Genomic DNA, 57455 nt, shown 5'->3' on the forward strand with positions numbered 1-57455 from the left:
GTGCACGCTAGCGGCGAGCCCGCTGGTGAGCGCGTGCCGGCGTCGTGCGTGCCCGGTGCCGCTCCGGTCGCGTCGGTCGGCGGAGGTAGCCTCCAGGCCACACCCCACCCGCACCGTCGCAGGAGGCTCTCGTGTCTGGATCTGTCATCGTCGCTGGTGCTCGCACCCCCATGGGTCGTCTGCTGGGCTCGCTCAAGGGGTTCTCCGGTGCGGACCTCGGCGGGATCGCCATCAAGGGCGCTCTCGAGAAGGCCGGGGTCGCGCCCGACCAGGTCGAGTACGTGATCATGGGCCAGGTGCTGACCGCCGGTGCGGGGCAGATGCCCGCCCGCCAGGCCGCCGCGGCCGCCGGCATCCCGCTCACCGTGCCCTCGCTCAACATCAACAAGGTGTGCCTGTCCGGCATCGACGCGATCGCGCTGGCCGACCAGCTCATCCGCGCCGGCGAGTTCGACGTGGTGGTCGCGGGCGGTCAGGAGTCGATGACCCAGGCGCCGCACCTGCTGGCGGGCAGCCGCGAGGGGTTCAAGTACGGCGACGTCACGATGGACGACCACATGGCGCTGGACGGCCTGCACGACGCGCTCACCGACCAGGCCATGGGCCTGCTCACCGACGTCCGCAACGACACCGACCAGCTCACCCGCCAGGAGCAGGACGCGTTCGCCGCCCGCAGCCACGAGCGCGCGGCGAGGGCCTGGAAGGACGGTCTGTTCGACGACGAGGTGGTGAGCGTCTCCATCCCGCAGCGCAAGGGCGAGCCGACCGAGTTCCGGTCCGACGAGGGCATCCGGGCCGACACCACGGTCGAGGGCCTCGGCAAGCTCCGCCCGGCCTTCCGCAAGGACGGCACGATCACCGCGGGCACGTCCAGCCAGATCTCCGACGGGGCGTGTGCCGTCGTCGTCATGAGCAAGGCGAAGGCGGAGGAGCTGGGCCTGAGCTGGATCGCCGAGATCGGCGCCCACGGCGTCGTGGCCGGCCCGGACTCCACGCTGCAGGAGCAGCCCGCCCGCGCCATCGCCAAGGCGTGCGCGCGCGAGGGCATCGAGCCGGCTGATCTGGACCTCGTGGAGATCAACGAGGCCTTCGCAGCCGTCGGCATCGTCTCGGCCCGCCAGCTCGGCATCAGCGAGGACAAGGTGAACGTCAACGGCGGGGCGCTGGCCGTCGGCCACCCGATCGGCATGTCCGGTGCCCGCATCGTGCTGCACCTCGCCCTCGAGCTGGGCCGGCGCGGGGGCGGTGTCGGTGCGGCGGCCCTGTGCGGCGGCGGCGGGCAGGGCGATGCCCTGATCCTCCGTGCACCCGCCTCGGCCTGAGGAGTGGCCAGCGGCTTCCGGGGTCGGCAGGCGGACGTCGCCGATCTCGTCGCCCGGGCACGGGACGGCCAGGCCCGGGCGGTCGCTCGGCTGATCTCCCTCGTGGAGGACGCGAGCCCGCAGCTGCGCGAGGTGGCGGCCTCGCTCGCACCGCACACCGGCCACGCCCAGGTCATCGGCCTGACGGGCTCGCCAGGGGTGGGCAAGTCCACCTCCACCTCGGCGCTGGTGCAGGCCTACCGGGCCGCCGGCCAGCGGGTCGGGGTCCTGGCGATCGACCCGTCGTCGCCGTTCTCCGGTGGCGCGCTGCTCGGTGACCGCGTGCGGATGCAGGAGCACGCCACCGACAGCGGCGTGTTCATCCGCTCGATGGCCACCCGTGGCCACCTGGGCGGGCTCTCGTGGGCCACGCCGCAGGCCCTGCGGGTGCTGGACGCCGCAGGATTCGACATCGTGCTCGTGGAGACCGTCGGCGTCGGCCAGTCCGAGGTGGAGGTGGTCTCCCTGGCCGACTCGACGCTGGTGCTGCTGGCCCCGGGCATGGGTGACGGCATCCAGGCGGCCAAGGCTGGCATCCTCGAGGTGGCGGACGTGTTCGTGGTCAACAAGGCCGACCGGGACGGGGCCGACACCACCGTCCGGGAGCTCAAGCACATGATCTCGCTCGGCCGTCGCGAGCAGCTGGGCCCCTCCTGGCGCGTGCCCGTGGTGAAGACGGTGGCCTCCCGGGGCGAGGGCGTGGGGGACGTGGTGGCCGCCATCGCCGCGCACCGCGAGTGGACCACCGCGCACGGCGAGCTGGAGCGCCGCCGGATCGTGCGGGCCAGCGCCGAGATCGAGGCGATCGCCCTGCAGACGCTGCGGGACCGGATGGGCAGCTTCACCGGCAGCACGGCCCTGGAGGCGCTGGCCTCCGACGTCGTGGACGGCACGACGGACCCCTACGTGGCCGCGGACGAGCTGGTCGGACAGCTCACGACCTGACCGTGAGCAGCGCGACACCGCCAGGGCGGAGGTCGGTGCGGCGGGACGGGCACACTGGACCCATGGCCAGCGCCCTCGACGTCAGCACGCCCGCCGCCCGCTTCCGCCTCGTGGCGGTGGCCGAGGCGGTGAGCTGGGCCGGGCTCCTGCTCGGCATGGTCCTCAAGTACGTGGTGCAGACCGGCGCCGAGGGCGGGGTGCCGGTGTTCGGGTCTATCCACGGGGCGGTGTTCACCGCCTACGTCGTCATCGCGCTGCTGTCGGTCCGGTCGCTGCGCTGGGACACCCGCACGACCCTGCTCGCGCTCGTCGCCAGCATCCCGCCGTTCGGTTCCGTCGTCTTCGAGCGCTGGGCGGTGCGGACGGGCCGGCTCGGCGAGCTGAGCACGGCGGTGCGGGCGTGATCGTCGCCTTCAGCGTCAGTCCCGCTGCCTCGGACGACACCGGGAGCGTGAGCGCCGCGGTCGCCGCCGCGGTCCGCATCGTCCGGGAGTCGGGGCTGCCGAACGAGACGAGCTCGATGTTCACCTCGATCGAGGGTGAGTGGGACGAGGTCATGGACGTGGTCAAGCGGGCCGTCGCCGCCGTGTCCGAGGCCTCCCCGAGGACGAGCCTGGTGCTCAAGGCCGACATCCGCCCCGGGTTCACCGGGCAGCTCACGGCCAAGGTGGACCGGGTCGAGGAGCACCTGAGGCAGGCGTGACCCGGGTCACCGTGGAAACTGCTAGGACGTCCTGCTAAAGATCCCGGTGTGGGCCTAGCATCAGGTCGACACCGCAGTCACAGGAGGACGCATGACCGCCGAGGCCCGCACCCGGTTCGACCCCATCACCGCGTACGACACCGGGGGCTCCGACTCCGCCGGTTCCGAGGCCGCGCGAGCGCGCTGGCAGGAGCGGTACGCGGCAGCCGAGGAAGCCGGTCGGGTGCGCAACGCCGACTTCACGACGCTGTCGGGCGAGACGGTGGCGCCGGTCTACGGCCCGCGCCCCGGTGAGACCGTCGAGGGCTTCGAGCGCATCGGGTACCCCGGCGAGTTCCCCTTCACCCGCGGGCTGCACGCCACGGGCTACCGCGGCAAGCCGTGGACCATCCGCCAGTTCGCCGGGTTCGGCAACGCCGAGCAGACCAACGAGCGGTACCGCCAGATCCTCGAGGCCGGCGGCGGTGGCCTGTCGGTGGCCTTCGACATGCCCACGCTCATGGGTCGTGACTCCGACGAGGACCTGGCCCTGGGCGAGGTCGGGCACTGCGGTGTGGCCATCGACTCCGCCGCCGACATGGAGGTGCTCTTCGCCGGCATCCCGCTCGGCGAGATCACCACGTCGATGACCATCAGCGGCCCCGCCGTCCCGGTGTTCTGCATGTACCTGGTGGCCGCCGAGCGCCAGGGCGTGGACACCTCGGTCCTCGACGGCACGCTGCAGACCGACATCTTCAAGGAGTACATCGCGCAGAAGGAGTGGCTGTTCACCCCCGAGCCGCACCTGCGCCTCATCGGCGACCTGATGGAGCACTGCAACGCCGAGATCCCGAGGTACAAGCCGATCAGCGTGTCCGGCTACCACATCCGGGAGGCCGGGGCGACGGCCGCCCAGGAGCTCGCGTTCACCCTGGCGGACGGCTTCGCCTACGTGGAGCTGGGCCTTGCCCGGGGTCTGGACATCGAGAGCTTCGCCCCGGGGCTGAGTTTCTTCTTCGACGCGCACATCGACTTCTTCGAGGAGATCGCCAAGTTCCGGGCCGCTCGACGCATCTGGGCCCGGTGGCTGCGCGACGTCTACGGAGCGACGTCCACCAAGGCCCAGTCGCTGCGCTTCCACACCCAGACCGCGGGGGTGTCGCTCACCGCCCAGCAGCCGGACAACAACGTGGTCCGCACCGCGGTGGAGGCCCTGGCGGCGGTGCTTGGTGGGACCAACTCCCTGCACACCAACGCACTCGACGAGGTGCTCGCCCTGCCCAGCGCGAAGGCCGCGCACATCGCGCTGCGGACCCAGCAGGTCATCGCCGAGGAGACCGGCGTCCTCAACGTCGCGGACCCGCTCGGCGGCTCCTGGTACGTGGAGGCCCTGACCGACGCCATCGAGGCCGACGCGGAGAAGATCTTCGACCGCATCAAGGACCTCGCGCGCCTGGAGGTGCCCAGCGGCGCGCACCCGGTGGGCGAGATGACCTCCGGCATCCTGCGCGGCATCGAGGACGGCTACTTCACCGGTGAGACGGCGGACGCGGCGTTCACCTACCAGACGGCCGTGGAGATGGGGGACAAGAAGGTGGTCGGCGTCAACACGCTGACCGGTGCCGTCGACTCCCCGCTGGAGATCCTGCGCGTGAGCCACGAGGTGGAGCGTGAGCAGGTGGCCACGCTGACCGCCCGCAAGGCCGAGCGGGACGACGTCGAGGTGCAGCGCCGGCTCGCGACGATGATCGAGGTGGCCCAGGGCGACGGGAACCTCATCCCACCGATGCTCGAGGCCATCCGTGCGGAGGCGACGCTGGGTGAGGTGTGCGGGGCGCTGAAGGTGGAGTGGGGCGTCTACCGGGACCCTGGTCGCTTCTGATCGGGCCGGCTCGACGGGCCGTCACCGGTGCAGACCGGTGGCGGCCCGTTCGTGCTCCTCCCGGCGGCCCTGCCTGGTCCCCGGCCGGGGCTGGGACCGCCCGCCCGCCCGGCCTCCGGCCGGTCGATCACCCGTGCCAGGATTGGTGGGTGACTCGACCCGGTGCACGTCCCCCCGTCCCTCCGGCCGCGATGACCGCGGCCATGTCCGGCGCCGTGGACCTGTCGGCCCTGAAGGCTCGGGCCACGGCGCCACCGGTGGCGGCCGGACAGCCCACGCCGGCCGTCACGCCCAACGCGACCACGGTGACCGAGGAGACCTTCCAGGCCGAGGTGGTCGACCGGTCCCTGCAGACGCTGGTCGTGGTGGACCTCGCCTCGACGCGCAGCGCGGCCAGCACCGAGCTGACCGCGACCCTCGAGGGTCTCGCCGCGGCCGGGGCCGGCACGTGGGTGCTGGCGACGGTGGACGTGGACACCAACCCGCGGATCGCCGAGCTGTTCGGGGTGCAGTCCCTGCCGACCACGATCGCGGTCGCGGGTGGGCAGCCGGTGCAGGCGTTCCCCGGGGGTGACGTGCGGGAGTGGCTCCACGGTCTCCTGTCCGCGCTCGGGGACCAGCTCCCCGGCACCGCCGCCGCGATGGCGGACCTGCCCGAGCCCGAGCCCGAGCCGGAGGACCCGCGCTTCGTGGCGGCCGAGCTGGCGCTGGACGGGGGGGACTACGCCGGAGCGACCGCGGCCTACGAGCTCGTCCTGGCGAGCGAGCCCAGCAACGCCGAGGCCCTGGCCGCCCTGGCGCAGGTGCGGTTCCTCCAGCGGCTGGATGCGGTGACCCCGGACGCGGTCGCCCTGGCCGACGCCGCTCCCGACGACGTGGACGCCCAGCTGCTCGCCGCCGACGCAGAGCTCGCGCAGCAGCAGGTGGAGGAGGCGTTCGCGCGGCTCGTGGCCACCGTCAGGCGGGCCGGAGCGGCCGACACCGCGGGCCGGGACGCCGCCCGCGCCCGCCTGCTCAGCCTGTTCGAGCTGTTCGACCCGGCGGAGCCGCACGTGGTGTCGGCCCGGCGCAAGCTGGCGAGCGCGCTCTACTGATCCAGGGCGCGCCCGCCACCCGCCGGTGTCGATCCGGGCCAGACGTGCACCTGGCCCGGCGGCGGGTGTGCGCGGGCTAGTCGCTCTCGAGGGCCAGCCAGAGCGCGCCCAGGGGCGGGATCCTGATGTCGGCCGACGCGGGGCGCCCGTGCCAGCTGCGGTCGGTCGCGTGCACAGCGCCGAGGTTGCCCACGCCGGAACCGCCGTAGACCTCCGAGTCGGTGTTGAGCACCTCCCGCCACGTCCCTGCGCTGGGCAGGCCGAGCCGGTACCCCTCGTGCGCGGAGCCGGAGAAGTTCACCACGCACGCCAGGACCGAGCCGTCGGCCCCGTGCCGCAGGAAGCTCAGCACGTTGTTCTCGGCGTCGTTGGCGTCGATCCAGGAGAAGCCCTGCGGCTCGGTGTCCTGGCTCCACAGCGCCGGGTGGGCGGTGTAGGCGGCGTTCAGGTCGCCCACCATCTGCGCGATCCCGCGGTGCAGCGCACCGCCACGCTCGTCGTCCAGCAGACCCCAGTCCAGGCCCAGCTCCTCCGACCACTCGCTGGGCTGGCCGAACTCCTGGCCCATGAACAGCAGCTTCTTGCCCGGGTGGCCCCACATGTAGCCGAGCAGCCCGCGCAGCCCGGCGGCCTTGTTCCAGGCGTCGCCGGGCATGCGCTCCCACAGCGAGCCCTTGCCGTAGACGACCTCGTCGTGGCTGATGGGCAGCACGAAGCTCTCGCTCCACGCGTAGACCAGCGAGAAGGTCACGCCGTGGTGGTGGTAGCTGCGGTGCACCGGGTCGTGGCCGACGTAGTCGAGCGTGTCGTGCATCCAGCCCATGTTCCACTTCATGCCGAACCCGAGACCGCCCAGGTGGGTGGCCCGGGTGACACCGGGCCAGGAGGTGGACTCCTCGGCGATGGTGACCACGCCCGGGTGGTTCTTGTAGACCGTCGCGTTCATCTCCTGCAGGAACGCGACCGCCTCGAGGTTCTCCCGGCCGCCGTGGACGTTCGGCTCCCACTGGCCCGCCTCGCGGGAGTAGTCCAGGTAGAGCATCGAGGCCACCGCGTCGACCCGGAGGCCGTCGACGTGGAACTCCTCCAGCCAGTACAGGGCGTTGGCGACGAGGAAGTTGCGGACCTCGCTGCGGCCGAAGTCGAAGACCAGGGTGCCCCAGTCCTTCTGCTCGCCGCGACGCGGGTCGGCGTGCTCGTAGAGCGGGGTGCCGTCGAAGCGCGCCAGGGCCCACGCGTCCTTGGGGAAGTGGGCCGGGACCCAGTCCACGAGGACCCCGATGCCGGCGGCGTGCAGGGCGTCGACGAAGGCACGGAACTCGTCCGGGGTGCCGAAGCGCGAGGTCGGCGCGTAGTACGAGGTGACCTGGTAGCCCCACGACCCGCCGAAGGGGTGCTCGGCGACCGGCATGAGCTCGACGTGGGTGAACCCGAGGGCCCGCACGTGCGCGACGAGCTGGTCGGCGAGCTCGAGGTAGGTCAGACCCGGCCGCCACGAACCGAGGTGCACCTCGTAGGCGCTCATCGGCTGCACGTGCGGCGCCCTCCCGGCCCGGGCCGCCATCCACTCCCCGTCGGCCCAGGTGTGGGTGCTGTCGACGACGATCGACGCGGTGGACGGCGGGACCTCGGTGCCGAAGGCCATGGGGTCGGCCTTCTCGACCACCGACCCGTCGGCCCCGTGCACCCGGAACTTGTAGCGGGTCCCGGCGGCCAGGCCCGGCACGAAGACCTCCCAGACACCGGTCGAGCCCAGCGAGCGCATCGGCGTCGCGCGCCCGGACCAGCCGTCGAAGTCGCCGAGCACGCTGATGCCCTGCGCGTTGGGGGCCCACACGGCGAAGGACACTCCGGCGACGCTGCCGTCCGGGGTGTCGTAGCTGCGCAGGTGGGCACCCAGGACGTCCCACAGGCGCTCGTGGCGGCCCTCGCGGAGCAGGTGCTGGTCCACCTCACCCAGGGTGGGCAGGAACCGGTAGCCGTCGGCCACGGTGTGGGTCTGCCCGCCGTAGGTGATGGCCAGGCGGTAGTCGGCGAGGTCGCTGATGGGCACCCACACCGCGAACAGCCCGCCCTCGACGTGGGTGAGCTCGTGGGTGGCGTCCCCGATGAGGGCGACGACGAGCTCAGCGTCCGGGCGCAGCGCGCGTATCGCGGTGCCGCCCTGCAGCGGGTGGGCGCCGAGGACAGAGTGCGGGTCGTGGTGGGTGCCCGAGAGCAGCCGCGCCAGGTCGTCGGCGGACGGCGCTGCGGACGGTGGGACGGTCGACGGCGGGACGGTCGCGGCCGCCGGGGTGGCGGCGGCCGGGGTGGCGGTCGCCGGGGTGGCGGTCGCCGGGGTGGCGGCGGCCGGCCGGGTTGCCCCCGCACCGCCGGGGACGCGGGGGGCAGGGGTCGGTCGGGTCGGGTCGGGGCTCATGCGTCGTCCTCTTCCGTGCGGGGGTCGTCCGGGCTGACGAGCGGGGGGCGCGTGCGCACACCGCACAGGCGGGCGACCGCCTTCAGCGGGATGTCGAGCCAGGTCGGTCGGTTGCGGGCCTCGTACACGGCCTCGTAGACGGCCTTGTCCAGCTCGTAGGCGCGCAGCAGCACGAGCTGGTCGCGCGGGTCGGCGCCGGACTGCTCGGCGTACCCCGCGCAGAAGGCGTCCGTGTTGCGGGCCGCCCACTCCTTCGCCCGGAACTCCAGCTGGTTGTTCGGGGCGGTGTCGTGCAGCTGCTGGTGGGCGGCGTAGTCGAAGGAGCGCAGCATGCCGGCGACGTCGCGCAGGGTGCTGTCGGCCTCGCGGCGCTCGGCCAGGGTCTTGGCGGGCTCGCCCTCGAAGTCGATGAGCAGCCACCCGGCCGGGGTCCGCAGCACCTGTCCCAGGTGCAGGTCGCCGTGGATCCGCTGCACCTCGTCGTCCACGGCCACCTCGGCGGCGGCGGAGAGCAGCGCGTGGGCGGCCGGGGCCAGCTCGGCCAGCTCGGGCACCACGGCGACGGCCGCGTCGAGCCGGGCGAGCATGGCGGGCACGGGGGAGGTGCCGGCGGCCCTCGGTGCGGAGCCGAGCGCGGTGGCGAGCACCTGGTGCACCTCGGCCACCGACCGACCGAGTCGCTCGGCCTCCCCGGCGAAGTCGGTGCCGACCTCCTCGGCGTGCAGGTCCGCCTCCGACAGCAGGTCCCGCACGCTGGTCAGGGCCATGGACCAGCCGTCAGCGGCGTTGGTCGCGAAGTCCTGCGCCATGGCCAGCGTGGTGGTCTCGCCGCCCAGCTCGCCCTGCAGCCAGGCCCGGACGGGAGCGATGGAGCTGCAGCCCACCGCACTGAGGGCCCGGTGGAGCTCCAGGTCCGGGTTCACCCCGGGGGCGACCTGGCGGAAGACCTTGAGCAGCAGGTGCTCCCCGAGCACGACGGAGGTGTTGGACTGCTCCGCCCCGAGCACGCGCCCGCCCATGCCCGGCTCGAGCACCACGCCGTCCTCGGTGCGGAACTGCAGGGCGCCGACGTCGTGCGCACCGGCGAGGGCGTCGGCGAGCACCCGGATGCACTCCGGGTCGCGCAGGGCGTCGTATGCGACCAGGCCGTCGACGGGGCCCTCCAGCGCCCACGCCTCCAGGGCCACCGGCAGCTCGGCCCGCAGGCCCAGGGGGACCTGGTAGCCCGGGCGGGTGCCGTCGGCCAGCTCCACGGCCAGCAGCAGGTGCTCCGTGCGCGGGCCCCCGTCGGTGGTGGCGTCGGCGAGCACCTCGCGGTGGAGCACCTCGACCGCGGCGACGTCGTGACCCTTGTGGGCGAACCAGCGCTGGGCCGGGAGCCACGCCGCCAGCGCCTGCTCCAGGGTGGTCCCCCGCGGCCCCGTCACGACTGCGCCCCGTGGGCGGCGGTGCGGGCCTCCGACGGCAGCGCCGGTGCCGCTGAACCGCCCCCGTCCGGGTCCGGCTGCAGCGCGAACCAGTAGAAGCCGTGCCCGGGCAGGGTGATCATGTACTCGTCGGCGCCGATCGCGGGGAAGGGCACCGAGCCGGTCAGCTCGACGGGGATGCGCCCCGCGAACACCGACAGGTCGAGCTTCACCGCCTGGGGGAAGCGGGAGAGGTTGTTCACGCAGAGGATGACGTCGCTGGGCGAGCGGGCCTCCGTCGAGGGCGCGAGCTCGCGCAGGTAGCTGAGCACCGACGAGTTGGCGCTGCCGAGCTCGGTGAACGTGCCCAGGCCGAAGGCGGGGTGCTGCTTGCGCACCTCGATCATCCGACGGGTCCAGTGCAGCAGCGTGTTGGTCGAGCCGGACTGCTGCTCCACGTTCACCGACTGGTAGCCGTAGGTCGGGTCCATGATCACCGGCAGGTACATCCGGGCCGGATCGGCCCGGGAGAAGCCGGCGTTGCGGTCCGGGGTCCACTGCATCGGGGTGCGGACCGCGTCGCGGTCGCCGAGCCAGATGTTGTCGCCCATGCCGATCTCGTCGCCGTAGTACAGGACGGGGGAGCCGGTGAGGCTGAGCAGCATGGCCGTGAACAGCTCGAGCTGGTTGCGGTCGTTCTCCAGCAGCGGGGCGAGGCGGCGGCGGATGCCGATGTTCGCCTTCATCCGGGGGTCCTTGGCGTACTCGGAGTACATGTAGTCGCGCTCCTCGTCGGTGACCATCTCCAGGGTCAGCTCGTCGTGGTTGCGCAGGAAGATGCCCCACTGCGCGCTGGAGGGGATCGCCGGCGTCTGCTCGAGGATCTCCGAGATGGGGAAGCGGCTCTGCCGGCGCACGGCCATGAAGATCCGCGGCATCAGCGGGAAGTGGAACGCCATGTGGCACTCGTCGCCGGTGTCCGGCTCGCCGAAGTAGGCGACGACGTCGGCCGGCCACTGGTTGGCCTCGGCCAGCAGGACCCGGCCGGGGTACTCGGTGTCGATGACGGTGCGGCACTTCTTCAGGAAGGTGTGCGTCTCCGGCAGGTTCTCGCAGTTGGTGCCCTCGCGGGCGAAGAGGTAGGGCACCGCGTCGAGCCGGAAGCCGTCGATGCCCAGGTCCAGCCAGAAGCGCAGGACGTCGATCATCGCCTCCTGCACGGCCGGGCAGTCGTAGTTCAGGTCCGGCTGGTGGGAGAAGAACCGGTGGAAGTAGTACTGCTTGCGGACCGGGTCCCACGTCCAGTTGGAGTTCTCCGTGTCCACGAAGATGATCCGGGCCTCGGGGTAGCCCAGGTCGTCGTCGGCCCACATGTAGAAGTCCCCGTACGGCCCGTCCGGATCGCTGCGGGACTCCTGGAACCAGGAGTGCGTGTCGGAGGTGTGGTTCATGACCAGGTCGGTGATGACGCGCAGGCCCCGGCGGTGGGCCTGGTCGAGAACGTGCACGAAGTCGTCGACCGTGCCGAACTCGGGCAGCACCGCGCGGAAGTCGCGGATGTCGTAACCGCCGTCGCGCAGCGGGGAGTCGTAGAACGGCGGCAGCCACAGGCAGTCCACCCCCAGCCAGGACAGGTAGTCGAGCTTGTCCGCGAGGCCGCGCAGGTCACCGGTGCCGTTGCCGTCGGAGTCGTTGAACGCGCGGACCAGGACCTCGTAGAACACGGCCTTCTTGAACCACTCGTCGTCGACCCGCATGGAGCGGGCGTGCGCGTAGTCGGCCGCGTCGGGCTCGACGAGGTGGCCGTCGGCGGTGTGCTCGGTGTCGTGCGCCTCGAGCTCGGGGGTGGTCTTCTCGGTCACGGGGGCCTTTCCAGGTGGGGCGGGGTGGAGCAGGTCGGGCGAACGTGCGGGCAGAGCGGGCGGGTCAGGGGCGGTGGGCGGTGCGGGCGCGGTCGTCCGGGCTCAGCGCGGGCAGCGCGAGCACGTGCGCCACGCTGTTCCACGGCTCGAGGCGGACGAAGTTCTCGTGGCCCCACTCGTAGCTCTCGGCGGTGATCTCGTCCCGCACCCAGAAGCGCTCGTCCCACCCGCGGCCCAGCGCGGGCAGGTCCAGCACCACGGTGCCCTGCTCCGCGCCGAACGGGTTGAGGTTGACCACCACCAGCACCGCGTCCCCGGTGGTCGGGTCCACCTTGGAGTAGGCGATGAGCGCGTCGTTGTCGACGTGGTGGAAGCGCAGCGTGCGCTGCTGCTGCAGGGCCGGGTGTGCGCGCCGCACGGCGTTGAGCCGGGTGATGTAGGGCTCCAGGGACTCACCCCGAGCCAGCGCGCCGGCGAAGTCGCGGGGGCGCAGCTGGAACTTCTCGGTGTCCAGGTACTCCTCGCTGCCCTCGCGCAGGGCCGCACCCTCGTAGAGCTCGAAGCCCGAGTACACCCCCCAGGTGGGAGCCAGGGTGGCGGCCAGCGCGGCCCGTATGGCGAACATGCCCGGGCCGCCGTGCTGCAGGCTCGCGTGCAGGATGTCGGGGGTGTTGACGAACAGGTTCGCCCGCGACTCGTCGGCCATCCGCGCCAGCTCCTCACCGAACTCGGTGAGCTCCCACTTGGCCGTGCGCCAGGTGAAGTAGCTGTAGCCCTGGGTGAACCCCAGCCGGGCCAGCCCGTACAGCCGTGCGGGGCGGGTGAACGCCTCGGCCAGGAACAGCACGTCGGGATCGGTCTTCTTGACCTCGGCGATGAGCCACTCCCAGAAGTCCGGCGGCTTCGTGTGCGGGTTGTCGACCCGGAAGATGCGCACCCCGTGGTCGGTCCAGTGCCGGACCACGCGCAGCACCTCGGCGTAGATGCCCTCGCGGTCGTCGTCGAAGTTGACCGGGTAGATGTCCTGGTACTTCTTCGGCGGGTTCTCCGCGTAGGCGATGGTGCCGTCGGGCAGCACGGTGAACCACTCGGGGTGCTCGGCGGCCCACGGGTGGTCCGGGGCCGCCTGCAGCGCCAGGTCGAGGGCCACCTCCATGCCCAGCTCACGGGTGCGGGCGACGAAGACGTCGAACTCGGCCAGGGTGCCCAGCCGCGGGTGCACCGCGTCGTGCCCGCCGTCGGCGCTGCCGATCGCCCAGGGCGAGCCGACGTCGTCCGGGCCCGGGGTGAGCGTGTTGTTGGGGCCCTTGCGGTTGACCTCGCCGATCGGGTGGATCGGCGGCAGGTACACCACGTCGAAGCCCATGTCGGCCACCCGGGGCAGCGCGTCGAGGGCCGTGGTGAAGGTGCCGTGCACCGGGTTGCCGGCGGCGTCCCAGCCGCCGGTGGACCGCGGGAACAGCTCGTACCAGGATCCGAACAGCGCGCGGGTGCGGTCGACCTGCACCCGGTGCGGCGTGCCCCGGGTGAGCAGGTCGCGGACCGGGTGGCGGCGCAGCAGCTCGGTCACCTCGGCGGAGAGGGCGGGCGCGATCCGCTCGTCCACTCCGTCGTCGCTGCGCAGCGCGGCCGCGGCGGCCAGCACGCGGGCGCGCCCCTCCTTGGACACCACCCGGGCGGCGCGCTCGAGCAGCAGCGCCCCGGTCTCGAGGTCGTTGGCCAGCTCCGCGGCGCTCTGGCCCGCGGCCGTCTTCGCCTCCACGGCGTGCCGCCAGGTGGCCACCGGGTCGCTCCAGGCGTCCACCCGGAAGGTCCAGGTGCCCTCGCGGTCGGCCGTGACCAGGGCGTGGAAGCGGTCCGGTTCGACCCCCTCGGCCATGGACACCTGCATCGCCCCCGTGCGCTCGCCGGGACCACGCCACACCACGGTGGCGGCCACGGCGTCGTGGCCCTCGCGCCACACGGTCGCTGCGATGGGGATGACCTCGCCCACGGCGGCCTTGGCCGGCTGGGTCCCGAGGGACACCACCGGGGCCACGTCGTCGATGCCGATCCGTCCGGTCACGGTCCACTGCTCCGTCCCGCCCCGTCCCGGGGGACGGCAGCTGGTCAGTCGTGCGTCGGTCGAGTGCGACCACCACCCTTCCGCAGACGCGCGCCCGTGGCCAATAGAGCGCGAACCGGCGCGGGCCTGCTGCTGTACCGGTCACTGGATCGGTACTGTTCCGCCGGTGAGAGCCCTCCGCCGCGTGACCGTCCGTGCCCACCTGCCCGAGCGCCTCGCCGCGCTGGGCCCGCTGTCGACGAACCTGCGCTGGAGCTGGCACCCCGCCACCCAGGACCTGTTCGCCGAGATCGACCCCGAACGCTGGCGCTCGCTGCGCCAGGACCCGGTCCGGCTGCTCGGCGACGTGCCCGCAGCGCGGTTGGACGTCCTGGCCGCCGACGAGGGCTTCACCGGGCGGCTCGACGCCCTGGCCGCGGACCTGCAGGACTACCTGGACGCGCCGCGCTGGTACCAGGACCAGGAGGGCCTGCCCACCGGGATCGGCTACTTCTCCATGGAGTTCGGCGTCACCGAGGTGCTGCCGAACTACTCCGGCGGGCTCGGCGTGCTGGCCGGGGACCACCTCAAGGCCGCCTCCGACCTGGGCGTCCCGCTGGTCGCCGTCGGGCTGCTGTACCGCTCCGGGTACTTCCGCCAGTCGCTGTCGGCGGACGGCTGGCAGCGCGAGCACTACCCGAGCCTGGACCCCCAGGGGCTGCCGCTGACGCTGCTCACCGTCGCCGACGGTTCCCCGGTGGTGGTGCGCGTGGCCATGCCCGGGCACCGGGTGCTGCGAGCCCGGGTGTGGATCGCGCAGGTGGGACGGGTGCCCCTGCTGCTGCTGGACTCCGACATCGGGGAGAACGACGCCGAGCTGCGCGCCGTCACCGACCGGCTCTACGGCGGCGACCAGGACCACCGCATCAAGCAGGAGATCCTGGCCGGCATCGGCGGGGTGCGGGCGGTGCGGGCCTACTGCGAGACCCTGGGCCTCGACCAGCCCGCGGTGTTCCACACCAACGAGGGCCACGCCGGCTACCTCGGCCTGGAGCGGATCCGCGAGCTCCTGGGCTCCGGGCTGGACTTCGACGCGGCCCTGGCCGCCGTGCGCGCCGGCACGGTGTTCACCACCCACACCCCGGTCCCCGCCGGGATCGACCGCTTCCCGGTGGAGCTGGTCCGGCACTACTTCGGCGGGGAGGGCACCGAGCTGGACGACGCCCTGCTGCCCGGACTTCCCCTGGACCGCGTGCTCGGCCTCGGGGCCGAGGCCGATCCGCACGTGTTCAACATGGCCCACATGGGTCTGCGCCTGGCCCAGCGCGCCAACGGCGTCTCCCAGCTGCACGGTGAGGTCAGCCGGGACATGTTCAGCGACCTGTGGCCGGGCTTCGACACCGCCGAGGTGCCCATCACCTCGGTGACCAACGGAGTGCACTCACCCACGTGGGCCTCGCGCGAGTGGACCGAGCTCGCCCGGCGCACCGTGGCGGGCGCCGAGCTCACCGAGACCGGGGTGTGCCAGGCGGTGGAGCACGTCTCCGCGGCCGACCTGTGGGCGCTGCGCACCACCCTGCGCGGCCAGCTGGTGGACGAGGTGCGCCGACGCGTGCGGGCGTCCTGGCTGGAGCGCGGGGCCACCGAGGCCGAGCTCGGCTGGACCGCCGGGGTGTTCGACCCGGACGTGCTCACCGTGGGCTTCGCCCGGCGCGTGCCCACCTACAAGCGGCTCACCCTGATGCTCCGCGACCCCGAGCGGCTGCGCGCCATGCTGCTGGACCCGGCGCGCCCGGTCCAGCTCGTCATCGCCGGCAAGAGCCACCCCGCCGACGACGGGGGCAAGGCGCTCATCCAGCAGGTGGTGCGCTTCGCCGACACCCACGACGTGCGCCACCGCATCACCTTCCTGCCCGACTACGACATGTCGATGGCCCGCTACCTGTACTGGGGCTGCGACGTGTGGCTGAACAACCCGCTGCGCCCGCTGGAGGCCTGCGGCACGTCGGGGATGAAGTCCGCGCTCAACGGCGGGCTGAACCTCTCCATCCGCGACGGCTGGTGGGACGAGATGTTCGACGGGGAGAACGGCTGGGCCATCCCGACCGCCGATGGCGTGACCGACGACGTGCGCCGCGACGACCTCGAGGCGACGGCCATGTACGAGCTGCTCGAGGGCTCGGTGCTGCCGCGGTTCTACGACCGCGACGCCGACGGGGTCCCGGCGCGCTGGGTGGAGATGGTCCGCCACACGCTGCAGACGCTGGGACCGAAGGTGCTGGCCAGCCGGATGGTGCAGGACTACGTGCTCGACCACTACCGGCCGGCCGGGGAGTCGGCGGCACGCGTGCGGGCCGAGGGCTTCGCCGGCGCGAAGGAGCTCGCGGGCTTCCGTGGCGAGGTCGTCGCGGCCTGGCCGCAGGTGCGCGTGGTCCGGGTGGACGCCTCCGGCGTGCCCGACATCCCGGAGATCGGGGCCCTGATGACGTTGCGGGCGGAGGTGCTGCTGGGCGGTCTCGGCGTGGGTGACGTGGCGGTGCAGGCCGTGCTGGGTCGGGTGGACTCCGACGAGCAGCTGCACGACGTGCGCACCGTGCCGATGGCCCACGTGGGCAGCACGGACGGCCGGGAGCTGTTCGAGGTGGAGACCGCGCTGCCGCACTCCGGGGCGGCGGGGTACACGGTGCGGGTGCTGCCCGCGAACCCCCTGCTGGCCGGGGACGCCGAGCTGGGCCTGGTGGCGCTGGCCTGAGGGCGGGGGTGGCGGGTCAGAGCACGCGCAGCAGCCAGAAGGTGCACGCGGGCAGCTCGACCACGTCGCCCCCGCTGAAGCGCGCCGGCCCGTCCGGCTCGCCGGTGGGGGTGCCCGTGTCCAGCACGAGCTCCAGCTCGCCCACCGGGGGCAGGGTGAGCTCCGCCCCGGACCCGCTGTGCAGCACCAGCACCCAGCTCGAGTCGTCCAGCTGGTGCCCGGCGCGGTCCAGCGAGCGGACGTCGGAGCCGTCCACCCACACCTGGAGGGTCCGGGCGTCGTCGTCGTGCCAGGCGGCATCGGCGATCTCGGCGCCGTCCTCCCCGAACCACACCAGGTCGGGCTCGCCGCTCGGGGTGGCCCGTCCCTCGAAGAACTCCGGCTGGCGCAGGGCGGGGCACGCCCGGCGCAGCGCCACCACCCGCCGGGTGAACCCGAGCAGCGCCGTGTCCGCGCCGGCCCAGTCCAGCGCCCACGCGCCGGGGTCGTCCGCCGGCGCGCAGTAGGCGTTGTTGTTGCCGCCCTGGGTGGTCCCGAGCTCGTCGCCGGCGAGCAGCATGGGGGTGCCCGTGGAGAGCAGCAGGGTGGCCAGCAGGGCCCGCACGTGCCGGGCCCGGGCCGCCTGCACCACCGGGTGGGCGCTCTCGCCCTCCACCCCGTGGTTCTCCGAGCGGTTCTCGCCGGTGCCGTCCCGGTTGTGCTCACCGTTCGCGTCGTTGTGCTTGTGGGCGTAGGAGACCAGGTCCCGCAGGGTGAACCCGTCGTGGGCGGTGACGAAGTTGACGCTGGCCCACGGCCGGCGCCCGCCCCCGGCGTACAGGTCCGAGGAGCCGGAGAGCCGCGACGCCAGCTCCCGCACCCCGGCCGAGCCCCGCCAGAAGTCGCGCACGGTGTCCCGGAAGTGGTCGTTCCACTCCGACCACACCAGGCCGAACCCGCCCACCTGGTACCCCGCCCCGGTGGCGTCCCACGGCTCGGCGACGAGCTTGCGCACCGAGAGCACCGGATCGGTCGCGATGGCGGTGAGCAGGACCGCCCTGGGGTCGAAGTCCCCGCCGCGCGGGCGCCCCAGCGCGCTCGCGAGGTCGAAGCGGAACCCGTCCACCCCCATCTCCACCGCCCAGTACCGCAGCGAGTCGAGCACCAGGCGGACCGCGTCCGGCGAGGCGGGGTCGAGGGTGTTGCCGCAGCCGGTGAGGTCCAGCAGGTGCCCGGAGCGCCCGTGCAGGTAGTAGCCCGGCGCGTCGAGGCCCCGCAGGCTCAGCGAGGGACCGTCCACCCCGCCCTCGCAGGTGTGGTTGTGGACGACGTCGAGCACCACCTCGATGCCCGCCGCGTGCAGCGCTGCGACCATGGTGCGGAACTCCGCGACCTCCTCGCCCGGCACGCTCGCGTAGCCCGGGTGCGGGGCCAGGTAGGCCGCGGTGGAGTAGCCCCAGTGGTTGCGCATCCCGCGCGCCCGCACCGGCGGCTCGTCCAGGAACGCCTGCACCGGCAGGAGCTCCACCGTCGTCACCCCCAGCTCGACGAGGTGGGCCACGACCGCCGGGTGCGCCAGCCCCAGGTAGCTGCCGCGGAGCTCGTCGGGCACGTCCGGGTGCGCGGCGGTGAACGAGCCCACGTGCAGCTCGTAGAGCACCGTCTCCGCCCACGGCACGTCCGGCCGGGTCCCGGTGTCCGGTCCGCCCGGGGCCACGACGACCGAGAGCGGGACGTGGCCCAGCGAGTCGACCGGCGAGGGACCGTCGAAGGGGTGGCCGTGGTGGGCGAGCAGCGCGTCGGCGTCGCCCAGGGCGCCGGTGATCCGGCGGGCGTACGGGTCGAGCAGCAGCTTCTGGGGGTTGCAGCGCAGGCCGGCCTGCGGGTCCCACGGGCCGTGCACCCGGTAGCCGTACCGCTGGCCGGGGCCGACGTCGGCCACCACCCCGTGCCACACGCCGAAGGTCTGCTCGGTCAGCTCCACCCGTTGCTCGGTGCCGACCTCGTCCACCAGGCAGAGCTCGACCCGGTGGGCCACGCGGGACGCCACGGCGAAGCTGGTGCCGCCGGCCACGGGGTGGGCCCCGAGCGGGAAGGGGGAGCCCGGGCGCAGGAGCGGCACACGGGCATCCTGCCAGCGACACACCCGTCCTGCCCGGGTCGCCTGGACGCGTGCGCCAGGATGGGGACGTGGGAGAACCGGATCCGGACCTGTTGGTGGACTTCGAGGGCGTCACGGTGCGCCGCGGGGGCGCGACGCTGCTCGGCCCGCTCGACTGGCGGGTGGAGCTCGACGAGCGCTGGGTCGTGCTGGGCCCGAACGGTGCGGGCAAGACCACGATGCTGCGGGTGGCCGCCGCCGAGCTGCACCCCAGCGCCGGAACCGCCCACCTGCTGGGCGAGCGGCTCGGCCGCACCGACGTCTTCGAGCTGCGGCCCCGGATCGGCACCTCCTCGGCGGCCCTGGGCCACCGGGTGCCCGACGCGGAGCTCGTCAGCGACCTGGTGGTCTCCGCCGGCTACGCCGTTCTCGGCCGGTGGCGGGAGGACTACGACGAGGTGGACACCTCCCGGGCGACGGAGATGCTCGCCTCCCTCGGCGCCGGGCACCTGGCCGGGCGCTCGTTCGGCACGCTGAGCGAGGGCGAGCGCAAGCGGGTCCTCATCGCCCGCGCGCTGATGACCGACCCGGAGCTGCTGCTGCTCGACGAGCCGGCGGCGGGCCTCGACCTCGGCGGGCGCGAGGACCTGGTCGAGCGGCTCTCGATGCTCGCCTGGGACGCCGACGCCCCCGCCAGCGTGCTGGTGACCCACCACGTGGAGGAGGTGCCACCGGGCTACACCCACGCGCTGCTGCTGCGCGAGGGGCGTGCCGTGACCCAGGGGCTGCTGGAGGACGTGCTCACCGCGGAGGCCCTGAGCGCGACGTTCGGGACCCGGATCGTGCTCGACCGGGTGGGGGAGCGGTACTTCGCCCACCGGCCCTGACGCCCGGCCGTGATGGGGCGCACACCCCGCGGTAGCGTCGTCCCATGACTGAGTTCGTGACGCTCGAGGTGACCGAGGGCATCGGCACCATCCGGCTGGCCCGCCCCCCGATGAACGCCATCAGCAACGCGCTGCACATGGAGCTGCGCTCGGCGGCCGAGGAGGCCGACCAGCGCGCCGACGTGCGTGCCGTCATCGTCTACGGCGGGGAGAAGGTGTTCGCCGCCGGCGCGGACATCAAGGAGATGGCGACCAAGACCTACGCCGACATGGCCGCGGACGGCGGGCAGCTCACCCGCTCGTTCTCCGCGGTGGCCCGCATCAGCAAGCCGACCGTGGCGGCCATCACCGGCTACGCCCTCGGCGGCGGGATGGAGCTCGCCCTGTGCTGCGACCGGCGCATCGTCGGCGACAACGTCAAGGTCGGGCAGCCCGAGCTCAAGCTCGGCATCATCCCCGGCGCCGGTGGCACCCAGCGCCTGGCGCGCCTGATCGGTCCCAGCAGGGCCAAGGACATCATCTTCACCGGCCGGTTCGTCGGCGCCGAGGAGGCGCTGCGCATCGGGATGGTCGACGAGGTGGTCGCCCCCGACGACGTGTACGAGGCCGCGAAGCGCTGGGCCGGGCAGTTCACCGGTGCCGCGGCCGGCGCCCTGGCCGCGGCGAAGGCCGCCATCGACGGCGGGCTGGACACCGACCTGGAGAACGGGCTGCGCCTGGAGGCCCACCTGTTCGCGGCCGGGTTCGCGACCGAGGACCAGACGATCGGCATGGAGTCGTTCATCGCCGACGGCCCCGGCAAGGCGCAGTTCACGGGCAAGTAGGACGAGCGGCGGGGGGTGGACCTACCGACGGGTAGGGCTCGCCTAGGGTGGCGCCCATGACCGCCAGCCCCACCCCGGACCCCGCCGCCCCCAACCCGCACGCGTCGGCCGAGCAGGTCCAGGCCGCCTACTCCGACACCAAGCTCGCCCAGGTGCTCTACCACGACTGGGAAGCGGCGACCTACGACGAGAAGTGGTCGATCAGCTACGACGAGCGCTGCAACAGCTACGCGCGCGGCCGCTTCGACGCCGTGGTCGGCGGGGACGCCGAGGTGCCCTACGGCCGGGCGCTCGAGCTGGGCTGCGGCACCGGGTTCTTCCTGCTCAACCTCATGCTGACCGGCGTCGCCACGACGGGCTCGGTCACCGACCTCTCGCCCGGCATGGTCGAGGTCGCCCTGCGCAACGCCGAGGGGCTGGGTCTCGACGTCGACGGCCGCGTCGCCGACGCCGAGACCATCCCCTACGAGGACGACTCCTTCGACCTCGTGGTCGGGCACGCCGTTCTGCACCACATCCCGGACGTCCAGAAAACCCTCGCCGAGGTGCTGCGGGTGCTCAGGCCCGGTGGGCGCTTCGTCTTCGCCGGGGAGCCCACCACCATCGGCGACCGCTACGCCCGCCTGCTCGGCCGCACCACGTGGGAGCTCACCACGCGGGCCACGAAGCTCCCCGCCCTGGCGTCGTGGCGTCGTCCGCAGGCCGAGCTCGACGAGTCCTCCCGCGCCGCGGCCCTGGAGGCCGTGGTGGACATCCACACGTTCGACCCCGAGGCGCTCGAGCGCACGGCGCTCGCCGCCGGGGCGATCGACGTGCGCGCGGCCACCGAGGAGCTCGCGGCCGCGTTCCTGGGCTGGCCCGTGCGGACCTTCGAGGCGGCCGTGCCGGCGGGGAAGCTCGGCTTCGGCTGGGCCCGGTTCGCCTTCGGTGGCTGGAAGAAGCTGAGCCGCCTGGACGAGGCCGTGCTCTCGAAGGTGGTGCCGCGCAAGTTCTTCTACAACGTGATGATCACCGGGGTGAAGCCGCCCGCTCCCGTCAGCCTGTAGGTGGCGCTGCCGCTGGAGCTCGGCGACGTCGCCTTCCTCCGCTCGGCCGGGGGTGCGGCGGCGCTCGAGCAGGCCGGGCAGTGGGCCCTGACGGTGGCGTCGAGGATGACCGACGTCGCGGCGGCGCGGGCGCTGGTCGGTGACCGCGGCCCCGTCGTCCTGGAGACCGCCCTGCTGCGGCGCGCAGCGGTGGGGAAGCTGGACCAGCCCGGACGCTGGTTGCTGACCTCCGACGCGCTGCAGCAGGCGACGCCGAGCCGGGTGGCGGCGCACCGGGCCGCGCGGCTGGCGGGACGAGCCGTCCACGACGTCACCTGTTCCGCCGGCGCCGAGCTCGCGGCGCTGGCGGCGACGACCACCGTGCTGCTGGGCTCCGACCTCGACCCGGTGCGGCTGGCCATGGCCCACCACAACGCGCCAGGGGTTCCGCTGGTCCGCGCCGACGCGCTGGTGCCCGTGAGCCGCACCGCCGTGGTGCTGGCCGACCCGGGCCGCCGCACCGACGGCCGGCGCACCCACGACCCCCGCGCGCTGCAGCCGCCCCTGCCGGACCTGCTGGACGCGCACGCCGGGCGCGACCTCGTGGTGAAGTGCGCCCCGGGCCTGGACACCGGGTTCTGGGCCGGGGAGGTGGAGCTGGTCTCGCTGGACGGCGGGGTCAAGGAGGCGGTGCTGTGGTCGCCGGGGCTCAGCGGCGCCGTGCGGCGCCGGGCCACCGTGCTCTCCTCCGCCGGTCCGGGCTACGCGGTCACCGACGCCGACCCCGACGACGCTGACGTCCGTGCACCGGGGGAGTGGATCGTCGACCCCGACGGAGCGGTGGTCCGCGCAGGGCTCGTCCGGCACTGGGCGGCGCGGCACGGACTCGGCCAGCTCGACCCGCGGACCGCCCACCTCACCGGGGACGCGCTGCCGCCCGGGGTGCGCGGGTTCCGGGTGCTCAGCCACGGACGGTTCAGCGAGAAGACCCTGCGCACCGAGCTCGCCCGGCTGGACTGCGGGAGCGTCGAGGTGCTCGTGAGGGCGGTGGACGTGGACCCGGCCGTGCTGCGCCCACGCCTGAAGCTGCGCGGCTCCCGTGCGCTGACGGTGGTGCTGACCCGGATCGGCGACACTCCCACGGCGTTCGTCTGCACCGCGCACGGCGTCCGCGCCTGACGCCCTCCCCGGCCCCGGGGCGGCAGCCCCGCACGCCCCGTTACGGTGGCCGACCATGACCAGCATGTGGGCGGCCCCGCTGCGCACCCGGCTGCGGGCCGGGCGCCGCGACCCCCAGCAGGCCCGCTTCCTCACCCTCGACTCGTGGCGCTGGATCCGCCGCAACAAGGCGTGGACCCCCTGGTACCTGGTGCGCTACGCCCGGCTGCTGCGCTTCCGGCTGGCCAACCCGCACGTGGTGCTGCGCGGGATGGTGTTCCTGGGCCGGCGGGTCGAGCTGCACGCCACCCCGGGCCTGGCGCGGATGGAGATCGGCCGCTGGGTGCACATCGGCGACGGCAACGCCATCCGGTGCCACGAGGGTTCGCTGCGCATCGGGGACAAGGTGGTCCTCGGCAAGGACAACGTCGTCAACACCTACCTCGACATCGAGATCGGTGCCTCCACCCTCATCGCGGACTGGGTGTACATCACCGACTTCGACCACCGGTACTCCGACGTGACCGTGCCCATCAAGGACCAGGGCATCGTGAAGACGCCGGTGCGGATCGGACCCGACTGCTGGATCGCCACCAAGGTGACCGTGCTCCGGGGCACCCGCGTGGGGCGGGGCTGCGTGCTGGGTGCGCACGCCGTGGTCAAGGGCGACGTGCCCGACGGCAGCATCGCCGTGGGGGCGCCGGCGCGGGTGGTGCGCAACCGCCTCGAGGACTGGGAGGCGGGCGCGGCGGCACGGGCGGCGCACCAGGCTGCGCTGGCCGACATCGAGCGGAAGAAGGCGCGCGGCCTCACCGGCTGACCGCCCCCGGGACCGCGTCGTGCGCGCGCGACGCGATCAGCGGTGGCGCAGCGCCCGCTCGACGATGACCGGGCGCGCCAAGGGCTCCCGCGGGCGTCGCCGAGTCCTCGCGTAGAGCTCGGCGGTGGCGGCCGCGATGGCGGGCCAGCTGAAGTCGGTGGCCAGGCGTGCGTGGGCGGCCTCGGCGCGGGCGGCCGCGGCCCGCGGGTCGTCGAGCACGGCCACCACCGCCGCGGCCAGGGCGCGGACGTCGCCGACGGGGAAGGCGAGGCCCGTCACGCCGTCGAGCACGGCCTCTCCGAGACCCCCTGCGTCCGACGCCACCACCGGTACCCGTGCGGCGGCCGCCTCCAGCGCGACGATGCCGAAGGGCTCGTAGCGGCTGGGCAGCACCACGACCGTCGCCCGGGCCAGCTGCTCGGCGATCTCGGCCGGACCCAGGTGCCCGGTCCAGGTCACGGCCCGGGCGACGCGGTGGGCCCGCGCGCGCTCGCGCAGCCACGCCTGCTGGGTGCCGGCGCCGGCGACCACGAGCCGGGCCCCGGGGTGGGCGCGCCGGATCCGTGGCATCGCGGCGAGCAGGTCGTGGACCCCCTTCTCGTGCTCGAGGCGCCCCAGGTAGAGCACGGTGCCGTCGTCGGGGTACCGGTGGACGTCGGGGGCCTGCTCGACACCGGGCTCGACACGGGGCTCGACACCGGGCTCGACACCGTTGTGCAGCACGGTGATCGGGGCGGTGGGCGCGAACAGCTCCACCGCCTCGTCCCGCATGGCGGCCGAGCAGGTGATGACGGCGTCGGCGCTGCGCACCAGCCACCACTCCACCGAGTGCACCTGCCGGTTCAGCGGTGCGGAGATCCAGCCGCCGTGGCGTCCCGCCTCCGTGGCGTGCACGGTGGCCACCAGCGGCACTCCGTGGTGCTCGGCCAGGGCGACCGCGGGGTGCGCGACCAGCCAGTCGTGGGCGTGCACCACGTCCGGTCGCCAGCCCAGCGCGAGCCCGGCGCGCAGCAGGGCGTGGCCCATCGCCAGCGTCCAGGCCACCAGGTCGTCGGTGAACACCAGGTGCAGCGGGTCCTCGGCCACGGCGACCACGCGCACGCCGTCCACCACCTCGTCGGTGGACGGGTGGGTGGCGGCGTCGGTGCCCATCGGGCGGCGGCACAGCACGACCACCTCGTGACCGTCCGCGGCGAGGTGCGCACCCAGGGCGTGCACGTGCCGGCCCAGCCCCCCGACCACCACCGGGGGGTGCTCCCAGGAGACGAGCAGCACCCTCACGAGGGCAGCAGCCGGGCGTCCAGGGCGGGGAAGGGTCCGTCGGCCCGGCGCCAGCGGGCGGCCAGCTCGGCGGCCGGGCCACCGGTCGCGGCGGCGTGCGCGATCTCGAACACCGCGTGGGCGTGGGTGCGGGCCCGCGTGCGGGCGTAGTCGACGGCGGAGTCCTTGGTGACCATGAACGCCCAGTCGCTGGAGACGGCCAGCAGTGCCTCGCGGAGGAGCTGGTCGGCCACGGGGCTGCGACCGGGCTCCTTGACCAGCAGGTCCACGGCGTCGAGCGCGGTGCGCACCACCTCGGCGTTGAGGTCGACGAGGTCCCGGACCGCCTCGCCCTCCCACACGCGCCAGTCCTTGCCCGAGCCCCACGAGGACGACCCCAGCTCCACCGGTGCCCCGACGTGCCCCGCCTCGACGGCGCCGCGCAGCGTGCTCACCCGGACGCCCGCCCCGGGCAGCAGCCGCAGCACCGCGTCGAGCCAGGCCGGACCCTCGTGCCACCAGTGGCCGAACAGCTCGGTGTCGTAGGCGGCGACCACGAGCCCGGGGCGGCCGTCCGCGCGGGCCAGGTCCTCGAGCCGCCGGCGGACCACCGCCACGAAGTCGGCAGCGTCGCGGGCGACGGCCCCGGCGGCCAGCTCCGGGTCGTAGGGCGCCTTCTCGTGCGGGTCGACGTGCCGACCGGTCACCCGCGACGGCTTCAGCCCGGTTCCGTGGTCGTGGGTGTGGAAGTCCCGGTACTCCGCCGAGCCCGGGTAGCCGGCCCTGGGTGACCAGACCCGGTAGCTGACCTCCAGGTCCCGACCGAACGCCAGGACGTCGCTGCGACCGACCGGCCGGGCGGCCGATGTCTGCCCGTGCAGGGCCGGGCCGTCGACGAGGAACCGCTGCACCCCGGCGGTGGCGTAGCCCTGCTCCATGCCGGGGGCGTAGGCGCACTCCGGGGCCCAGATGCCCTGCGGCCTGCTGCCCCACCGCGTCTCGCCGTCCCGCAGGCCCTGCTCCAGGGAGAACGACCGCAGACGGGGGTCGAGCAGCGGCTGGAACGGGTGCGCCAGTGGGCCGCCCAGCAGCTCGACGGCGCCGTGCTCGGCCAGACCCCGGAGCACGGGCGACCCCCCGTGGCGCCAGTGGGTCTCGAAGTCCGACAGGGCCTCGGCCGACCCCCGGTGCTCGTGGGCGCCGAGCTCGCCGCCCGCCTGGTGGGCGCGCAGCTGCCAGTCGCCGAGCCAGTCGTGCACCCCGCGCAGGGTGTGCGGGTCGTCGAGCTGGGCGGCGAGCACGGGCGTGACACCGAGGGTCAGCAGGTCGGTGCGGCCCTCCTCGGCCAGGCGGCGCAGCACCCGTGCCAGCGGCAGGTAGGAGTGGGCCCAGGCCTGGTTCAGCCACTCCTCGCCGACGGGCCAGCGACCGTGGTGGGCCAGCCACGGCAGGTGGCTGTGCAGCACCAGGCAGAAGGTGCCGACGGGTTCGCTCACGCGCGCACCGCGATCGCCACCAGGTCGAGGCTGGCGTCGACGTCGTCGGCGGAGAGGACGAAGTCCGCCGTGGTGATCCCGGCGACGTCCTCGGCGAGCTGGGCCGGCCACGGCTCACCCGCCAGGGAGCGGTCGAGCTGGGCGTCGACGAAGGACCCGCCGTGGGCGGCATCGAGAGCCCTCAGCCGCGGCCCGTGGCCGAGCCCGGCCATCCTGGTGACCGCGAACCCGCTGCCGCGCAGCAGCTCGGAGAGCTCGTCACCGGACAGCTCACGGGTGTGGAACGGGTTGAGCGGGGTGTCGCGACCGGGGGAGAAGGTGATCCGGTTCGGGGTGCTGATGAGCAGCTCGCCGCCCGGGGCCAGCACCCGGTGGCACTCGCGGAGGAACTGCGGCTGGTCCCACAGGTGCTCCACCACCTGGAGGTTGACCACCACCTGGACCGACCCGGTGCGCACGGGCAGGCTCGCGAGGTTGCCGCGGGTCGGCCCGAGGTGCGGGTAGCGCCTCCGCACGTGGGCGAGGGTGTGCGCGTCGTAGTCCAGCGCGAGCACGCGGGTCGCCCTGCGGGACAGCAGGTCCGCGCCGTAGCCCTCGCCGCAGCCGGCCTCGAGCACGGTGCGCCCGGCGCAGCGCGGGGCCAGCAGCTCGTAGGCCGCCTCGTGCCGGCGGAACCAGTAGTTCTCCTGCGCGATCCCCGGCACGGTCCGCTCGCCGGTCAGCGGCAGCACGTCCTCGGTCATCCGGCGAACGGTAGTGGGTGCGGGGGTGACGTGGTCGCCGTGGGCCGTCCGTCCCGAGCGGCTGCGGCCGCCACACCGTGAGGACAGGTGGGCCACCCCGGGGAGCCGGGTCGGCGCTGTGTGTCGTGGATCGCCCTCCTGCCGCTTGCACGGGTGTTACCGACCGGTAACATGGTGCTCGGCGGCGGAGTCCTCGAGAACCTGGGACCATCGTGTGCAGCACACCCACTTCCGGAGGTCGAGGGAGACCCATGAACATCGTCGTTCTGATCAAGCAGGTGCCCGACACCTGGTCCGAGCGGAAGCTCTCCGACGGGGACTTCACCCTGGACCGGGGTGCGGCCGACGCCGTGCTGGACGAGATCAACGAGCGCGCCGTCGAGGAGGCGCTCCAGATCAAGGAGGCCGGCGACGCCGAGGTCACCGTGGTCACCATGGGCCCCGAGCGCGCCACCGAGGCCATCCGCAAGGCGCTGAGCATGGGCGCCGACAAGGCCGTGCACCTGCAGGACGACGCCCTCGCGGGCTCGTGCGCCGTGCAGACCGCCAAGGCCCTGGCCAAGGTCATCGGCACCCTCGGTGACGTCGACCTGGTCATCGCGGGCAACGAGGCCACCGACGGACGCACCGGCGCGATCCCGGCGATGCTCGCCGAGGTCCTCGGCTTCCCGCAGCTCACCCAGGTCCGCAAGCTCACCGTCGACGGCACCACCGTCACCGGCGAGCGGGAGACCGAGGAGGGCACCTTCGGGCTGCAGGCCACCCTGCCCGCCGTGGTCAGCGTCTCGGAGAAGATCAACGAGCCGCGCTACCCCTCGTTCAAGGGAATCATGGCCGCCAAGAAGAAGCCGGTCACCACCCTCACGCTGGCCGACGCCGGCATCGACGCCTCCGAGGTCGGCCTGGCCAACGCGCTGAGCTCGGTCTCCGCGGCCGCCCCGAAGCCTGCGCGCAGCGCGGGTGAGCGGTTCGTCGACGAGGGTGACGGTGGCACCAAGATCGTGCAGTACCTCGTCGCCCAGAAGATCATCTGAGCCGGCCGACCGAGAAGACAGGAGACAACACGCATGACTGAGGTCCTGATCCTGGTCGAGCACGCCGAGGGCGCGCTCAAGAAGGTCACCGCCGAGCTCATCACGGCCGCTCGCGCGCTGGGTGAGCCGTCCGCCGTCGTCGTCGGTGCCCCGGGCACCGCGGCCGGCCTCGCCGAGGGCCTCGCGGCCGCCGGCGCCGCCAAGGTGTACGTCGCGGAGTCCGCGGAGGTCGAGAAGTTCCTCGTCACCCCGCAGGTCGACGTCCTCGCCGCGCTCGTGGCGCAGGCCTCCCCGGCCGCGGTGCTCGTCGCCGCGTCGGTGGAGGGCAAGGAGATCGCCGGACGGCTCGCCGTGCGGCTGGGTTCCGGCCTGCTCACCGACGTGGTGGACGTGGCCGCCGACGGCTCCGCCACCCACTCGGTGTTCGGTGGCGCCTACTCCGTGACCGCCAAGGTCACCACCGGCACTCCGGTCATCTCGGTGCGCCCCGGTGCCGTCGAGGCCGACCCGCAGGCCGGTGCGGGCACCCAGGAGACCGTGGAGGTGCCCGCCCAGGACGCCGCCCGTGGCACCACGGTGACCAGTCGCGACCCGCTGGTGGGTGGCGACCGTCCCGAGCTCACCGAGGCCACGGTCGTGGTCTCCGGTGGACGCGGCGTCGGTTCGGCCGAGAACTTCCACGTCGTCGAGACCCTGGCGGACTCGCTCGGTGCCGCCGTGGGGGCCTCGCGCGCCGCGGTGGACTCGGGCTACTACCCGGGCCAGTTCCAGGTGGGCCAGACCGGCAAGACGGTCTCCCCACAGCTGTACCTGGCCCTGGGCATCTCCGGCGCCATCCAGCACCGTGCCGGCATGCAGACCTCGAAGACGATCGTCGCCGTGAACAAGGACGACGAGGCCCCGATCTTCGAGATCGCCGACTACGGCATCGTGGGTGACCTGTTCAAGGTGGCCCCGCAGCTGGCCGAGGAAGTGGCCAAGCGCAAGGGCTGACGGTCCGGCCGGCTCGCCGGCGGCACCCACCCCGCACCACCCACGAACCCCGTCCGGCAGCCGCCGGGCGGGGTTCGTGCTGCTCGGGTGCGGGTGCCCGAGCTCCGCGGGGTCACCAGGTCTCGGCGAGCGACCCCAGCACGACGAGCTGGCGCCGCACCATCACCCAGTCGCCCCAGGGCAGCAGCACGCGCCCCAGCCGGCCGTCCAGCGCGGTGGGGTAGCCGCACCGGACCTTGACCACCAGCCGGGTGCCACCGGGCACCGGTCGCACCCGGTAGGTCATCACCATCGACCAGCGCCCGCGGGTGTCCACCGTGAGGTGGTCGTTCAGGGCGAAGGCGGCCACCCGGAACACGATGAGCGCCCGCTGCCCCACGGCCAGCGGGGGAGCCGCCGGGTCGAGGGTGCGGGGGCTGCGCCGCCCCAGGTTGTCCACCAGGTCGTAGCTGTAGGGGGCGTGCCGCAGCTGGGCGAGCCAGCGGAAGACCACCTGCGGTGGCGCAGCGACGGTGCGGGCGCGGAAGAGCTCCTGCTCGAGCTCGGGGGCGAGCTCGTCGCAGGGATAGCGCTGCTCCCGCTCCGCCGCGGTCGACCCACCTGTCCTCGCCACGCTCACCGGACCAGTCTGCGGTGCCGCTGCGAGGGCGGCCATCCGGGCGACGGGGTTACCCTGGATCCCGCCATGGCCACCCCCGCGAGCGCGTCGCCCCCCGCTGGCGGTGCCGTGGCCCCGGACCCCGGCACCCCGGCCTACCTCGACCACGCCGCGACCACCCCGGTGCTGCCCGCCGCCGTGGCCGCGATGACGGCGGCCATGGCCGTGACGGGCAACGCGTCCTCGCTGCACGGCTCGGGTCGCGCCGCCCGCCGCCGCGTCGAGGAGTCCCGGGAGACCATCGCCCAGGCCCTGGGCGCGCGACCGTCGGAGGTCGTGTTCACCGCCGGCGGCACCGAGAGCGACAACCTGGCCGTCAAGGGCATCTACTGGGCGCGGCGGGCCGCGGACCCGCGCCACCGTCGGGTGGTGGCCAGCGCCGTCGAGCACCACGCGGTTCTGGACCCGGTGCAGTGGCTCGTCGAGCACGAGGACGCCGAGGTCACCTGGCTGCCCGTGGATCCGCTCGGCCGCGTGCACCCGGACGTCCTGCGCGCCGAGCTGGAGCGCCACGGGGACGAGACCGCGCTGGTGACGGTGATGTGGGCGAACAACGAGGTGGGCACGGTGAACCCGGTGCGGGAGCTCGCCGCGGTGGCCCGCTCGTTCGGGGTGCCGTTCCACACCGACGCCGTGCAGGCCGTGGGCCAGGTGCCGGTGGACTTCGCGGCGAGCGGGGCGGACGCCCTCACGATCACCGCCCACAAGATCGGCGGGCCGTTCGGAGCCGGGGCGCTGCTGCTCGGCCGGGACGTGCCCTGCGTCCCGCTGCTGCACGGTGGCGGCCACGAGCGCGACGTCCGCTCCGGCAGCCCCGACACCGCTGCGCTGGCCGGGTTCGCGGTGGCCACCCGGACGGCGGTGGACGCCCAGCCCGAGCGCGCCGCCCACCTGGCCGAGCTCCGCGACGCGCTCGTCGCCGGCGTTCTCGACGCGGTGCCCGACGCTGTGCTCAACGGTGACGCCGACCCCGCCGGACGGCTGCCCGGCAACGCGCACCTCACCTTCCCCGGGTGCGAGGGCGACTCGCTGCTCATGCTCCTCGACGCCCGCGGTGTGGAGTGCTCCACGGGTTCGGCGTGCACCTCGGGCGTCGCCCGGCCCAGCCACGTGCTGGTGGCGATGGGGGCCGATCCGCGCGCGGCGCGGGGCTCGCTGCGCTTCTCCCTCGGCCACACCTCCACGCGCGCGGACGTCGACCGCGTGGTCGCGGCCATCGCGCCGGTGGTGGAGCGGGCCCGGGCGGCAGGGTTCGCCTCGGCGGGTCGGGGCTGAGCCCGTGCGCGTGCTGGCCGCGATGAGCGGTGGGGTGGACTCGGCGGTGGCGGCGGCGCGGGTGGTGGCGGCCGGTCACGACGTGACGGGCGTGCACCTGGCGCTGGCGGCGGTGCCCGGGACCCTGCGCACGGGCAGCCGTGGCTGCTGCTCCAAGGAGGATGCCGGGGACGCCCGCCGGGCGGCGGACGTGCTGGGCATCCCGTTCTACGTGTGGGACTTCGCGGAGCGCTTCCGCGAGGACGTGGTGGACGACTTCGTGGACGCCTACGCCCGGGGCGAGACCCCCAACCCCTGCCTGCGCTGCAACGAGAAGATCAAGTTCGCGGCCCTGGCCGACAAGGCGGCCGCGCTCGGGTTCGATGCCGTGGCCACCGGGCACTACGCACGACTCGCCGACGGGGTGCTCCGTCGTGCGGTGGACCCGGACAAGGACCAGTCCTACGTGCTCGGCGTGCTGAGCGCCGCCCAGCTCGCCCGGGCGATGTTCCCGCTCGGGGACACCGCCAAGCCGGCGGTGCGGGCCGAGGCGGCGCGGCGCGGGCTCGCGGTGGCCGCGAAGCCGGACAGCCACGACATCTGCTTCATCCCCTCCGGCGACACCCAGGCCTTCCTCGGGGCCCGCATCGGGGTGCGGCCCGGCGCGGTGGTCGACGCGGACACCGGGGCGGTGCTGGGCGGGCACTCCGGGGTGCACGGGTTCACCGTCGGCCAGCGCAAGGGCCTCGGGGTGGTGGGGCCGGCCCCGGACGGGCGGCCGCGCTACGTCACCTCGCTGGACGCGACCACGGGCACCGTCACCGTGGGAGGCGCGCAGCACCTGGACGTGCACGGCCTCCAGACGTCGGTCGCCGTGTGGACCTCGGGGTCCGCGGCCCGTGAACCGTTCGCGTGCACGGTGCAGGTGCGCGCCCACGGTGGCCTGGCGCGCGCGGTCGTGCGCCCGGGACCCACCGGGCTGGGGGTGGAGCTGGGCGCGCCGCTGCGGGGGGTCGCCCCTGGTCAGACCGTGGTGCTGTACCGCCCGGACGTCGACGGGGACGTGGTGCTGGGCAGCGCCACGATCACGTCGACGTCCGGGGTGCGACCGGCGGTGGGCGCGGGGTCCCGGACCGCTCAGCTGTAGGGGTTGCTCGCGCTCACCTCGTGCACGGTGATGACCGGGGCCGCGGCGACCTTGCCCTCGAGCGAGCCGAGCAGCGCCTGGGTGTGCGGCGCCGCCATGTGCGCGTCGAGGTCGGCCTTGGACTCCCACTTCTCTACCGAGAAGAACAGGGTCGGGTCCTCGGTGTCCCGGGTGAACCGGTAGTCGATGCAGCCCTTGTCGCCCCGGGAGGCGGCGGCGGTCGACGCGAGCAGGGCGACGACGCCGTCGGCGGCCTCCGCGGTGAAGTGGGCCTCGGCGATGACGATGATCACATGTCCTCCTGGTGGTCGGGCCGACCGGCGTCGGCGCCCGGACCCAGACTGCACCCCGGCGGCCTCGGGCGGCAGGGCCGGGTGCGGTAGACAGGGCCCGGTGACCACCCCCCCGCTGTCGTCGCTGCGTGATCTGCCCCCGGGCACGGCCACCGCCATCGGCTCGTGGCCGGGGACCGACCCGGTGGAGGCCGGCCGGGTGGTGCTCGGCGAGCTGGCGGTGCTGCCGCACCTGGTGGAGCTGCCGGGGCGCGGCGTGGGGGCCGACGTGATCGGCCGGACCGCCGCCCTGCTGGTCGACCTGGCCGTCGAGGTGGTGGCGTCGGGCTACCGCGTGGTGCCGCGACCCGGGCGGGACGCCCGCCGCGCCCACGACCTGCTGCGCCACGACCTGGACGCGCTCGAGGAGGCGGTCGAGCGCTCGGGCGCCACCCCGGCCGCGGTGAAGGTGCAGCTGGCCGGGCCGTGGACGCTGGCGGCCTCGGTGGAGCTGCGCACGGGCAACCGGGTGCTCACCGACCCCGGCGCGGTCACCGAGTTCGCCGCCTCCCTCGCCGAGGGGGTGCGGGTGCACGCGGCGGAGGTGGCTCGGCGGCTCGGCGTCGGGGTGGTGGTGCAGCTGGACGAGCCGTCCCTGCCCGGCGTGCTCGCGGGTTCGCTGCCGACGGTCTCCGGGCTCACGACCATCGCCGCGGTCCCCGCCCCGGACGCGGAGGCCGCCCTGCGCATCGTGCTCGAGGCCGCCCCGGGCGCCACGGTGGTGCACTGCTGCGCCGCGGACGTGCCGTTCGGGGTGCTGCACCGCGCCGGTGCAGGCGCCGTCGCGGTGGACGTCTCACGGTTGCGGACCGGTGACCTGGACGGGGTGGGCGAGCTGCTGCAGGAGGGCGCGGGGGTGCTGCTGGGCCTGGTGCCGAGCACCGATCCCGGCCGACCGCCCACGCTGCACGAGCTCGCCGAGCCCGCCCTGCGACTGGTGGACCGCCTCGGGTTCTCCCGGGAGGTGCTCGCCACCCAGGTGCTCGTCACCCCGCAGTGCGGCCTGGCCGGGGCGAGCCCGGTGTGGGCGCGTCGGGCGCTGGCGCTGGCCACCGAGCTGGGCCGGGCGTTCGCGGAGCCCCCAGCGAGCTGGTGAGCGGCTGCCGGGTGGCAGGCCCCTACCCCGCGCCGGGCACACTACGACCCATGAGCGAGCACCGGCACCGCGAGTCCGTCGTCGTCTGCCGTTCCCCGGAGGCGGTGTACGCGATGGTCTCCGACGTCACCCGCACGGGCGAGTGGAGCCCCATCTGCACCGGGTGCTGGTGGGACGAGGGCGCCGGACCCACGGTCGGTTCGTCGTTCACCGGCCGCAACGAGATCCCCGGGCGCACCTGGGAGACCCGCTCGACGGTGACCGTCGCCGAGCCGGGTCAGGAGTTCGCGTTCGAGGTCGGGGAGTCCTTCGTCCGGTGGGCCTACTCCCTGGCGGCGGTGGACGGTGGCACCGAGCTCACCGAGTCGTGGGAGTTCCTGCCCGCCGGGCTCGCGATGTTCCGGGCGAAGTTCGGCGAGGCCGCCGAGGGGGAGATCGCCGACCGCACCGCGGCCGCGCACCGCAGCATCCCGCTCACCCTCGCCTCCATCAAGCGCATCGCCGAGGCCGCCTGAGGGTCGCTGCTGGCCCAGCGAGGTGTCGGTGGTGCTCGCTACCCTGCGCGAGTGAGCGAGGAGAGCACGGGCACGGTCGGTGGCGCGCTGCGAGGGCAGTGGGCGGAGCTCGCCGAGGAGGTCCGCGGGCACCAGTTCCGCTACTACGTGCGCGACGCCCCGGTGCTGTCCGACGGCCAGTTCGACGAGCTGCTCGGCCGGCTCGCCGCGCTCGAGCAGGCCCACCCCGAGCTGCGCACCGCCGACTCACCCACCCAGCTCGTGGGGGGCGGGTTCGAGACCGGCTTCGCCGCCGTCGACCACCTCGAGCGGATGCTGAGCCTGGACAACGCCTTCGACGCCGACGAGCTCCGCGCGTGGGCCGGCCGGGTGGTGGCCGACGTCGGTCACGAGGTGGACTACGTGTGCGAGCTCAAGATCGACGGCGTCGCGCTGAACCTCGTGTACGAGAACGGGAAGCTCGTCCGGGCGGCCACCCGCGGCGACGGCCGGACCGGGGAGGACGTCACCCTCAACGCCCGCACCATCGAGGACATCCCCGAGACCCTCACCGGCAGCGGCGCGTTCCCGGTGCCCGAGCTGCTGGAGGTGCGCGGCGAGGTGTTCTTCCGGCTGGCGGACTTCGCGGCGCTGAACGCCTCGCTGGTCGCCGAGGGCAAGGCCCCCTTCGCGAACCCGCGCAACTCCTCGGCCGGCTCGCTGCGGCAGAAGAACCCCGCCGTCACCGCGCGCCGCCGGCTGGGGATGATCTGCCACGGCCTCGGCAGGCGCACCGGGTTCGACCCGGACTCCCAGGCCCACGCCTACGAGGCGCTGGCCGCGTGGGGGCTGCCGATCTCCCCGCAGACCCGGCAGGTGCGCGGGATCGACGCCGTGCTGGAGCAGGTCGCGTACTGGGGCGAGCACCGCCACGAGCCCGTGCACGAGATCGACGGGCTCGTGGTCAAGGTCGACGAGGTGGCCCTGCAGCGCCGCCTGGGCTCCACCTCCCGGGCGCCGCGGTGGGCGATCGCCTACAAGTACCCGCCGGAGGAGGCCACCACCACGCTGCTGGACATCCAGGTCAACGTCGGGCGCACCGGGCGGGTCACCCCCTTCGCGTTCATGGAGCCGGTGCTCGTGGCTGGGTCCACGGTCAGCCTGGCCACCCTGCACAACGCGCAGGAGGTGGTCCGCAAGGGCGTGCTCATCGGGGACCTCGTCACCATCCGCAAGGCCGGTGACGTCATCCCGGAGGTGCTCGGCCCGGTGGTCGACGCGCGGGAGGGCCGCGAGCTCCGCGCGTTCGTCATGCCGACGGAGTGCCCCGAGTGCGGGACGACGCTGGCCCCGGCCAAGGAGGGCGACGCGGACCTGCGCTGCCCGAACTCCCGCTCCTGCCCGGCGCAGCTGCGCGAGCGCGTGTTCCACGTCGCCGGTCGCGGGGCCTTCGACATCGAGGCGCTGGGCTACAAGTCCGCCACCGCACTGCTGGCCGCCGGGGTCATCTCCGACGAGGGCGACATCTTCGCGCTGACCGAGAACGACCTGCTCGCCACCGACCTGTTCCGCACCAAGGCAGGGGTGCTGTCGGCCAACGGCGCCAGCCTGCTGCGCAACCTCGAGGCGGCCAAGGACCAGGCGCTGTGGCGGGTGCTGGTGGGTCTGAGCATCCGCCACGTCGGCCCCACCGCGGCCCGTGCGCTGGCCGGCGAGTTCGCCTCGCTGGAGCGCATCGCGACCGCGCCCGAGGAGGAGCTCGCGGCCGTGGACGGGGTGGGGCCCACCATCGCGCAGGCCGTCGTCGAGTGGTTCGCCGTGGACTGGCACCGTGACCTCGTCGCCAAGTGGCGGTCGGCGGGGGTGCGGATGGTCGACGAGCGCGACGCGTCGGTGCCGCGGTTCCTCGAGGGTCTCTCGATCGTCGTCACCGGTTCCCTGAGCACCCTGAGCCGGGACGAGGCCAAGGAGGCGATCCTCGAGCGCGGGGGCAAGGCGGCCGGGTCGGTGTCGAAGAAGACGGCGTTCGTGGTCGTGGGCGACGCGCCGGGCTCGAAGTACGACAAGGCGGTGCAGCTGGGGGTGCCGATCCTCGATGCCGCGGGGCTCACCGTGCTGCTCGCGGAGGGTCCGGACGCGGCTCGTGCCGTGGCGCAGGTGCCGCCCGAGCCCGAGCCCGAGGCGGCCGGACCGGCCGTCGGCGAGGAGGAGTCCCCGTGATCGAGGTGCGGGCCCCGCGGCCCGAGGAGCTCGCCGAGGTCGGGGCCATCACGGTGGCCGCCTACACCGCGGACGGCCACCTGCACGGCGAGGAGGACTACGCGAACCAGCTCCGTGACGCCCACCGCCGTGCCGAGCTCGCCGAGCTGCTCGTGGGAGTGCTCGACGGCGTGGTGGTGGGGACGGTGACCGTGGGGGCCGCCGGGACGCCGTACGCGGAGGTGGCAGGCCCGGGGGAGCTCGAGTTCCGCATGCTCGCCGTCTCCACCTCCGGCCGCGGGCACGGGGTGGGGGAGAGGCTGGTCCGCGCCGTGCTGGCGCGGGCGGCCGACGCGGGGTGCACCGCAGTGGTCATCTCGACCATGGACACCATGGCGGCCGCGCACCGGCTCTACGCCCGGCTCGGGTTCACCCCGGTGCCCGAGCGGGACTGGGAGCCGGTGCCCGGCACCCCCCTGCGCGTGCTCCGCCGCCCGGTCGGCTGAGCGGTCCGGCGCGGCCGGGTGCGGTCCGTCAGCGCAGGACGGTCGCCACGATCCCGGCCATGTGACCGAGCCGGGCCACCTCGGAGGGGCGGAACTCCGGGCCGCCCGGCCGACCGATCAGGAGCACCTGCTCCCCGCTGCCCAGCGGTGCCACGGCCAGGGTGGTGTCCATCTCGCGCCAGACCTCCGGCACCCAGCCGGCCGTGGCGTCGAGCGCGGTGGGCGCCAGCAGCGGGAACCACGGGACCGGGACGACGCGGGTCTCGGGCGAGGCGGGACTGCCCACCACCCGGTAGGGACCGTCCGTGCCGCTGTGCATCACCGTCGCCCAGCCGACCCGCAGCACGCGGGGGATGCCGTCGACCAGGACCTGCAGGCGGTCCCCGATGGTCGCGGCGACGTGGTCGATGAGCTCGAGCTCGCCGTGGGTGTCCAGCACCCCGGTGTAGGGGCGCACGGAGTCCACCCGGACGCCGTCGAGCAGCTCGGCGGCGGTGATGAGCGCGTCCGGCAGGGACCCCCGGGGGATGTCCACCACGAGGTCGTCGACCGCGAAGCCCTCCCCGCGCTCGACCACGTCCACGGAGAGGATGTCGGCGCCCACCGACCCGAGCGCCGTGGCCAGGGCACCCAGGCTCCCGGGCCTGTCGGGCACGCGCGCGCGCAGCAGGAACGACATGACCACGATCTTCGCACCCACCCACGGTCGCCCGGGCCCGGTGACCACGGACGTCACGCAGCCGTGACGTGACCAACACCCACGGGCTCGACGCCGGTCGTGGTCAGCCCGGTGGTGGCGCCCCCCTGGTGCGGGAGGTCGCCGCCCGGCTGGGGAGGGGGCTGCGGTGCCCGCACTAGAGTTGGTGGTGTTCCCCGTCGTAGACCTCTGGAGCACGACTGTGCCTGCCATCACCCGTGACGAGGTCGCGCACCTCGCCCGGCTCGCCCGCCTCGCGGTCACCGAGACCGAGCTCGACGCCTTCGCCGGGCAGCTCGACGCGATCCTCACCCACGTCGCCGCGGTGTCGGAGGTGGCGGCCGACGACGTGCCGCCGACCAGCCACCCGGTGGACCTGACCAACGTGGTCCGCCCGGACGTGGTGGTCCCGGGGCTGAGCCAGGCGCAGGCGCTCTCCGGGGCACCGGCCGCCGAGGACGGCCGCTTCCGCGTGCCGCAGATCCTGGGGGACGGGCAGTGACGACCGACCTCACCCGCCTCTCCGCCGCCGAGCTCGCGGGCCTCGTGCACAGCCGGGAGGTGTCGTCGGTGGAGGTCACCCAGGCGCACCTGGACCGCATCGGTGCCGTGGACAGGCGCGTGCACGCGTTCCTGCACGTCGACGCCGCGGCGGCCCTGGGTGCCGCCCGCGCGGTCGACGAGTCCCTGGCTGCCGGCGGTCCGCCCGCCTCCGCGCTGGCCGGCGTCCCCCTCGCGCTCAAGGACGTGTTCACCACCACGGACATGCCCACCACGTGCGGCTCGCGGATCCTCGAGGGCTGGGTCTCGCCCTACGACTCCACCGTGACCTCGAGGTTGCGGGCGGCCGGCGTCCCCGTGCTGGGCAAGACCAACATGGACGAGTTCGCGATGGGTTCCTCCACCGAGAACTCCGCCTACGGGCCCACCCGCAACCCCTGGTCGCTGGACCGGGTGCCCGGCGGCTCCGGTGGTGGATCGGCGGCCGCCCTGGCGTCCTTCGAGGCCCCGCTGGCCATCGGGACCGACACCGGTGGCTCCATCCGCCAGCCCGCGGCGCTCACCGGCACCGTCGGGGTCAAGCCCACCTACGGCACCGTCTCCCGCTACGGCCTCGTCGCGTGCGCGTCCTCGCTGGACCAGGGTGGGCCGTGCGGGCGCTCCGTGCTGGACACCGCGCTGCTGCACGCCGTGGTCGCCGGGCACGACCCGCGCGACTCCACCTCCGTCGACGTCCCCGTCGCTGCCGTCGTCGAGGCGGCCCGCGAGGGCGCGAACGGCGACCTCCGTGGCGTGCGGGTGGGCGTGGTGCGCGAGCTGGGCGGCGACGCCTACGCCCCCGGCGTCCTGAGCTCGTTCCAGGCCGCCGTGGCGCAGCTGGAGGCCCTCGGTGCGGAGGTGGTGGAGGTGAGCTGCCCCAGCTTCGTCCACGCCATCGCCGCCTACTACCTGATCCTGCCCAGCGAGGTCAGCTCCAACCTCGCCCGCTTCGACGCCATGCGCTACGGCCTGCGGGTGGGCGACGACGGCACGCACAGCGCGGAGGAGGTCATGGCCGCCACCCGCGACGCCGGGTTCGGTCCGGAGGTGAAGCGCCGCATCATGATCGGCACCTACGCGCTGTCGGCCGGCTACTACGACGCCTACTACGGCCAGGCCCAGAAGGTGCGCACGCTGATCTCCCGGGACTTCGCCGCGGCGTACGAGCAGGCCGACGTGCTCCTGTCGCCCACCTCGCCGAGCACCGCGTGGCCGCTCGGCGAGAAGGTGGGCGACCCCCTGGCCATGTACCTGCAGGACCTGTGCACCATCCCCACCAACCTGGCCGGGGGCGCGGCGATGTCGCTGCCGTCCGGGCTGTCGGCCGACGACGGACTCCCGGTGGGGCTGCAGATCATGGCCCCGGCCCTGGCCGACGAGCGGCTCTACCGGGTGGGGGCGGCCTACGAGGTGGCGCGCGGTCCGCTCGCCGGGGCCCCCGAGCTCTGACCGGTCCGGTCGTCGGGGGCGGAGGTGGCCGGTGGTCGGATCATCAGCACCACCCCGACGGCCGCCGCGCCGATGACGAGCCCGAGCACCGCGACGACGGTGAAGCCGCGCGCCTCGATCAGCGCCCCGGCCACCGGGGGGCCGAGTGCGGACCCCACCGCGGCCGAGGTGTAGAGCACCCCGAGCAGCCCGCCCAGGCCCTGCACGCCGAAGGTCTGCGCGGCCACGGCGGGCCCGAGCGCGACGAACCCGCCGTAGCCCACCCCGAGCACCACGGCGAACACGACCAGCCGGGCGTACCCGGGCACCCCGAGCCAGAGCGCGTAGCTCGCGGCCATGGCCACGAAGCACCCCTGGTAGGTGCGCACCACGCCGAGACGGTCGGCCAGCCCGCCCAGCGCCAGGCGCCCGACGATGCTGGCCGCGCCGATCACCCCCACCAGTGCGGCGGCGGCCACCGTGCCGGCCCCCGTGGTGGCTGCGTAGGCGGGCAGGTGCACGAACGGAACGAACAGCACGGCCGTCAGCAGCACCTGCGACCCGTAGAGGCGGCGGAAGGCCGGGGTGCGCAGCCGTGGGCGCAGCGGCGGCACCGGGCCGGATCCGAACGCCACGGGCGCGGGCCTGAGCACGGCGGCGCAGCCCAGCAGCACCGCCACCGCCACCGCGGCCAGGACCAGGTAGGCATCCCGCCAGCCGACCGCGTCGATGAGGGCCGCCCCCACCGGAGCCCCCACCAGGGTCCCGGCCCCGATGCCGGACACCGCCACCCCGACGGCCACGGTGCGGCGGCGGTCGAACCAGGCGCCCACCACGGCCACCAGGGGCACGTAGCCGCACGCGACCCCCACCCCCACCCCCAGCCCGTGACCGAGCGCGGCCTGCCACAGGCTGGTCGCCCGCGAGGTGACCACGAGCCCGAGCCCGAGCGCCAGCGCGCCGACGAGCAGGACCTTCTGCGGTCCCACCCGGTCCACCGCCGCCCCCGACACGGCGCCGAGGGCGAAGAACAAGAACGTGGTCAGGGAGAACACCGCGGCGGTGGCGGCCCGGCTGCTGCCCAGCTCGGTGCTGATCGGGGCCAGGAACGCGGCGAAGCCGTAGGCCACGCCGAAGACGGTGAACATGGCGAGGAAGGCCGCTGCGGTGACGGCCCAGGCGCGGGGGCCGTCGATCCCGAGCGTCGGTGCCGTCATGCGGCGGACGGTAGCGGGTGCCGGCTGGGCGGCTGGTCTGTATCGATCCGGGGGCGGTGTACCGCTGCCTCTGCCGGTCCCGGCAGGATGGAGACCTCGCCCACCTCAGGAGGACCGACTCGTGCGCATCGGAGTGCTGACCGGTGGCGGTGACTGTCCCGGGTTGAACGCCGTCATCCGATCGGTGGTCCGCAGCTCGGACAACCTGTTCGGCAGCTCGGTCGTCGGCTTCCGCGACGGCTGGCGCGGGCTGCTCGAGGACAGGGCGATGGAGCTCGACGTCACCAAGGCGGACGGGATCCTGACCCGCGGCGGCACCATCCTCGGCTCGGCCCGGGTGAACCCGGAGGTGTTCCGCGACGGCCTCGAGACCGTCCGGGAGACCCTGCGCGCCCGCGGCGTGGACGTGCTCATCCCCATCGGCGGCGAGGGCACGCTGACCGCGGCGAGCTGGCTCGCCGACAACGGCGTGCCCGTCGTGGGGGTGCCCAAGACCATCGACAACGACATCGACGGGACCGACCTCACCTTCGGCTTCGACACCGCCGTGTCCATCGCCACCGACGCGATCGACCGGCTGCACACCACCGCCGAGTCGCACCAGCGCGTCCTGCTGTGCGAGGTGATGGGCCGCCACGCCGGGTGGATCGCGCTGCACGCGGGCCTCGCCTCGGGCGCGCACCTGACCCTGGTGCCGGAGCAGCCCTTCGACGTCGACGAGGTCTGCGCGATGGTCTCGGCCCGGTTCGCGCGCGGCGACCAGCACTTCATCGCCGTGGTCGCCGAGGGGGCCACGCCGAAGGAGGGCTCCATGGAGTTCCGGGTGGGGGGCATCGACGAGTTCGGCCACCGCCGCTTCACCGGTGTGGCCCAGCAGCTCGGCGAGGAGATCGAGCGGCGCATCGGCAAGGAGGTTCGCACCACCGTCCTCGGTCACGTCCAGCGCGGCGGCACCCCCACGGCGTTCGACCGGGTGCTGGCCACCCGCTTCGGCCTGCACGCCGCCATCGCCGCGCACGAGGGACGCACCGGGCAGATGGTCGCACTGCGCGGCACGGACATCACGCTGATCCCGCTCGCCGACGCGACGAAGCACCTCAAGACCGTGACGCCCGAGCGCCTGGCCGAGGTGGTCTCCTTCTTCGGCTGAGCCGGGGACCGCGGTGGGTAGCGTCGTCGCCATGCCGCCGCCCCCCGAGCTCGCCGACGCCTGGCGCACCGCCCGCCCGGAACCCGACCTGCTGCACCTCGACTCGGCCGCCGCCGGGCGCAGCTCGCGCGCGGTGCTCTCCGCCGTGACCGCGCACCTGGAGCGCGAGGCCCGCACCGGCGGGTACGTCGCCGCGGCGCAGGCGGCCCCGGAGCTGGACCGGGTGCGCGCGGACCTCGCCGGGCTGCTCGGCCACGCGCCGCAGGACACCGTGCTCACCGAGAGCGCCGTGTCCGCGCTCTCGGTGCTGCTGGAGGCCTGGCGGCTGCCACCGGGATCCACCGTGCTGGTGAGCCCGGGGGAGTACGGCCCCAACCTGGCGCGGTTCGCGCGCTGGGGGCTCGTCGTCGAGGCGATGGCCACCGCCGATGCCGTGGGTCACGTGGACCTCGACGCGCTGCGCGCCCGGCTCGCCGCCCGGCCGCCCGCGCTGGTGCACCTGTGCCACCTCGGCTCGCACCGCGGGGTGGTGCAGCCCGCCGCCGAGGTGGTGGTCCTCGCCCGCGCGGCCGGGGTGCCGGTGGTGGTCGACTCCGCACAGGCACTGGGCCACGTCGACACCGCCCTGGGCGCCGACGCCGTCTACGCGACCAGCCGCAAGTGGCTCGCCGGCCCGCGCGGGGTCGGGGTGCTGGCGGTGCGGCCGGGCCTGCTCGACGTGCCCACGGCCGGCCTCGAGTCGGCGGAGGCGTTCGTGGCCGGGCGGATCGGGCTCGGGGTCGCGCTCGCCGAGCACCTCGCGCTCGACCCGTCCCGCGTGCACGCCGGGTTGGCCGCACGCGGTCGGGCCACTCGCGAGGCCCTGGACGGCACCGCGGGCTGGAGGACGGTGGAGCCCGTGGACGAGCCGTCGGCCACGACCACCCTCGCGCCGCCGGTGGGCTGGACGGATGCGGGGGTCGAGACCGCCCAGCAGCAGCTGCGCGTCGAGCACGGGGTGCTGGTGACCTCGGCGGGGGTGTGGCGGGCCCCGCTGGAGGCCACCCGCACCGTCCTGCGGGTGAGCCCGCACCTGGACGCCACGGCCGAGGACCTCGACCGGCTCGCCCGCGCGCTCACCGCCGTCAGCTAGTCCGGCACCGGGATCGTGCTGGCGCGGGCCCGCAGCGGCAGCGCCACCCAGAGCACCACGAACGAGGCCGCCGAGCCCAGGCCGAGCACGGCCGCCCCCACCCCGCCCAGGACGACGTCGCCGACGAGCACCGCCGCGCCGGTGATGGACGCCGCCAGCAGGGCGAGGCCGGCCAGGGCGAAGCGGTGTGCGGCCCGGACCAGCTCGGGCCGGTGCATCCGCCGGAACAGCAGCCGGTGGTAGGCGACCGGCGCGACCAGGCACACCACGGCCGCCCCGGAGGACACGAACGTCACGAGGTAGGTCGCGCGCTGGAAGCCCGTGGTGCCGGCGAACGCCGCGGTGAACGGCAGCGAGAGCAGGAACGCGAAGAGGATCTGCACCCCCGCCTGGGCCACCCGCAGCTCCTGCAGCAGCTCGGCGAGGTTGCGGGTCAGCCGAGCCTGCTCGCCCTCGTGCGGCTCGGGCGGCAGGCTCACGCCCGCTCCCTGCGCACCCGCCAGACGACGACCGCCACGACGACGACCACCGCGACGGCCACCGCGAGCCCGGTCCCGACCTTGGAGGCGACCGCCTGGTAGGAGTTGCCGGCGAAGAAGCCCAGCAGCACGAAGGCCGTGCCCCAGACGAGCCCGCCCGCGGCGTTCCACGGCAGGAAGCGGCGGTAGGGCATCTTCGCGGTGCCGGCCAGGGCGGGCATCACGGCCCGGAAGAAGGACACGAAGCGCCCCAGGAACACCGCCGAGCCGCCCCGCCGGGCCAGGAAGTCCTGCGCCCCGTCGAGCTTGTCCCGACGCTTGTCCAGGATCTTCAGCGCCAGCAGCCGTGGGCCGAAGGTCTTGCCCACCTCGTAGCCCACGCTGTCGCCGACGATCGCGGCCACCACGACGACCACGCACATCCACACCACGCTGGCCTCACCCCGGCTGGCGTACACCCCGCCGACCACCGCGGCCGTCTCGCCCGGCACCACGAAGCCCACGAACAGAGCGTCCTCGACGAACACGAGCAGGCCCACCACGAGGAAGACGTACAGCGGGGCGACGTTCAACAGTCGTTCGACCAGGCCGCTCATGGGGCCAACCTAGCCGGGCACCGGCGCCGGCTCAGAAGTAGAGGCGGGAGACCATCTCGGCCACGCACACCGGCTTGGAGCCGCCCTCGACCTCGACGGTGGAGGAGACCACCAGCTGCAGCCCGCCGCCGCCGACCTCGGTGACCTCGGTGAGCACCGCGGTGGAGCGGACCATGGAGCCCACCGGGACCGGCGAGGGGAAGCGGACCTTGTTCAGCCCGTAGTTCACTCCCATCTTCGTGCCCTCGACCGTCCAGATCTGCCAGCTGAGCATCGGCAGGAGCGAGAGGGTGAGGAAGCCGTGCGCGATGGGGCCGCCGAACGGGCTCTCCGCCTTCGCCCGCTCGACGTCGACGTGGATCCACTGGTGGTCGCCGGTGGCCTCGGCGAAGGTGTTGATCCGCTCCTGGGTGACCTCGACCCAGTCGCTGGTGCCGAGGGTCTCGCCCTGGGCCGCGAGGAGCTCGGCGGGGGAGGTGAAGGTGCGCATGGTGGGTCTCCTGTCGACGTCGGGATGAGGCTGCCCGTCGATGCTCCCACGCCTGGCAGGATGGATCGCATGAGTGCCCCCAGCCTCGATCACCGCCCGGCCGACCTCATCGGCCCCGACGGCTCCGCCCGGCTCGTCGACTACGACGACGTCGTCGCGCAGTTCGACCCCGTGCTCGGCATGGAGGTGCACGTCGAGCTGGGTACTGCCACCAAGATGTTCTGCGGCTGCCCCACCGGCTTCGGAGCCGAGCCCAACACCCAGACGTGCCCGGTGTGCCTGGGCCTGCCCGGCGCGCTGCCCGTGGTCAACGAGAAGGCGGTGGAGTCCGCCATCCGCATCGGTCTGGCGCTGCACTGCACCATCACCCCGCACGGTCGGTTCGCGCGGAAGAACTACTTCTACCCCGACCAGCCGAAGAACTTCCAGACCAGCCAGTACGACGAGCCGATCGCCACCGACGGCTACCTCGACGTGCTCCTGGACGACGGCACCACCTGGCGGGTGGACGTCGAGCGGGCGCACATGGAGGAGGACACCGGCAAGTCGCTGCACGTCGGCGGGGCCACCGGCCGCATCCACGGGGCCAGCCACTCGCTGCTGGACTACAACCGGGCCGGCGTGCCGCTGGTGGAGATCGTCACCCGCACCATCCACGGGGCCGGTGCCCGGGCTCCCGAGGTGGCCCGCGCCTACGTCACCGCCCTGCGCGACCTGCTGGAGTCCCTCGGCGTCTCCGACGTGCGGATGGACCAGGGCTCGCTGCGCTGCGACGCCAACGTCTCCCTCACCCCGTCCGGCTCACCCGTGCTGGGCACGCGCACCGAGACCAAGAACGTGAACAGCCTGCGCAGCGTCGAGGTGGCCGTGCGGCACGAGATGCGCCGCCAGGCCGCCGTGCTGCTCGCCGGCGGCGAGGTCGTCCAGGAGACCCGGCACTTCCAGGAGGTCGACGGCACCACCGCGGCGGGTCGGAAGAAGGAGACCGCGGAGGACTACCGCTACTTCCCGGAGCCGGACCTCTCCCCGGTGGCGCCGGACCCGGCGTGGGTGGAGCGGCTGCGGGCGGAGCTGCCCGAGCTGCCGTGGGAGCGCCGCGCCCGCATCCAGGCGAGCTGGGGGGTCAGCGACGAGGAGATGCGCGACCTGCGCAACGCCGGGGCCCTGGACCTGGTGGCCGCGACCGTCGACGCCGGCGCGCCCGCGGACCAGGCGCGGTCCTGGTGGGTGGCCTACCTGACCCAGCAGGCCAACAGCCGCGAGCTCACCCTGGCCCAGCTGGCCATCAGCCCCGCCCAGGTCGCCCGGATCATCGCGCTCGTGGCCGACGGCTCGCTGAACAACAAGCTCGCCCGCCAGGTGGTCGACGGGGTGCTGGCCGGCGAGGGTGAGCCCGACGACGTGGTGGCCGGGCGTGGCCTCGCGGTGGTCAGCGACGACGGTGCGCTGCAGCACGCCGTGGACGAGGCCCTGGCCGCGAACCCCGCGGTCGCCGAGAAGATCCGCGGCGGCGCCACCAAGGCCGCCGGGGCGATCGTCGGTGCGGTCATGAAGGCCACCCGGGGTCAGGCCGACGCGGCCAAGGTCACCGAGCTCGTGCTCAAGGCCTGCAGCTAGCGGTGTTCCGGGTCCTGTTCCACGAGCCGCGGATCCCCGGCAACACGGGCAGCGCCATCCGGCTCGCGGCGGGCACCGGGTGCGAGCTGCACCTGGTGGACCCGCTGTTCGACCTGTCCGAGGCCAAGCTGCGCCGAGCCGGGCTCGACTACCACGACCTCGCCTCGGTGACCGTGCACGCCGACCTGGCCGCAGCGTGGGTGGCGCTGGAACCGGAGCGGGTGTGGGCGCTGACCACCGGGGCCGACCGCAGCTACGCCGACGTCGCCTACGCCCCGGGGGACGTGCTGATGTTCGGGCCCGAGCCCACCGGCCTGGCCCCGGAGGTGCTCGCCGACCCGCACGTGACCGGGGCGCTGCGCATCCCCATGCTGGCGGGGCGCCGGTCGATGAACCTCGCCAACGCAGCGGCCGTGGTGGTGCACGAGGCCTGGCGGCAGCACGGGTTCGCCGGCGGGGTCTAGCTAGGCCGGGCTCCCACCGCCCGCCCCGCCCGAGGGCTGGATGCGGACCGCCCGGTCGTCGGTGGCGACGGGGGTGCCGCCGTCGGCGTTGGTGGTGCCCACCCACACCAGGCCGTCCGGACCCACGTCGGCACCGGCGAGCCGGCCGTAGCTGTCCTTGGCGAGCACCTCGGGATCACCGATCACCGCGTTCTCGGGGGAGGTGGTGAGGACGTAGAGCGCGGAACCGGTGCCCAGGGCCACCGCCACCCGCCCGCCGAGGGCCGCGCAGCCCCCCACGCCGGGCCGGTCGGGCCAGGTCCACACCTCGGGGCCCAGGCCACGACCGGGCACCACCGTGCGCAGGCGGTCCGTGGTGGCGGTCCGGTCGGTGACCCAGCTGGTCCCCGTCGTCGCGTCCGTGCAGACCCCACCGGGGGCGTCGATGCCGGCGGCCAGCACCGGGGACCCCGGCGTGGGGTTGTCGGCCGGCGCGGCACCGGTGAGGTCGACACGCAGCAGCTTCCCGGCCAGCGAGGCGGGGTCCTTGGACGCGGTGGTGCTGCCCGCGGCACCGGTGGCCACCAGCAGGTCACCGGTGGCGTCGAAGGCCAGGCTGCCGGCGTTGCCGCTGGGCCCGCGCGGGATACCGGTGAGCACGGGCTTGGGCGAGTCGCCGGGGGAGAGGCGGACCACGCGGTTGTCGGTGGGGGTGGTGACGTAGAGGTAGAGCAGCCGGTCCTCGAGCCACGTGGGGGACAGCGCCACGTCGAGCAGCCCGCCGTCGGTGCTCCCCTCCACCGCCACCGTGTCCACCACCACGGGCGCGGTGCCCGGGGCGACCTGGAGCAGCCGACCGGTGCGCCGCTCCGCGACCAGGGCGGAGGCGCCGTCGGGGAGCACGGCCACCCCGCCGGTGGTGCCGAGGCAGGTGGCGACGACGGCCGGATCGGGGTCCACGCACGGTCCCGAGGGAGCGGCGGAGGTGGCCGCGGGCGCCGCCGCGCCCCCGGACGGGCCCGGGGGCGCCGGCTCCCCCGGCAGCTGGGGCGTCGGCTCCGGGCCGGCGCCGAGCGGGGGGTTGTCCTGGAAGCCGGCGGCCGAGGGCTGCGGGAACTGGGCGCACGCGGCCAGCAGGAGACCCACGGTGCCGAGCACCGCCGTCCGGATCCCACCCCTGTGCACCGCCGCAGAGTACGGGCCGCGCCGTGAGCGGCGGGTGAGCGTCCGTGCCGGGTTCGGACCACCGTCCTGTCTAGGGTGATCGTCGTGACCGAGAACCCGACGCCCCAGCCGGACCGACCCGCCGAGGGGTCCGGTCAGGACGCCACGACGGCGTTCGCCGCCCAGGGCCAGCCGAGCCCCCACTCGAGCGGTGGGGTGCGCGGTGACGGGGTGCGCGGTGACGGGGTGCGCGGTGACGGGGACGGGGACGGGGTGCCCTACTACCAGGCCCCCACCCACCCCGGTCAGCGGCAGGACGTCGCGGCCCCGCGCACCGTCTCCCCGCCCCTGGTCTCCGAACCCTCCGACGACGAGGGTCACGTGGCGCGGGCGCCGCGGGGCACCACCGACCTGGGGCTGCTGCTGCTGCGGGTCGGCCTCGGCGTGATCCTGCTGGCGCACGGCAGCCAGAACCTGTTCGCGCTGTTCCACGGACCCGGCATCAACGGTTTCGAGGACCTGCTCACCCGGGCCGGGTACGCCCACGCGCACCTGTTGGCCTACCTGGGCTCCATCGCCGAGGTCGGGGCCGGGGCGTTCCTGGTGCTCGGCCTGCTGACCCCGCTGGCCGGTGCGGCCGCGCTGGGCACCACCATCAACGCGTGGTTCGTGGCCGACCAGGCCGCACCGGGGTTCCGGTTCTTCGTCTCCGCGCAGGGCCAGGAGCTCGAGATGCTGCTGGTGCTGCTCGCCGCCGTGGTGGTGCTGCTCGGCCCGGGTCGGTTCTCCCTCGACCGCCGGCGCGGCTGGGCCACGCGGCCGCTGCTGAGCTCGTGGCTCGGCCTGGTGCTCGGGGTCGCGGCCGGCCTGCTCGTCTGGTTCCTGCTCAACGGCGCCACCCCGTTCGCCTGACCACCGCACCCACCGTCCAGCGCCGACCCGCCTGGCGAACGCACGCGGTCGCGAGGCCGGACGGCGGTGCCGACCACCATCACCAGGTGAGGCCGGGAGCGCTCGGTGGTGAAGCCTCCTCCGCCGGCTGCTCCCCCTCCCCGGCCGCGGCCTCGCGCTCGGCCCGCGCCTGCTCGGCGGCGGCGAACGGGTCGGGCACCCGACCTCCGCTGACCACCGCGAGCACCCGGAGGTCGTTGAACCCCACGCCCGGCAGCCAGACCTCGGAGCCGTCCCGCAGCACGGCCCTGCCCCAGCCCCGCCGGGGGAAGCGCACGCCATCGACCTCGGACCAGGGGATCGTCCGGGTCCGGAGGGTGGAGCGGGCGGCGAGCCCGTCGGCGTCCGCGGTGGTCTGCACCCGCAGGACCCACGCGGCGGCGAGCAGCGGCAGCAGCACCAGCCACCCCCAGCGGGCCGTGTCCGCGGCGACGAAGGGGCCGGTGCCCACCAGGAACACCACCACCCCGAGAAGGGCGGCCCGGGAGACCTGCAGGACGGCGCGGGCGGGATCGGCGGTCGGCTCGGTGCTCACCCCGACATCGTCCCACCTCCCAGGATGTGGGAGCTCCGTCCCGCAGAGTTGACGGCTGCCGGGGTGGGCCCTAACGTCACGCCCGTGCACATCCACGACCTCCTCGTACTCAGCCGGCGCGTCGCCCGCTGAGAAGGTCGCCCACGCTCTCCTCAGCCCGATGCGCCACCCTCGTCACGCGGTCACCCGCGGCGGGGGTCTTTTTTTGCCCGGAACCCGACCACCGACGGTCACAGAAGAGGAACCGCAGTGAGTGCTCCCACCGCCCGCCCGCAGGCCACCGCGCGGCCCGCGCGCCCGGCCACCCCACCCGCCGCTCCACGCCGCCCGGCCTCGGCCCCCGAGCGCGTCACCGGCGCGCAGTCGCTCGTGCGCTCCCTGGAGGAGGTGGGCTGCGAGATCATCTTCGGCATCCCGGGGGGCTGCATCCTGCCGGTGTACGACCCGCTGCTCGACTCCACCCGGGTCCGCCACGTGCTCGTCCGGCACGAGCAGGGCGCGGGCCACGCCGCCACGGGCTACGCGCAGGCCACCGGCAAGGTCGGGGTCTGCATGGCCACCTCGGGGCCCGGCGCGACGAACCTGGTGACCCCGCTGGCGGACGCGCACATGGACTCGGTGCCCATCGTCGCCATCACCGGGCAGGTCAACTCCGCGTTCATCGGCACCGACGCGTTCCAGGAGGCCGACATCTCCGGCATCACGATGCCGATCACCAAGCACAACTTCCTCGTCACCGATCCGGCCGACATCCCGCGAGCCGTCGCCGAGGCCTTCCACATCGCGAGCACCGGCCGCCCCGGCCCCGTCCTGGTCGACATCCCCAAGGACGTCCTCCAGGCCCAGACCACGTTCAGCTGGCCGCCCGAGCTGCGGCTGCCCGGCTACCGCCCCATCACCAAGCCGCACGGCAAGCAGGTCCGCGAGGCGGCCCGGCTGATCGCCGCCGCCCGGCGGCCCGTGCTCTACGTCGGCGGCGGCGTCATCAAGGCGCAGGCCTGCGCCGAGCTGGCCGAGCTGGCCGAGCTGACGGGCGCGCCCGTGGTCACCACGCTGATGGCCCGCGGTGCCTTCCCCGACAGCCACCCGCAGAACCTCGGCATGCCCGGCATGCACGGCACGGTCGCCGCGGTGGCGGCGCTGCAGCGCAGCGACCTGCTGGTCACCCTCGGTGCCCGCTTCGACGACCGGGTCACCGGACAGCTCGCGACCTTCGCCCCCGGGGCCAAGGTCATCCACGCCGACATCGACCCCGCGGAGATCGGCAAGAACCGCATCGCGGACGTCCCCATCGTCGGCGACGCCCGCGAGGTGCTCGGCGAGCTGGTGGAGACCCTGCGCGCGAGCACCGACCCGCGGCCCGACCTCGCGGAGTGGTGGCGCCAGCTCGACGGCATCCGCAGCACCTACCCGCTGGGCTACGACCGGCCGAGCGACGGCGCCCTCTCCCCGGAGCTGGTCATCGAGCGGATCGGACGAGCTGCGGGTCCGGACGCGATCTACTGCGCGGGCGTCGGGCAGCACCAGATGTGGGCGGCCCAGTTCATCTCCTACGAGAAGCCCCGCACCTGGCTCAACTCCGGTGGCCTGGGGACCATGGGCTACGCCGTGCCCGCCGCCATGGGCGCCAAGATGGGCATGCCCGACACCGAGGTGTGGGCCATCGACGGTGACGGCTGCTTCCAGATGACCAACCAGGAGCTGGCGACCTGCGCGATCGAGGGCGTGCCCATCAAGGTGGCCGTCATCAACAACGGCAACCTGGGCATGGTGCGGCAGTGGCAGACCCTGTTCTACGGGGAGCGGTACTCCAACACCGACCTCTCCACCCACCAGACGGCGACCAACCGCCGCATCCCCGACTTCCTGCTGCTCGCCGAGGCGCTGGGCTGCGTCGGGTTCCGCTGCGAGCGCGAGGAGGACGTGGACGACGTCATCGCGGCCGCCCGGGCGATCACCGACCGGCCCGTCGTGATCGACTTCGTGGTCGGCGCGGACGCCCAGGTCTGGCCGATGGTCGCCGCCGGCACCGGCAACGACGAGATCATGGCCGCCCGGGGCATCCGGCCCCTGTTCGACGTCGACGACGCCTCGCCCGAGATCATCGCGGCCGCCAGCCCGGAGGACGAGCAGTGAGCACCCACACCCTCTCCGTGCTGGTCGAGGACACCCCTGGTGTCCTGGCCCGCGTGTCCAGCCTGTTCGCCCGCCGCGGGTTCAACATCCGCTCGCTGGCGGTCGGCGCGACCGAGCTGCCCGACGTCTCGCGGATGACCATCGTGGTCAGCGTCGAGGACTTCCCGCTCGAGCAGGTGACCAAGCAGCTGAACAAGCTGGTCAACGTGCTCAAGATCGTCGAGCAGGACCCCGACCACTCCGTCGCCCGCGAGCTGCTGCTGGTGAAGGTCCGCGCCGACGCCAGCGTCCGCAGCCAGGTGCTGGAGACGGTGCAGCTGTTCCGAGCCAAGGTCATCGACGTCTCCGCCGAGGCCGTGACGGTCGAGGCCACGGGCACCCCCGCCAAGCTGGAGGCGCTGCTGCGGGTGCTCGAGCCCTACGGCATCCGGGAGATCGCCCAGTCCGGCGTCGTCGCCCTGGGCCGCGGCGCCAAGTCCATCACCGCCACCCGCTAGTCCGCACGACCCCAGCCCGACCGAACCCAGAGCCCGACCAACCCAGAGAACGAGGAGCACCACGACGTGAGTGTCGAGATCTTCTACGACGACGATGCCGACCTGTCCATCATCCAGGGCCGCAAGGTCGCGGTGATCGGGTACGGCAGCCAGGGCCACGCGCACTCGCTGAGCCTGCGCGACTCCGGCGTCGACGTGCGCGTCGGGCTCCAGGAGGGCTCCAAGTCCCGCGCGAAGGCGGAGGAGCAGGGTCTGACGGTGTCGACCCCGGCCGAGGCGGCTGCCTGGGCCGACGTGGTCATGGTGCTGGCCCCGGACACCGCACAGGCGAAGATCTTCACCGAGGACATCGAGCCCAACCTCGTCGACGGTGACGCGATCTTCTTCGGCCACGGGCTGAACATCCACTTCGACCTGGTGAACCCGGCCGAGAACATCACCGTGGCCATGGTCGCCCCCAAGGGTCCGGGCCACCTGGTGCGCCGCCAGTTCGTCGACGGCAAGGGCGTCCCCTGCCTCATCGCGGTGGACCAGGACCCCCTCGGGACCGGCCAGGCGCTCGCGCTGAGCTACGCCCGGGCCATCGGCGGCACGCGCGCCGGCGTCATCGGGACCACGTTCAAGGAGGAGACCGAGACGGACCTGTTCGGTGAGCAGGCCGTGCTGTGCGGGGGCACCGAGGAGCTGGTGAAGACCGGCTTCGACGTGATGGTCGAGGCGGGCTACGCGCCGGAGATGGCGTACTTCGAGGTGCTGCACGAGCTGAAGCTGATCGTCGACCTCATGTACGAGGGCGGCATCGCACGGATGAACTACTCCGTCTCGGACACGGCTGAGTTCGGTGGCTACCTGTCCGGGCCGCGCATCATCGACGCGGGCACCAAGCAGCGGATGAAGGACGTGCTGGCCGACATCCAGTCCGGTGAGTTCACCCGCCGCCTGGTGGCCAACGTGGAGAACGGCAACACCGAGCTCGAAGGACTGCGCAAGGCCAACGCCGAGCACCCCGTCGAGGTCACCGGCAAGAAGCTGCGCGACCTGATGAGCTGGGTGGACCGGCCGATCACCGAGACGGCCTGACCCACTCGCTCCCGCAGATCGCGGGCTGTTCGCTGCTCGCGCACCGCACGACGGACGAACAGCCCGCGATCTGCCCGCAGTAGGCTCCGCCCTGCTCGACCTAGGCCCCGCACCCCACCAGCTTGGAGAGCACCCCGTGACCAGCGCCGCCCGCCCCGTCGTCCTGATCGCCGAGAAGCTCGCGCCGTCGGTGGTCGACGCGCTGGGCAGCGGCGTCGAGATCCGCCACGTGGACGGGACCGACCGGCCGGCCCTGCTCGCCGCCGTCGCCGAGGCCGACGCGCTGCTGGTCCGCTCCGCCACCCAGGTCGACGCCGAGGTCCTCGCCGCCACCACCCGGCTCAAGGTCGTGGCGCGCGCCGGTGTCGGGCTGGACAACGTCGAGGTGCCTGCGGCCACCGCCCGTGGCGTCATGGTCGTCAACGCCCCCACGTCCAACATCGTCTCGGCCGCCGAGCACGCCGTGGCGCTGCTGCTGGCCGCAGCCCGGCAGATCCCCGCGGCCGACGCGACGCTGCGCGCGCACACCTGGAAGCGCAGCAGCTTCAACGGCGTGGAGATCTCCGGCAAGACGATCGGGGTGGTCGGCCTGGGCAAGATCGGGCAGCTGTTCGCGCAGCGGATCGCTGCGTTCGGCACCACCCTCATCGCCTACGACCCCTACGTCTCGGCTGCCCGGGCGGCCCAGCTGGGCATCGAGCTCGTGACGCTGGACGAGCTGCTGCGCCGGGCCGACGCCTTCACCGTGCACCTGCCCAAGACGCCCGAGACCAAGGGCCTCATCGGGGCCGAGCAGCTGGCCATGACCAAGAAGGGCGTCATCGTCGTCAACGCCGCCCGTGGGGGGCTGATCGACGAGCAGGCCCTGGCCGACGCCTTGGCCAGCGGTCAGGTGGGGGCGGCGGGCATCGACGTCTACGCCAGCGAGCCCAGCACGGACTCGCCGCTGTTCGCCCAGCCCAACGCCGTGGTCACCCCGCACCTGGGCGCCTCCACCACCGAGGCGCAGGACCGCGCGGGCACCGACGTCGCGCGCAGCGTCCTGCTGGCGCTGGCCGGGGACTTCGTGCCCGACGCCGTGAACGTGCAGGCGGGCGGGGTCGTCGGCGAGGAGGTGGGGCCGTGGCTCGAGCTCGTCCGCAAGCTGGGCGTGCTGCTCGGGGCCGTCGCGGGTGCACTCCCCACCTCGATCACCGTCGACGTCCGGGGCGAGCTCGCGTCCGAGGAGGTGACCGTGCTGCAGCTCGCGGCGCTGCGCGGGGTGTTCTCGGCCGTGGTGGAGGACCAGGTGACCTTCGTCAACGCGCCCGCACTGGCCGAGGAGCGGGGGGTGACCGTGGACCTCACCACGGCGCCGGAGAGCCCCAACCACCGCAGCGTGGTCCAGCTGCGCGCCGCCCTGCCCGACGGCTCCGCCTTCACGGTCGCCGGCACGCTCTCCGGTCCGCAGCAGGTGCAGAAGGTCGTCGGCATCAACGGGCGCAACTTCGACCTCCGCGCGGAGGGCGTCAACCTGCTGCTCGTCTACTCCGACCGGCCGGGAGTCATGGGCACCGTCGGCACCATGCTCGGCGCCGCGGGGGTCAACGTCGAGGCGGCCCAGCTCAGCCAGGCGGCCGAGGGGGACGGCGCCACCATGGTCCTGCGCGTCGACCGCACGGTGGCCGTCGAGGTGCTCGAGCCCATCGGTGCAGCCGTCGGCGCGAGCACGGTGCGCTCGGTCGACCTGGGCTGACCCAGGATCGCCTCTTCTTCGCCGCCGTGGGCGCAGCAGCACCCCGTGGCCGGTACCGTCGTCTCGCCCGGCGCCGGCCGTCACCCGGCGGGTGCCCGGACCGCGCGCCCGCCGCTCGAACCGACAGTGCTCACGGAGGTACGGATGAAGCTCGCGGTGGTCCCCGGTGACGGCATCGGGCCCGAGGTGGTGGCCGAGGCGCTGAAGGTGCTCGCCGAGGTGGCCCCCGAGGCGGAGACGCACTCCTACGACCTGGGTGCGGCCCGCTGGCACTCCACCGGCGAGCTGCTGCCGGACTCCGTGCTCACCGAGCTCCGCCAGCACGACGCCATCCTGCTCGGCGCCGTCGGGGACCCGTCGGTGCCCAGCGGCATCCTGGAGCGCGGGCTGCTGCTGCGGCTGCGCTTCGAGCTCGACCACCACGTGAACCTGCGGCCCGCGCGGCTGTTCCCCGGGGTTCCCTCCCCCCTGGCCAACCCTGGCGAGATCGACATCGTGGTCGTCCGCGAGGGCACCGAGGGCCCCTACGTCGGCAACGGCGGTGTGCTGCGGCGCGACACCCGCCACGAGGTCGCCACCGAGGTCAGCCTGAACACCTGGTTCGGGGTGGACCGTGTGGTCCGCGACGCGTTCACCCGGGCCGAGGGCCGACGCAAGCACGTGACCCTGCTGCACAAGACCAACGTCCTCACCCACGCCGGATCGCTCTGGTCACGCGTGGTGGAGGAGGTCTCGCTCGAGCACCCCGCGGTGTCGGTGGCCTACCAGCACGTGGACTCCGCGACCATCCACCTGGTGACGGATCCGGGCCGCTACGACGTCATCGTCACCGACAACCTGTTCGGGGACATCATCACCGACCTCGCGGCCGCCGTCACGGGCGGCATCGGTCTGGCGGCCAGCGGCAACATCGACATGACCGGGGCCAACCCGAGCATGTTCGAGCCGGTGCACGGCAGCGCCCCCGACATCGCCGGCCAGGGGATCGCCGACCCCACCGCCGCGGTCCTGTCCGTCGCCCTGCTGCTCGACCACCTCGGCCGCGGGGACGCGGCCCGTCGGGTGGAGGCGGCCGTCGCCTTCGACCTCGCCACCCGGGACGCGGCGCACCCGGGGGGCACGTCGTCGATCGGTGACCGTCTCGCCGCCCTGGTGTCCAGCGTCAAGGCCTGACCGGTCGAGGTGCCGCCCGGGCGCCAGTAGGGTCGTGAGCCATGCGCTTGGGACGGATCGCCAGCCCGGACGGGATCGCCTTCGTGAGCATCGAGGGAGAGGTCAGCAGCGGCTCGGGGTCCGGGCGGACGGCGCGCGAGATCGCCGAGCACCCGTTCGGCAACCCGACGTTCACCGGACGCTCGTGGCCGCTGGACGACGTCCGCCTGCTCGCCCCCATCGTGGGCAACAAGATCGTCTGCGTGGGCAAGAACTACGCCGACCACGTCGCGGAGATGGGCGGTGCGGACGCCGCCGCCCCGGCCGACCCGGTCATCTTCCTCAAGCCCACCACCACGGTGATCGGCCCCGGGGTGCCCATCGTGCTGCCTCCCTCGTCGACGAACGTGCACTTCGAGGGTGAGCTCGCCGTGGTGATCGGTCGGCCGTGCAAGGACGTGAAGGCGGACAAGGCACTGGAGGTGGTGCTCGGCTACACGGTGGCCAACGACGTCACCGCTCGCGACCAGCAGGCCGCGGACGGGCAGTGGACCCGGGCCAAGAGCCACGACACGTTCTGCCCGCTGGGACCGTGGATCGAGACGAGGCTGGACCCCTCCGACCTCGACCTGCGCACCGAGGTGGACGGGGTGACCCGGCAGGACAGCTCCACGGCGTTCCTGCTGCACGACGTCCCGCAGATCATCGAGTGGATCTCCGCGGTGATGACCCTGCTCCCCGGCGACGTCATCCTCACGGGCACCCCGGCCGGGGTGGGGCCCATCACCGACGGCCAGAGCGTCAGCATCACCATCGACGGCATCGGGACGCTCACCAACCCCGTGGTGGCGAAGAAGTGAGCGCCGCAGACGCAGGTGGCTCCGACGTGAGCGCCCCCGCCTCGTGCGTCCGCGTCCGGTTCTGCCCGTCGCCCACGGGCACCCCGCACGTGGGCCTCGTCCGGACCGCGCTGTTCAACTGGGCCTTCGCCCGCCACCACGGCGGCACGTTCGTCTTCCGCATCGAGGACACCGACGCCGCTCGCGACACCGAGGAGTCCTACGCCGCGCTGCTCGACGCGCTGCGCTGGCTGGGGCTCGACTGGGACGAGGGCCCCGAGGTCGGCGGGCCGCACGAGCCCTACCGGCAGTCGCTGCGTCGTCCGCAGCACCTGGACGTCGTGCGCCGGCTCGTGGAGGCGGGGGAGGCCTACGAGAGCTTCTCCACCCCCGAGGAGGTCGAGGCGCGGCACCGCGCCGCCGGCCGCGACCCCAAGCTCGGGTACGACAACCACGACCGCACCCTGACCGAGGACGAGAAGCAGGCCTTCCGCGACGCCGGGCGCAGGCCGGTGCTGCGGTTGCGCATGCCGGAGCACGACCTCACCTGGACCGATCTCGTCCGCGGGGAGACCACCTTCCGCGCCGGCACCGTGCCGGACTTCGCGCTCACCCGCGGCACCGGCGAGCCGCTGTACACCCTGGTCAACCCGGTCGACGACGCGCTGATGGGGATCACGCACGTGCTGCGCGGGGAGGACCTGCTCTCCTCCACCCCGCGCCAGCTCGCCCTGTACGAGGCGCTGGTGCGGATCGGCGTGGCGCAGCGGATCCCGGAGTTCGGGCACCTGCCCTTCGTCACGGGGGAGGGCAACAAGAAGCTCTCCAAGCGCGACCCCGAGGCGGACCTGTTCCGGCACCGCGACCGTGGCTTCGTCCCCGAGGGTCTGCTGAACTACCTCGCCCTGCTCGGCTGGTCCCTGGCGGCCGACCGCGACGTGTTCAGCCTCCAGGAGATGGTGGCGGCCTTCGACGTCGCCGACGTGGTGAGCAACCCGGCGCGCTTCGACCAGAAGAAGGCCGATGCCATCAACGCCGAGCACGTCCGGCTGCTGGAGCCCGCGGACTTCGCGGCGCGGCTGCAGGCGCACCTCGTCGAGCACGGCCAGGCACCGGCCGACGTG

51 protein-coding genes (1 of these 51 only partly in view) are annotated in these 57455 nt (G+C 73.9%); 34 read left to right on the forward strand and 17 right to left on the reverse strand.

The genetic code is table 11. The features are described from left to right. Positions 1-131 precede the first annotated feature (131 nt). The 6 genes from RHODO2019_RS03970 (at position 132) to RHODO2019_RS03995 (ending at position 5964) form a co-directional block, all read left to right on the forward strand. Complete coding sequence (locus RHODO2019_RS03970) at positions 132-1322, forward strand: acetyl-CoA C-acetyltransferase (protein ID WP_265383725.1); 1191 nt, start codon at positions 132-134, stop codon at positions 1320-1322. 3 nt (positions 1323-1325) lie between these two features. Next, entirely contained in the window at positions 1326-2306 is a 981-nt protein-coding gene (gene meaB / locus RHODO2019_RS03975; protein ID WP_265383726.1) for a methylmalonyl Co-A mutase-associated GTPase MeaB, read from the forward strand. Between the two features lie 62 nt (positions 2307-2368). Continuing rightward, entirely contained in the window at positions 2369-2710 is a 342-nt protein-coding gene (locus RHODO2019_RS03980) for a DUF3817 domain-containing protein (protein WP_265383727.1), read from the forward strand. Further along, positions 2707-3009: a thiamine-binding protein gene (locus RHODO2019_RS03985; protein ID WP_265383728.1), complete on the forward strand. Its 303-nt coding sequence runs from the start codon at positions 2707-2709 to the stop codon at positions 3007-3009. Before RHODO2019_RS03980 ends, RHODO2019_RS03985 begins: the two co-directional genes overlap by 4 nt. Before the next feature lie 91 nt (positions 3010-3100). Continuing rightward, positions 3101-4870 carry a coenzyme B12-dependent isobutyryl-CoA mutase large subunit gene (icmA, locus tag RHODO2019_RS03990; RefSeq protein WP_265383729.1) on the forward strand — a complete coding sequence of 590 codons (1770 nt, stop codon included), beginning with the start codon at positions 3101-3103 and terminating at the stop codon, positions 4868-4870. Between the two features lie 203 nt (positions 4871-5073). Further along, positions 5074-5964 (forward strand): tetratricopeptide repeat protein, encoded by an 891-nt coding sequence (locus RHODO2019_RS03995; RefSeq protein WP_265384613.1) that lies wholly within the window; start codon positions 5074-5076, stop codon positions 5962-5964. Positions 5965-6040: 76 nt separating this feature from the next. On the opposite strand, the gene glgB is transcribed toward RHODO2019_RS03995, so the two are convergent. From glgB to RHODO2019_RS04015, 4 genes are all read right to left on the reverse strand, one after another. Continuing rightward, positions 6041-8383 carry a 1,4-alpha-glucan branching protein GlgB gene (gene glgB / locus RHODO2019_RS04000; protein WP_265383730.1) on the reverse strand — a complete coding sequence of 781 codons (2343 nt, stop codon included), beginning with the start codon at positions 8381-8383 and terminating at the stop codon, positions 6041-6043. Beyond that, entirely contained in the window at positions 8380-9810 is a 1431-nt protein-coding gene (locus RHODO2019_RS04005; protein WP_265383731.1) for a maltokinase N-terminal cap-like domain-containing protein, read from the reverse strand. Before RHODO2019_RS04005 ends, glgB begins: the two co-directional genes overlap by 4 nt. After that, on the reverse strand, positions 9807-11546 hold the full coding sequence (gene treS / locus RHODO2019_RS04010) for a maltose alpha-D-glucosyltransferase (RefSeq protein WP_265384614.1): 1740 nt from the start codon (positions 11544-11546) through the stop codon (positions 9807-9809). Before treS ends, RHODO2019_RS04005 begins: the two co-directional genes overlap by 4 nt. A 169-nt stretch (positions 11547-11715) precedes the next feature. Further along, on the reverse strand, positions 11716-13716 hold the full coding sequence (locus RHODO2019_RS04015) for a maltotransferase domain-containing protein (RefSeq protein WP_265383732.1): 2001 nt from the start codon (positions 13714-13716) through the stop codon (positions 11716-11718). Between the two features lie 166 nt (positions 13717-13882). Here RHODO2019_RS04015 and glgP point away from each other — a divergent pair, with 166 nt between their 5' ends. After that, the gene (gene glgP / locus RHODO2019_RS04020) at positions 13883-16447 is read left to right on the forward strand and encodes an alpha-glucan family phosphorylase (protein ID WP_265383733.1); all 2565 of its coding nucleotides are present in this window, start codon (positions 13883-13885) and stop codon (positions 16445-16447) included. A gap of 16 nt (positions 16448-16463) precedes the next feature. Here the strand turns inward: glgP and glgX are convergent, their stop codons facing one another. Continuing rightward, positions 16464-18548 (reverse strand): glycogen debranching protein GlgX, encoded by a 2085-nt coding sequence (gene glgX, locus RHODO2019_RS04025; protein ID WP_265383734.1) that lies wholly within the window; start codon positions 18546-18548, stop codon positions 16464-16466. Between the two features lie 68 nt (positions 18549-18616). On the opposite strand from glgX, the gene RHODO2019_RS04030 reads away from it, so the two are divergent. The 5 genes from RHODO2019_RS04030 to RHODO2019_RS04050 are packed head-to-tail and all read left to right on the forward strand — an operon-like array spanning position 18617 to position 23241. Continuing rightward, positions 18617-19414 carry an ABC transporter ATP-binding protein gene (locus RHODO2019_RS04030; RefSeq protein ID WP_265383735.1) on the forward strand — a complete coding sequence of 266 codons (798 nt, stop codon included), beginning with the start codon at positions 18617-18619 and terminating at the stop codon, positions 19412-19414. Between the two features lie 44 nt (positions 19415-19458). Continuing rightward, positions 19459-20238 carry an enoyl-CoA hydratase/isomerase family protein gene (locus RHODO2019_RS04035; RefSeq protein WP_265383736.1) on the forward strand — a complete coding sequence of 260 codons (780 nt, stop codon included), beginning with the start codon at positions 19459-19461 and terminating at the stop codon, positions 20236-20238. A gap of 56 nt (positions 20239-20294) precedes the next feature. After that, positions 20295-21284, forward strand: coding sequence for a class I SAM-dependent methyltransferase (locus tag RHODO2019_RS04040; protein ID WP_265383737.1), 990 nt, complete (start codon positions 20295-20297; stop codon positions 21282-21284). Then, positions 21285-22442, forward strand: a complete 1158-nt coding sequence (locus RHODO2019_RS04045) for a THUMP-like domain-containing protein (RefSeq protein WP_265383738.1) — start codon at positions 21285-21287, stop codon at positions 22440-22442. A 55-nt stretch (positions 22443-22497) separates the two neighbouring features. Continuing rightward, entirely contained in the window at positions 22498-23241 is a 744-nt protein-coding gene (locus RHODO2019_RS04050) for an acyltransferase (protein WP_265383739.1), read from the forward strand. Positions 23242-23277: 36 nt separating this feature from the next. Here RHODO2019_RS04050 and RHODO2019_RS04055 read toward each other — a convergent pair whose 3' ends face one another. The 3 genes from RHODO2019_RS04055 to RHODO2019_RS04065 are packed head-to-tail and all read right to left on the reverse strand — an operon-like array spanning position 23278 to position 26740. Further along, positions 23278-24522: a glycosyltransferase family 4 protein gene (locus RHODO2019_RS04055; RefSeq protein WP_265383740.1), complete on the reverse strand. Its 1245-nt coding sequence runs from the start codon at positions 24520-24522 to the stop codon at positions 23278-23280. Beyond that, positions 24519-25997 (reverse strand): glycoside hydrolase family 57 protein, encoded by a 1479-nt coding sequence (locus RHODO2019_RS04060; protein WP_265383741.1) that lies wholly within the window; start codon positions 25995-25997, stop codon positions 24519-24521. Before RHODO2019_RS04060 ends, RHODO2019_RS04055 begins: the two co-directional genes overlap by 4 nt. After that, positions 25994-26740, reverse strand: a complete 747-nt coding sequence (locus tag RHODO2019_RS04065; RefSeq protein WP_265383742.1) for a class I SAM-dependent methyltransferase — start codon at positions 26738-26740, stop codon at positions 25994-25996. The genes RHODO2019_RS04060 and RHODO2019_RS04065 overlap by 4 nt, the downstream gene beginning before the upstream one ends. Before the next feature lie 251 nt (positions 26741-26991). Between RHODO2019_RS04065 and RHODO2019_RS04070 the strand changes: the two genes are divergently transcribed. After that, the gene (locus tag RHODO2019_RS04070) at positions 26992-27774 is read left to right on the forward strand and encodes an electron transfer flavoprotein subunit beta/FixA family protein (RefSeq protein WP_265383743.1); all 783 of its coding nucleotides are present in this window, start codon (positions 26992-26994) and stop codon (positions 27772-27774) included. 33 nt (positions 27775-27807) lie between these two features. After that, positions 27808-28767, forward strand: a complete 960-nt coding sequence (locus RHODO2019_RS04075; protein ID WP_265383744.1) for an electron transfer flavoprotein subunit alpha/FixB family protein — start codon at positions 27808-27810, stop codon at positions 28765-28767. Between the two features lie 112 nt (positions 28768-28879). Here the strand turns inward: RHODO2019_RS04075 and RHODO2019_RS04080 are convergent, their stop codons facing one another. After that, positions 28880-29386, reverse strand: a complete 507-nt coding sequence (locus tag RHODO2019_RS04080) for a hypothetical protein (RefSeq protein WP_265383745.1) — start codon at positions 29384-29386, stop codon at positions 28880-28882. A 66-nt stretch (positions 29387-29452) separates the two neighbouring features. On the opposite strand from RHODO2019_RS04080, the gene RHODO2019_RS04085 reads away from it, so the two are divergent. Beyond that, complete coding sequence (locus RHODO2019_RS04085) at positions 29453-30700, forward strand: cysteine desulfurase family protein (RefSeq protein ID WP_435532172.1); 1248 nt, start codon at positions 29453-29455, stop codon at positions 30698-30700. Positions 30701-30704: 4 nt separating this feature from the next. Next, positions 30705-31826 carry a tRNA 2-thiouridine(34) synthase MnmA gene (gene mnmA, locus RHODO2019_RS04090; RefSeq protein WP_265383746.1) on the forward strand — a complete coding sequence of 374 codons (1122 nt, stop codon included), beginning with the start codon at positions 30705-30707 and terminating at the stop codon, positions 31824-31826. On the opposite strand, the gene RHODO2019_RS04095 is transcribed toward mnmA, so the two are convergent. Further along, positions 31817-32119 (reverse strand): putative quinol monooxygenase, encoded by a 303-nt coding sequence (locus tag RHODO2019_RS04095; protein ID WP_265383747.1) that lies wholly within the window; start codon positions 32117-32119, stop codon positions 31817-31819. The two genes, mnmA and RHODO2019_RS04095, sit on opposite strands and share 10 nt — an antisense overlap. Positions 32120-32219: 100 nt before the next feature. Between RHODO2019_RS04095 and RHODO2019_RS04100 the strand changes: the two genes are divergently transcribed. From RHODO2019_RS04100 to RHODO2019_RS04115, 4 genes are read left to right on the forward strand one after another with little or no spacing between them, the layout of a single operon-like run. Next, positions 32220-33254 (forward strand): methionine synthase, encoded by a 1035-nt coding sequence (locus RHODO2019_RS04100; RefSeq protein ID WP_265383748.1) that lies wholly within the window; start codon positions 32220-32222, stop codon positions 33252-33254. A 50-nt stretch (positions 33255-33304) separates the two neighbouring features. After that, positions 33305-33769 (forward strand): SRPBCC family protein, encoded by a 465-nt coding sequence (locus RHODO2019_RS04105; protein WP_265383749.1) that lies wholly within the window; start codon positions 33305-33307, stop codon positions 33767-33769. A 51-nt stretch (positions 33770-33820) separates the two neighbouring features. Further along, complete coding sequence (gene ligA, locus RHODO2019_RS04110; protein WP_265383750.1) at positions 33821-35968, forward strand: NAD-dependent DNA ligase LigA; 2148 nt, start codon at positions 33821-33823, stop codon at positions 35966-35968. Next, positions 35965-36453, forward strand: a complete 489-nt coding sequence (locus RHODO2019_RS04115) for a GNAT family N-acetyltransferase (protein ID WP_265383751.1) — start codon at positions 35965-35967, stop codon at positions 36451-36453. Before ligA ends, RHODO2019_RS04115 begins: the two co-directional genes overlap by 4 nt. A gap of 28 nt (positions 36454-36481) precedes the next feature. Here RHODO2019_RS04115 and RHODO2019_RS04120 read toward each other — a convergent pair whose 3' ends face one another. Then, positions 36482-37132: an ACT domain-containing protein gene (locus RHODO2019_RS04120; protein WP_265384616.1), complete on the reverse strand. Its 651-nt coding sequence runs from the start codon at positions 37130-37132 to the stop codon at positions 36482-36484. A 220-nt stretch (positions 37133-37352) separates the two neighbouring features. Between RHODO2019_RS04120 and gatC the strand changes: the two genes are divergently transcribed. Together gatC and gatA are read left to right on the forward strand one after the other, a co-directional pair. Continuing rightward, positions 37353-37652: an Asp-tRNA(Asn)/Glu-tRNA(Gln) amidotransferase subunit GatC gene (gatC, locus tag RHODO2019_RS04125; RefSeq protein WP_265383752.1), complete on the forward strand. Its 300-nt coding sequence runs from the start codon at positions 37353-37355 to the stop codon at positions 37650-37652. Further along, positions 37649-39139 carry an Asp-tRNA(Asn)/Glu-tRNA(Gln) amidotransferase subunit GatA gene (gene gatA, locus RHODO2019_RS04130; protein ID WP_265383753.1) on the forward strand — a complete coding sequence of 497 codons (1491 nt, stop codon included), beginning with the start codon at positions 37649-37651 and terminating at the stop codon, positions 39137-39139. Before gatC ends, gatA begins: the two co-directional genes overlap by 4 nt. Here the strand turns inward: gatA and RHODO2019_RS04135 are convergent. Then, entirely contained in the window at positions 39094-40335 is a 1242-nt protein-coding gene (locus RHODO2019_RS04135; RefSeq protein ID WP_265383754.1) for an MFS transporter, read from the reverse strand. The two genes, gatA and RHODO2019_RS04135, sit on opposite strands and share 46 nt — an antisense overlap. Positions 40336-40456: 121 nt before the next feature. Between RHODO2019_RS04135 and RHODO2019_RS04140 the strand changes: the two genes are divergently transcribed. Continuing rightward, positions 40457-41485, forward strand: coding sequence for an ATP-dependent 6-phosphofructokinase (locus RHODO2019_RS04140; protein WP_265383755.1), 1029 nt, complete (start codon positions 40457-40459; stop codon positions 41483-41485). A gap of 31 nt (positions 41486-41516) precedes the next feature. Beyond that, entirely contained in the window at positions 41517-42617 is a 1101-nt protein-coding gene (locus tag RHODO2019_RS04145) for an aminotransferase class V-fold PLP-dependent enzyme (protein ID WP_265383756.1), read from the forward strand. On the opposite strand, the gene RHODO2019_RS04150 is transcribed toward RHODO2019_RS04145, so the two are convergent. The 3 genes from RHODO2019_RS04150 to RHODO2019_RS04160 are packed head-to-tail and all read right to left on the reverse strand — an operon-like array spanning position 42614 to position 44182. Next, a complete protein-coding gene (locus RHODO2019_RS04150) occupies positions 42614-43096 on the reverse strand; it encodes a DUF6328 family protein (RefSeq protein ID WP_265383757.1) in 483 nt (160 codons plus the stop codon). The two genes, RHODO2019_RS04145 and RHODO2019_RS04150, sit on opposite strands and share 4 nt — an antisense overlap. Beyond that, the gene (locus tag RHODO2019_RS04155; RefSeq protein WP_265383758.1) at positions 43093-43692 is read right to left on the reverse strand and encodes a DedA family protein; all 600 of its coding nucleotides are present in this window, start codon (positions 43690-43692) and stop codon (positions 43093-43095) included. The genes RHODO2019_RS04150 and RHODO2019_RS04155 overlap by 4 nt, the downstream gene beginning before the upstream one ends. 31 nt (positions 43693-43723) lie before the next feature. Beyond that, the gene (locus RHODO2019_RS04160) at positions 43724-44182 is read right to left on the reverse strand and encodes a MaoC family dehydratase (RefSeq protein WP_265383759.1); all 459 of its coding nucleotides are present in this window, start codon (positions 44180-44182) and stop codon (positions 43724-43726) included. A gap of 180 nt (positions 44183-44362) precedes the next feature. Here RHODO2019_RS04160 and gatB point away from each other — a divergent pair, with 180 nt between their 5' ends. Together gatB and RHODO2019_RS04170 are read left to right on the forward strand one after the other, a co-directional pair. After that, positions 44363-45799, forward strand: a complete 1437-nt coding sequence (gatB, locus tag RHODO2019_RS04165) for an Asp-tRNA(Asn)/Glu-tRNA(Gln) amidotransferase subunit GatB (RefSeq protein ID WP_265384617.1) — start codon at positions 44363-44365, stop codon at positions 45797-45799. A gap of 2 nt (positions 45800-45801) precedes the next feature. Next, a complete protein-coding gene (locus RHODO2019_RS04170; protein WP_265383760.1) occupies positions 45802-46263 on the forward strand; it encodes a tRNA (cytidine(34)-2'-O)-methyltransferase in 462 nt (153 codons plus the stop codon). Here the strand turns inward: RHODO2019_RS04170 and RHODO2019_RS04175 are convergent, their stop codons facing one another. After that, positions 46264-47427 carry a PQQ-dependent sugar dehydrogenase gene (locus tag RHODO2019_RS04175; RefSeq protein WP_265383761.1) on the reverse strand — a complete coding sequence of 388 codons (1164 nt, stop codon included), beginning with the start codon at positions 47425-47427 and terminating at the stop codon, positions 46264-46266. 84 nt (positions 47428-47511) lie between these two features. Here RHODO2019_RS04175 and RHODO2019_RS04180 point away from each other — a divergent pair, with 84 nt between their 5' ends. Next, on the forward strand, positions 47512-48318 hold the full coding sequence (locus tag RHODO2019_RS04180) for a DoxX family protein (RefSeq protein ID WP_265383762.1): 807 nt from the start codon (positions 47512-47514) through the stop codon (positions 48316-48318). Positions 48319-48397: 79 nt separating this feature from the next. Here RHODO2019_RS04180 and RHODO2019_RS04185 read toward each other — a convergent pair whose 3' ends face one another. After that, positions 48398-48892 carry a PH domain-containing protein gene (locus tag RHODO2019_RS04185; protein ID WP_265383763.1) on the reverse strand — a complete coding sequence of 165 codons (495 nt, stop codon included), beginning with the start codon at positions 48890-48892 and terminating at the stop codon, positions 48398-48400. A 249-nt stretch (positions 48893-49141) separates the two neighbouring features. On the opposite strand from RHODO2019_RS04185, the gene RHODO2019_RS04190 reads away from it, so the two are divergent. The 7 genes from RHODO2019_RS04190 to gltX all read left to right on the forward strand — a co-directional run. Further along, the gene (locus RHODO2019_RS04190; protein ID WP_265383764.1) at positions 49142-51028 is read left to right on the forward strand and encodes an acetolactate synthase large subunit; all 1887 of its coding nucleotides are present in this window, start codon (positions 49142-49144) and stop codon (positions 51026-51028) included. Further along, positions 51025-51525, forward strand: a complete 501-nt coding sequence (gene ilvN / locus RHODO2019_RS04195; protein ID WP_265383765.1) for an acetolactate synthase small subunit — start codon at positions 51025-51027, stop codon at positions 51523-51525. The genes RHODO2019_RS04190 and ilvN overlap by 4 nt, the downstream gene beginning before the upstream one ends. Positions 51526-51591: 66 nt before the next feature. Then, positions 51592-52605, forward strand: a complete 1014-nt coding sequence (gene ilvC / locus RHODO2019_RS04200; protein ID WP_265383766.1) for a ketol-acid reductoisomerase — start codon at positions 51592-51594, stop codon at positions 52603-52605. A 136-nt stretch (positions 52606-52741) separates the two neighbouring features. Then, positions 52742-54340, forward strand: a complete 1599-nt coding sequence (gene serA, locus RHODO2019_RS04205) for a phosphoglycerate dehydrogenase (RefSeq protein WP_265383767.1) — start codon at positions 52742-52744, stop codon at positions 54338-54340. A 144-nt stretch (positions 54341-54484) separates the two neighbouring features. Beyond that, positions 54485-55513, forward strand: coding sequence for a 3-isopropylmalate dehydrogenase (locus RHODO2019_RS04210; RefSeq protein ID WP_265383768.1), 1029 nt, complete (start codon positions 54485-54487; stop codon positions 55511-55513). A gap of 41 nt (positions 55514-55554) precedes the next feature. Next, positions 55555-56352 (forward strand): fumarylacetoacetate hydrolase family protein, encoded by a 798-nt coding sequence (locus RHODO2019_RS04215; RefSeq protein ID WP_265383769.1) that lies wholly within the window; start codon positions 55555-55557, stop codon positions 56350-56352. A 26-nt stretch (positions 56353-56378) separates the two neighbouring features. Continuing rightward, positions 56379-57455: the 5' portion of a glutamate--tRNA ligase gene (gene gltX / locus RHODO2019_RS04220; RefSeq protein WP_265383770.1), read on the forward strand. Its footprint extends 420 nt past the window's final position; the window shows 1077 of its 1497 coding nt (coding positions 1-1077); the start codon lies at positions 56379-56381; its stop codon lies beyond the right edge, outside the window.

The organism is Rhodococcus antarcticus, assembly GCF_026153295.1.
GTDB classification, from domain to species: Bacteria; Actinomycetota; Actinomycetes; order Mycobacteriales; family Mycobacteriaceae; genus Rhodococcus_D; species Rhodococcus_D antarcticus.

Coding starts and splice junctions, on each gene's coding strand:
- RHODO2019_RS04210 (WP_265383768.1), top strand. CDS start 54,485: ATGAAGCTCGCGGTGGTCCCCGGTGACGGCATCGGGCCCGAGGTGGTG.
- RHODO2019_RS04070 (WP_265383743.1), top strand. CDS start 26,992: ATGAACATCGTCGTTCTGATCAAGCAGGTGCCCGACACCTGGTCCGAG.
- glgB (WP_265383730.1), bottom strand. CDS start 8,383: ATGAGCCCCGACCCGACCCGACCGACCCCTGCCCCCCGCGTCCCCGGC.
- gatB (WP_265384617.1), top strand. CDS start 44,363: ATGGAGGTGCACGTCGAGCTGGGTACTGCCACCAAGATGTTCTGCGGC.
- RHODO2019_RS04085 (WP_435532172.1), top strand. CDS start 29,453: ATGGCCACCCCCGCGAGCGCGTCGCCCCCCGCTGGCGGTGCCGTGGCC.
- RHODO2019_RS04155 (WP_265383758.1), bottom strand. CDS start 43,692: ATGAGCGGCCTGGTCGAACGACTGTTGAACGTCGCCCCGCTGTACGTC.
- RHODO2019_RS03980 (WP_265383727.1), top strand. CDS start 2,369: ATGGCCAGCGCCCTCGACGTCAGCACGCCCGCCGCCCGCTTCCGCCTC.
- RHODO2019_RS04075 (WP_265383744.1), top strand. CDS start 27,808: ATGACTGAGGTCCTGATCCTGGTCGAGCACGCCGAGGGCGCGCTCAAG.
- RHODO2019_RS03995 (WP_265384613.1), top strand. CDS start 5,074: ATGTCCGGCGCCGTGGACCTGTCGGCCCTGAAGGCTCGGGCCACGGCG.
- RHODO2019_RS04160 (WP_265383759.1), bottom strand. CDS start 44,182: ATGCGCACCTTCACCTCCCCCGCCGAGCTCCTCGCGGCCCAGGGCGAG.
- RHODO2019_RS04215 (WP_265383769.1), top strand. CDS start 55,555: ATGCGCTTGGGACGGATCGCCAGCCCGGACGGGATCGCCTTCGTGAGC.
- RHODO2019_RS04105 (WP_265383749.1), top strand. CDS start 33,305: ATGAGCGAGCACCGGCACCGCGAGTCCGTCGTCGTCTGCCGTTCCCCG.
- RHODO2019_RS04145 (WP_265383756.1), top strand. CDS start 41,517: ATGCCGCCGCCCCCCGAGCTCGCCGACGCCTGGCGCACCGCCCGCCCG.
- RHODO2019_RS04120 (WP_265384616.1), bottom strand. CDS start 37,132: ATGTCGTTCCTGCTGCGCGCGCGCGTGCCCGACAGGCCCGGGAGCCTG.
- RHODO2019_RS04135 (WP_265383754.1), bottom strand. CDS start 40,335: ATGACGGCACCGACGCTCGGGATCGACGGCCCCCGCGCCTGGGCCGTC.
- RHODO2019_RS04040 (WP_265383737.1), top strand. CDS start 20,295: ATGACCGCCAGCCCCACCCCGGACCCCGCCGCCCCCAACCCGCACGCG.
- icmA (WP_265383729.1), top strand. CDS start 3,101: ATGACCGCCGAGGCCCGCACCCGGTTCGACCCCATCACCGCGTACGAC.
- RHODO2019_RS04035 (WP_265383736.1), top strand. CDS start 19,459: ATGACTGAGTTCGTGACGCTCGAGGTGACCGAGGGCATCGGCACCATC.
- treS (WP_265384614.1), bottom strand. CDS start 11,546: ATGCGGGTCGACGACGAGTGGTTCAAGAAGGCCGTGTTCTACGAGGTC.
- RHODO2019_RS04065 (WP_265383742.1), bottom strand. CDS start 26,740: ATGACCGAGGACGTGCTGCCGCTGACCGGCGAGCGGACCGTGCCGGGG.
- RHODO2019_RS04050 (WP_265383739.1), top strand. CDS start 22,498: ATGACCAGCATGTGGGCGGCCCCGCTGCGCACCCGGCTGCGGGCCGGG.